A 55,770-nucleotide genomic window follows, 5' to 3' on the forward strand; every position below is an offset into this window, starting at 1 on the left:
GAAGAGCTGATTCGCACCGCCCTTGCGGATCGCGGCGGCGAACTCACGCGCCGGAAGCGCGATGTGCTTCGGCTTCTCGCCGTGGCCGTACAGCACGGCGGGCACCTTGCCGGCCCGGCGGGTACGACGGGCACCACCCTTGCCGAACTCGGTGCGGGGCTCGGCGCTGATCTTTACCTCGGACACGGGGAAACTCCTGATGCTTTTCGCTGCGGCGGCTTGTCGTCTTGCGGTGCTGGGGCGAGGGGCTCGCTGGGGCTCATGCGTCTAGTCGACTGCCCGGAGCACCGCGTCGATGACGGCGCCTCCGTGCGGTGCTTTTCAGCGGCCCGCCGGGCACCCTCGCCGTGGCAACCGCACCAGTCTACCCGAGCCGTTTCCCAGCAATCCGGCAGTCCCCATATCACCGTTCAAACGGGCCCGCAGGACAACCGGCACACCGCCGGCGACCGTCCGCGACGGCCGCCGGGCGGCGGCGGTGGGTCAGCTCAGGCCACCGAACAGGGTGGTCACCGACCCGTCGTCGAAGACCTCCCGGATCGCCCGGGCCAGCAGCGGCGCGATCGACAGTACGGTGATCTTGTCGAGCTGCTTCTCCGGCGGCAGCGGCAGCGTGTTGGTCACCACGACCTCGCTGATCGGGCTGTTCTTCAGCCGCTCCGTCGCCGGGTCCGACAGCAACGCGTGGGTCGAGGCGACCACGATCTCCGCCGCGCCGGACTCCTTCAGGATGTCGGCGGCCTTGGTGATCGTGCCACCCGTGTCGATCATGTCGTCGACGATCAGGCAGACCCGACCCTCGACCTCACCGACCACCCGGTTCGCCACGACCTGGTTCGGCTTCAGCGGATCCCGCGTCTTGTGGATGAACGCCAGCGGGCAGCCACCCAGCCGGTCCGTCCACCGCTCGGCCACCCGCACCCGGCCCGAGTCCGGCGCCACCACCGTCATCGGGCGGCCCGCGTACTTGTGCTCCACGTACTCGGCCAGCACGTCCATCGCGAACAGGTGGTCCACCGGACCGTCGAAGAAGCCCTGAATCTGCGCGGTGTGCAGGTCGACCGTCAGGATCCGGTTCGCACCCGCGGTCTTCAGCAGGTCGGCCACCAGCCGCGCCGAGATCGGCTCCCGGCCCCGGTGCTTCTTGTCCTGACGCGAGTACGGGTAGTACGGCAGCACCACCGTGATCCGCTTCGCCGAACCGCGCTTCAGCGCGTCCACCATGATCAGGGTCTCCATGACCCAGGTGTTGACCCCGTGCGTCACGGACTGCACCACGAAGGCGTCCGAACCACGCACCGAGTCCTTGTACCGTACGAAGAGCTCACCGTTGGCGAACTCGTACGAGTCGGTGGGCGTCGGCGCGACGCCGAGCACCTCACCGATCTCCTTGGCCAGCTCCGGAAAGCCACGTCCGGAGAAGAGCATCAGGCTCTTGCGGTTTTCGGCGACGATGCTGCCCATGGGCCCGTCTGCTCCCGTGTGTCGGTGGTTCCCGGCGGCGGTGGAGCCGGGGACTATTCGGTTGCAGTATCCCCCGCGTTAACCGGTCCTCCCACGGTCTCCGGCCCCTCGTGGATTGGCTCACCTTCCCTTGCGGGCGAGGCCGCACCCGACGCATGCTCACGGGCCCGCTGCGCCGCCTCCGCGGCCGCCGTACCAGCGCGCTTGCGCAGCACCCAGCCCTCCACGTTGCGCTGCTGGCCCCGGGCCACCGCCATCGCGCCCGGCGGCACGTCCGCAATGATCACCGAGCCCGCCGCCGTGTACGCACCGTCACCCACCCGTACCGGCGCGACGAACATGTTGTCCGCCCCGGTACGCGCGTGACTGCCGATCGTCGTGTGGTGCTTGCGTACCCCGTCGTAGTTCACGAAGACCGACGCCGCGCCGATGTTGCAGTGCTCGCCGATCGTCGCGTCCCCCACGTACGTCAGGTGCGGCACCTTGGAACCCTCGCCGATCGTGGCCTTCTTGGTCTCCACGAACGTGCCGACCTTCGCCTTGCGGGCCAGCCGCGACTGCGGCCGCAGGTACGCGTACGGCCCGACGCTGGCCTGCGGGCCGACCTCGGCACCCACCGCGTGGCTGCGCACCACGCTCGCGCCCGCGCCGACCGTGGTGTCGACCAGCGTCGTGTCCGGGCCGACCAGCGCACCCGTCCCGACCACCGTCGCACCCTGGAGCTGGGTGTTCTGGTCGATCACCGCGTCCCGCTCGACGGTCACCGTCACGTCGATCCAGGTGGTGTGCGGGTCGAGGATGCTCACCCCGGTGCGCATCCAGCCCTCGTTCACCCGGTCCCGCAGCAGCCGGCGCAGCCCGGCCAGCTCGACCCGGTCGTTGCAGCCCAGCGTCTCCACATGGTCGGGGGCGCAGTGCACCGCCACCGGCTCCCCGGCGTCGCGCAGCAGCCCGAAGACGTCGGTCAGGTACTCCTCGCCCTGGTCGTTGTCGGTGGAGAGCTTGCCCAGCGCCTCCCGCAGCCGCGCCACGTCGAACGCGTAGATGCCGGCGTTGATCTCCCGCAGCCCGCGCTGCTCCGCGGTGGCGTCACGCTCCTCGACGATCTGCTCCAGCCGCCCCTCGACGTCCCGCACGATCCGGCCCAGGCCGGTCGGGTCGGGCACCTCGGCGGCGAGCACGGTCGCCGCCGCGCCAGCGCTCTCGTGCGCCTCGACCAGGGCCGCCACGGTCTCCGGCCGCAGCAGCGGCACGTCGCCGTTGATGACCACGACCGTGCCGGTGGCCTCGGCGACGGCGTCCAGCGCGATGCGTACCGCGTGGCCGGTGCCGAGCTGCCGCTCCTGGAGCACCGGGGTGGTTTCCGGGGCGATCTCGGCCAGGTGCGCTCGGACCTGCTCGGCACCGTGCCCGACCACCACCACCGTGCGATCCGCGTGCAGCGGCTCGGCCGCCGCCAGCACGTGTCCGAGGAGGGTACGACCGAGCAGCGGGTGCAGCACCTTGGGCAGGGCCGACTTCATCCGCTTGCCCTCACCGGCGGCGAGCACGACAACGGTGCGGAGGCGGGGCTGGGACACGACGTGGCTCCCGTCGGGACGGCGACAGTCTCGCGGCCATGCTAACCAGACCGCGTCGGAGGCTGTCGAATACCCCGACAAGGGGCATCCGCACCAGAAACGGCTCGGCCGCCAGGGTTCGAACCTGAAACACGGGTACCAAAGACCCGGGTGTTGCCAATTACACCACGGCCGAAGGATCGTTCACAGCTTAGCGCCTGGTGTCCGGTCCCAGGTTGCCCACACCGGGCTGCGGACCGGCCACGAGGCCCTCCACCACGCCGGCGATCCAGAGATACAGCTCTCGGGACCTCGGCACACGCACCACCAGACAACCTCGGTAGTCCTCACCGACGTTGGTCCGCGACGTCGTAGGATTGTGCCGCTTCAACGTCGGACGCTGGATGTTTCCCGCAGGTCCGGCGCCCCGGCCCACTTGGCCGCCAGGCCGCGCGCTTCGCGTTCCGCGTCCTCGCGTCGCTCTCGCTGACCTGCACGGCTGAGCACTCGGCGCGCGTCAGCGGCCTGTTGCCGCTCGGCGGCAACCTCGGACGATGAGTCGAGCGGAAGATGTCTGACCCACTCGTAGGCGGTCGACTTGGCGACCGTCAGCCGCTCCGCGATCTCGTTGACCGTGTGGCCGTCGGCCCGCAGCCGCAGCGCCGTCGCATGTAGGTCGTCCTTGGCATTTCGACGTCGGAGAGATGCAGGTGGCGGAACATCCCGCAACATCGCTTGCACTCGGACCCGACCGAGGCCCAGACGTGAGCAGATCTGACGGATCGACAGCTGCTCCACGGCACGGAGACGACGGACCTCTGCGGCCAGGGAGTCAGTCATGTTCGGCAGGCTAGAACAGCCGTACGACGAAACTCGCACGTGGCAGAGGATCCTCAATCGCTCGTCGACTCGTTGCGCGTGGCGGCGAAGAGTTCGGCAACCAGTCCTTCGATCCGCCAGTACAGCTCGCGGCTGCCCGGCACATTGATCACCAGACAGCCGTGGTAGTCGTCACCCGTGTTCCACCGTAACGTGACGATCCGGTGCCGTTTGATGGTCGAACGCTTGATGCGGTCGGCGGGAAGCCCGAGTCTCTCCATCCACCATCGGACCGCCGCCGCAGCGTCGGCCGATTCATGGATGCTCACCCGGTAGGTCGGCACTCCCCGATCGATCCCGCACGCTGCCAAAAGACGCAGGAAGGGCGCGATGATGCCGGGATCGCTGTTGATGAACTGGAGGTGGTCGTCCCGCCGCCAAGGGCTTCGACTTGGTGTCCTCACACCAGTAGATCGCCGCCCCAAGGAGCAAAGGTCCCGTTCATCAAGTGTGCCGACCGCCGCCGCCCCGCGCGACTGCTCGGCCGCCTGCGCGGCGTCGCGCGCCTCGCGGTGCGCCGACCACCGGGCGTCGGTCATCAGCTTCGACCGGGCCCGCCGCCGCTGCGCCGCCGCGTCGTCCGGATCCAACGGCAGGTGCTTCACCCACTGGTACGCGGTCGATTTCGCCACGCCGAGCTGCTGCGCGATCTCGTTGACCGATCGCCCGCCGGCGCGCAGCCGAACCGCCTCGGCCCGCAGCGCGTCCTTGGCGTTCGGGCGCCGGGTCCACTCAGGCGGCGGAACGCCACGCAGCAACGCGGACGCCCGGTCGCGGCCGATACCCAGGCGGGCGCATATCGCACGGACGGAGAGCTGCTCCTCGACGCGCAGGCGGCGCGCCTCGTCGGCGAGCGGATCGGTCACGGTCGCAGGCTAGAACGCGCGTACGACAAGGAAGTCCATTCACAGACGGAACTGTCCACTGCGATCTAGGCCGCCGCTGGTTACGGTGACGTAGGCGTAGCCCGTTCCGCTGGGAGGTGCCATGTCGACCGCCCTGACCGGCCCGGAGACCGGGCCCAAGCCGCTGACCCAGGGCCACCAGTCCCGGGGCATCCTGATCGCCCTCTGGGCCTTCGTGGTCATACCGTTCCTCGCTCTGCTCGCCGCCGTGCCGATGGCCTGGGGCGGCTGGCTGGGCTGGAGCGACGTGCTCGTGGCCGGCTTCTGGTACATGCTGTCCGGACTCGGCGTCACCGTCGGCTACCACCGCTACTTCACCCACGGCTCGTTCAAGGCGAAGCCGTGGGTGCGGACGGCACTCGCGGTGGCGGGTTCGTTCGCCGTGCAGGGCGAGGTCATCCAGTGGGTGGCCGACCACCGCCGGCACCACGCCTTCTCGGATCTGGAGGGCGATCCGCACTCGCCGTGGCGGTTCGGGGAGAGCGTCGGAGGGCTGGCCCGGGGGCTGTTCCACGCGCACGTGGGCTGGCTGTTCAACCGGGAGTTGTCCAACCGAGAGCGGTTCGCCCCGGACCTGCTCGCCGATCCGGCCACCCGCCGCGTCGACCGGCTGTTCCCGGTGCTGGTGGCGGTCTCGCTGCTCGGGCCGGCGGCGATGGGCGGGCTGCTCACCTGGTCGTGGCAGGGCGCGTTGACCGCGCTCTTCTGGGGCGGGCTGGTCCGGATCGCGCTGCTGCATCACGTCACCTGGGCGATCAACTCGGTCTGCCACGTCTACGGGGAGCGCCCGTTCGCGATGCGGCAGGGTGACCGGGCGGCGAACTTCTGGCCGCTGGCGCTGCTGTCGTTCGGGGAGAGCTGGCACAACCTGCACCACGCCGATCCGACCAGCGCGCGGCACGGGGTGCTGCGGGGTCAACTCGACCCGTCGGCGCGGGCGATCTGGCTGCTGGAGAAGGCCGGGGTCGTCTGGGCGGTGCGGTGGCCGAAGCCGGAGCGGATCACGGCGAAGCTGGTGGAGCCGGAGCGGATCCGGGCCCGGTCGGCGGGGCGCGAACGATAACCGGTCGGTCGGGCGCGTGGCGGCCTGGCAGGATGGCCGGATGACCGACCTTCAGCGCCGCCGACCGGCTGGCCGGATCCGCAGCGGCCGCGACGCCGGGCCGCGGGTCCGCGGGGGGACGACATGAGCGCGCAACTTCCCCGCCAGGGCGGCACCGAGCGCCGGCGAGGTGACGAGATGACCGAGGTTCCCGGCAAGGACGCCGGCGCCGCCCGGCGGCGGGCGGTGCCGGCGGCGAAGTCGTCGTCCCGGGTACGGATGTCCGCGACGCAGCGCCGCGAGCAGTTGATCTCGATCGCGCGGCAGATTTTCGCGGAGCGCGGTTTCGACGCCACCTCGATCGAGGAGGTGGCCGCCCGGGCCAAGGTCTCCAAGCCGGTGGTCTACGAGCATTTCGGCGGCAAGGAGGGGCTGTACGCGGTGGTGGTGGACCGGGAGGTCCGCTCGCTGCTGGACCGGATCACCACGGCGTTGACCGCGGGGCATCCGCGGGAGTTGCTGGAGCAGGCGGCGTTGACGCTGCTGACGTACATCGAGGAGGAGACCAGCGGCTTCCGGGTGCTGGTCCGGGAGTCGCCGCTGATGTCGGCGACGGGCAACTTCAGCAGCGTGATGAACGACGTCGCGCATCAGGTGGAGCACATCCTGGGGGCGGAGTTCTCCAGCCGGGGGTACGACCCGAAGCTGGCCGAGTTGTACTCGCAGGCGCTGGTGGGGATGGTGGCGTTGACCGGCCGCTGGTGGTTGGAGGTGCGCAAGCCGCGCAAGGAGACGGTGGCGGCGCATCTGGTGAACCTGGCCTGGAACGGCCTGTCGCATCTGGAGGCGAAGCCCGGTCTGATCACGTCCCGCAAGCCGGGTTGAGCCGGCTGCGGGTCAGTGGTTGCCCTCTGCGACCGCGTGGCGGCGGCGGCGCATCTCCGCCTCGGCGTGCTCCGGCGGGCCGATCTTGTCGTAGAGGCCGGTGGCGAGCAGGATCAGCCCGAACAGCATCGACACGACGACGGTCGACATCGAGAAGTTGAGGATGTTCGCCGTGGTCTGCAGCACGGACATCATCGCGATGCTGGTGACCAGGAAGACCACCCCGGCGGTCAGATTCATGTAGTGGCCAAGGTTGGTGCGGCGGGACGCTCCGATCAGGAGGAAGGCGCCGAACAGCACCGACACGATCGAGAACGCGAGGTTGGTCCGGAGTCCGAGCGCCCAGTGGCTGCCGCGGGCGAAGAGCGACTCACCCGCGGTCAGGAAGACGCCGTACACGCCGAAGACCAGGATGTACAGCCCGATGATCCCGGAGAGGACCCGGTAGAGCGGCCGGGCGGGATGGTTCACCGGTAGGTGCGGCATGGGGATCCTCCAGCCAAGGTGACCGATTTCCGGCAATTGTCACCCGCACCGTTCGACCCCGTCCCCGGAAACGCAAAAGGCCCGGCCGAGGCCGGGCCTTTCCACAGGTGGGCTCAGAGCACGAGCCGAGCCTTCTCGAAGGCCTCCCGCTCCTCGTCGGTGCCGACCTTGCCGTACATGCCGGCCATCAGCAGCACCAGGGCGAGGGCCAGCACCACGATGACCGTGGCGACGCTGAAGTTGAGGATGTTCGCGTCGGTGCGCAGGAACGCCAGTGCGGCCAGGCCGAGGGCCATCAGGGCGTACGACAGCCACTGGTTGATCACCACGTCAAGGTTCCGGCCGATCACGGTGCCGAGCAGGATCAGGGCGCCGACGATGATCGAAACGAGCGAGAAGCCGAGGTTGGTGCCCTGGCCGAGGACCGTGGTGTCGTCCTGGGCGAGGAAGTCGTTGCCGAGGCTGACGATGACGCCGAGCACGCCGAAGACGACGAAGTACAGACCAACGAGCCCGCCGATCGCCCGGTAGATCGGCCGCGCGGGGTGGTTGACGGGGGTGTGGGCCATCTCTGCGTCTCCAAGACCGTTCGGATGAGGGGTCGGGGTGATTGTCCCGCACGGCGAACTGTGACGCCGCACACCCCCCACCCGTGTCGAGGTCAGCCGGCCGGCAGTTCCTCGGCGAGGGTCAGCCAGGCCTCCTCGGTGCGTTCCCGCTCGGTCCGCAGCTCCTTCAGCTGGGCGTCCAGCTCGGCGACCCGGGCGTAGTCGGTGGCGTGCGCGGCGATCTGTTCGAGCAGGTCAGCCTCCTTCTGCTCCAGCTTGGCGATCTGCCGTTCCAGCTTGCCGAGTTCCTTCTTCGCGGCGCGCACCTCCGCGGCCGACATGCCCTCGCGGGCCGGGGCTGCCCCGGCCGGGGTGAGGTCGGCGGGGGCCGGGCCGTTGCCCGCGGCGGCCCGGGCCAGATACTCGTCGACCCCGCCGGGCAGGTGCACGAGCCGCCCGTCGCCGAACATCCCGTACGCGACGTCGGCGACCCGCTCGATCAGGTACCGGTCGTGGCTGGCCACCACGATCGTGCCGGGCCAGGAGTCGAGCAGGTCCTCCAGCGCGGCGAGGGTGTCGGTGTCCAGGTCGTTGGTGGGCTCGTCGAAGAGGAGCACGTTGGGTTCCCCGGCGAGCAGGCGGAGCATCTGCAGGCGGCGGCGCTCGCCGCCGGAGAGGTCGCTGACCGGGGTCCAGAGCCGGCGGTCGTCGAAGCCGAAGATCTCGGCGAGCTGGGCGGCGCTGATCTCCCGGTCGCCGAACTGGACGCGCCGGGCCACCTCCTCGACGGCCTCGAGGACGCGCAGGTGGCCGGGGAGTTCGGCGAGTTCCTGGGAGAGGAAGGCGGGCCGCACGGTCTGCCCGGTGGTGAGGCGCCCGCCGTCGGGCCGGGTGACGCCGGCCAGCATCCGCAGCAGGGTGGTCTTGCCGGCGCCGTTGCGGCCGAGGATGGCGATCCGGTCGCCGGGGCCGACCTGCCAGGTGACGTCGTGCAGGATCTCCTTCGGGCCGGCGTGCAGGGTGACCTGGTCCAGGTCGTACACCTGCTTGCCGAGCCGGGCGGTGGCGAGCCGTTGCAGCGACATGGTGTCGCGCGGCGGCGGGACGTCGGCGATGAGCGCGTTGGCCGCGTCGATCCGGAACTTCGGCTTCGAGGTCCGGGCGGGCGCGCCGCGGCGCAGCCAGGCGATCTCCTTGCGGAGCAGGTTCTGCCGGCGGGCCTCGGTGGCGGCGGCGACCCGCTGCCGCTCGGCCCGGGCGAGGATCCAGGCGGCGAAGCCACCCTCGTACGCCCGGACGGTCTGGTCGGCGACCTCCCAGGTGGTGGTGCAGACGGCGTCGAGGAACCACCGGTCGTGGGTGACCACGACGAGGGCGCCCTTGCGGGTGACCAGGTGCCGGGCCAGCCAGTCGACGCCGCCGACGTCGAGGTGGTTGGTGGGCTCGTCGAGGATGAGCAGATCGGCGTCGCGGACCAGCAGCGCGGCGAGCGCGACGCGGCGGCGCTCGCCGCCGGACATCGGGCCGACGGGCGCGTCGAGGCCGAGGTGTGGCATACCGAGGCCGTCGAGGATGGCCCGCACGCCGGCGTCGCCGGCCCACTCGTGCTCGGCGCCCATGCTCTCGCCGAGCCAGGCGGTGCCGAGCACGACGTCCCGGACGGTGGCCTCGGGGGCCAGGTTCAGGCTCTGCGGCAGCCAGGACACACGCAGATCGCGGCGGTGGGTGACCCGGCCGTCGTCGGGGTCCTCAGTGCGGGTGAGCAGCCGCAGCAGCGTGGACTTGCCGGCCCCGTTGAGGCCGACCACGCCGACCCGGTCGGCGTCGTCGAGACCGAGCGAGACGTCGGTGAGCAGCGGCCCGGCAGCGCCGTACCCTTTGGACACCCGGTCCAGGTTGACGATGTTGGCCACTTCCCCACCTTTCATGATCAAGGCGTCCCGGTGCGGGCGGGCACCTTGGGACGCCTGGCCCCTCAGGGTACGCGGGTCCGCCCGATGGACGTCAGGCCCCGACGCGGGTCAACGACCGCTGCCGCCCGGTTTGTTCCGGCCGCCGGTTGGTCCGCGCGCGAGGTCGCCGGCCCGGCGGCGTCCGGGCCGCCGGGACACCGCCACATCGGCGACGCCAAGCCGACTTGCCCGACCGAACGGGCCGGACCTGGCCAGGTCGGGTCGGGCCAGGTCGGGTCGGGCCAGGTCGGGTCAGAACGCCCGGCAGACTCAGACGATGCGGGCGCCGGCCACCGGGCCGTGGGCGACCCGGGCTTCCCGGCAGACCCCGGCGGCCGCCAGCTCGGCGGCGACCCGCCCGGCGTCGGTCTCGTTCGCGGTGAGGAAGACGCAGGTCGGCCCGGAGCCGGAGACGATTCCGGCGAGCGCGCCGGCCGCCTCGCCGGCCTTGAGGGTCTCGGCGAGCGTGGGGCGCATGGTGAGCGCGGCGGCCTGAAGGTCGTTGCCGAGCGCGGCGGCGAGCACCCGGGGGTCGCGCTGGCGCAGCGCGGCGAGCAGCGTGTCGGTGCTGCCCAGCGGCTCCCCGGCGCTGCCGGCGTCGCGCAGCCGGTCCAGTTCCCGGTAGGCGGCGGGGGTGGAGAGGCCGCCCTCGGCGATCGCCACCACCCAGTGCCACGAGGTGGGGCGGGCCAGCACCGGGCTGACCGCTTCGCCCCGGCCGGTGCCCAGCGCGGTGCCGCCGTGGATCAGGAACGGCACGTCCGAGCCGAGGTCGGCGGCGATGCCGGCCAGCTCGTCGCGGGACAGCCCGGTGCCCCAGAGCGCGTCGCAGGCGACCAGGGTGGCGGCCGCGTCGGCGCTGCCGCCGGCCAGCCCGCCGGCGAGCGGGATCTGTTTGCGCAGGTGCAGCCGGGCGTGCGGTGGGACGCCCGCGTACCCGGCGAGGGCGTGGGCGGCCCGGATCACCAGATTGGTGTCGTCCAGGGCCAGCTCGCCGGCGCCCTCGCCCTCCATGGTGAGGGTGAGTGTGTCGCCCCGGCGGGCGGTCAACTCGTCGTGGATCGAGATCGCGTGGTAGACGGTGTTCAGCTCGTGGAAGCCGTCCCGGCGCAGCGGGCCCACCCCGAGATGCAGGTTGATCTTGGCGGGCACCCGGACCTTCACCGGCCCGCTGGCCCCGCGCCGCTGCCCGTCCTCGTCGTCCGGTCGCCAGGCCTCGGTCACGGGGCGATGTCCCGTGGGCGCAGGCGGATGTCGAACGGCTTCTCCACGATCAACTCCTCGGCGGGGTCGGGCAACGGCGCCCAGCCTACTGGGCGACGGCGGGGACGGCCGGGGCCGACGCGGCGATGGCGGTGAACTGCTCCACGGTCAGCGACTCGCCACGGGCGCCTGGGTCGACGCCGGCGGCGGTGAGCACCGCGGCCGCCCGGTCGGCGCCGCCGGCCCAGCCGGCCAGGGCGGCGCGCAGGGTCTTGCGGCGCTGCGCGAACGCCGCGTCGACCACCGCGAAGACCGCCTCCCGGCGGACGTCGGCGCGGGGTGGCTCCCGGCGGGTGAAGGCGACCAGCCCCGAGTCGACGTTCGGCACCGGCCAGAACACGTTCGGCGGGACCTTGCCGGCGGCCCGGGCCCGGGCGTACCAGGCGAGCTTGACCGACGGGACGCCGTACACCTTGGAGCCGGGACCGGCGACGAGCCGGTCGGCGACCTCCTTCTGCACCATCACCAGGCCGTGCCGCAGGGTGGGCAGTTCGGCGAGCAGGTGCAGCACCACCGGCACGGCGACGTTGTACGGCAGGTTCGCCACCAGCGCGGTGGGGGCGGGTTCCGCCAGGTCGGCGGCGCTGACCCGGAGCGCGTCGGCGGGGTGGACGGTGAGCCGGGCGGCGTCCGGGCCGGCGAACCGGGCGGCGGTCTCCGGCAGCGCGGCGGCCAGCGCCGGGTCGATCTCCACGACGTGCACGTGCGCGGCGACCGGGAGCAGGGCGAGGGTGAGCGAGCCGAGCCCGGGGCCGACCTCCAGCGCCACGTCGTCCGGGGCGAGCCCGGCGGTGGTGACGATCCGGCGGACGGTGTTCGGGTCGTGCACGAAGTTCTGGCCGAGCTTCTTGGTCGGCGTCACGCCGAGGCGCGCGGCGAGCTCCCGGATCTCCGCCGGGCCGAGGAGGCCGGTCACGCCCCGTAGCGTATGCGGCCCGGCCGGGTGGCACGGAGGGGCCCCGGGCAAGAACGGGCCCCTCCGGTCACCACGGGCCGAAGACGCGGTCGCCGGTCGCGGAGATCGCGGCGCAGAGCTCGTCGAGGTCGGTCCCGGTGGTCGCGGCCAGGAACCGGACCGTCAGCGGGATCAGGTACGACGCGTTCGGCCGCCCCCGGTGCGGCATCGGGGTCAGGTACGGGGCGTCGGTCTCCACCAGCAGCTGGTCGACCGGGGTCACCGTGGCGGCCTCGCGCAGCGCCCCGGCACTGCCGAAGGTGACCGTGCCGGCGAAGCTGAGCAGGTAGCCCCGGCGGACACACTCGCGGGCGAAGTCGGCGTCACCGGAGAAGCAGTGCAGCACGACCGTGTCCGGGGCGCCCTCGTCGTCGAGGATGCGCAGCACGTCGGCGTGCGCGTCCCGGTCGTGGATGACGAGTGCCTTGCCGTACCGCTTGGCGATGGCGATGTGCGCGCGGAAGCTCTCCTCCTGGGTGGCCCGTCCCTCGTCCCCGGTACGGAAGAAGTCCATCCCGGTCTCGCCGACGCCGCGTACCCGGTCGCGGGCGGCCAGGGCCTCGATCTCGCGCAGCGCCTCGTCCAGGTCGGCCAGGCGGGGCGCCTCGTTCGGGTGCAGCGCGACGGTGGACAGTACGGCTGCGTAGCGCTCGGCGACGTCGGCGCCCCAGCGGGACGACTCGACGTCCACACCGACCTGGACCAGCCGGTCCACGCCGACGCCGGCGGCCACCGCGATGACCGCGCCGACCGGGTCGTCGGTGGGTCCACCCCCGGGTACGCCGGCCTCGCTGACGGTGATGTCGAGGTGGGTGTGGCTGTCCAGCACGGGACGGGGCAGCGCCTCGGGGGCGGGCGGGAACTCCCCGGCCCGGCGGGCGGCCCGTTGCTTGCGGGTCTCGGTCCGCTCGCTCATCTGTTCGGTTGGCTCGGTCATCAACCAAAGGATCACACACTGGCCGGGTCCACCCGGCCGCCACCTCGTGTTCATCTTCACTACCCAGCGCGAACCTACCGTCGCAGCGTGACTGAGCGGAGCGAGCGAACCATCGGGCACAGGAGCAAGCGGACGATCCGTGCAGCGATCGTGACGCCATGAGTGTGACCCCTCAGGCTGGCGGGGCCGCCTCCGAGCGGACCGGCCTGCACGTCACGTACGAGGGTCGGGTGCACCCGGCGGAGGAGATCGCGCGGGGCGCGGCGTACGAGCTGTTCAGCGCCGAGGAGGTGCCCGGCTTCGAGTGGGCGCCCCGGCCGGGTGTGGCGTACCCGTGGCGGAAGTTCGTGCACGTCAGCGAGGTGAGCGCGGTGCACGGGGCGGCCGAGCCGACCGAGGACGCGGACCCGCCGCTGCTGATGCCGGTGCACCGCACGCACGGCTGGGCCCACCTGCACCAGCTCAGCCAGCAGCCGGCCGCGGCCGGCGACCCGACGCTCGCCGCGGTACGCGCCTCGGCGGTGATCCGGCCGGGCACCCGGATGGTGAAGGTGCTCTCCGCCCGCCAGCTCGCCGGCTATGTGCGGGGCTGGCTGCCGCACGGCTTCTGCTACCGGGAGCACGACGTGGCGCACCTGCGCACGCCGGCCGGGATGGCGGTGCTGCGCGGCGACGGCGAGGGCGGTGACGTGGCCTACGCGCTGCGCTGGCGGGCCGCCGACCCGGCCGACTTCGACGTGCCGGTCGGCCCGGCGCACCAAGGCCTCACCGCGCTGCCGCCGCGGGACCGGCTGGGGCCGCCGGTGCTGGGTACCGGCTTCGTGCCGAGCAACGGCCAACTCGTCCCGGAGTTCGTCACCCGGGACTTCGCCGACCTGCCGATGCCGGCGAACGCCACGCTGCTCGCCTACCCGGCGGACGGGGTGGAGGTGGTGCTCTACACCTACCAGGCGGAGCAGCGGGGCTGGCTGCGCCTGGTCGGCCGGCAGTGGCGGCACCTGCTCGCGGCGGTGCCCGGGCTCTCCCCCGACCAGGAGTACGTGCCGACCGGTGACGCGCCGCGCTCCACCCGGCTCGTCGGCGCGTACGGCGGCAACGAGTACGAGGCGGTGGCCGACCAGCCGGGCGGCTTCCGCGTCCTGGCGATGACCCGGGCGGCCCGGTACCCGGTGGAGTCGGCGGCCCGGCGGCTGCGGTACGCCACCTGGCGCGGGGTGCCCTGCCTGGTGCTGCGCGAGGAGTCGGGCTGGCTGCGGCTGCGGCTGTGCCGGCCGGATCCGGACGCGGTGGTCACCACCGGGGCGCAGTGCCACGAGCGGGGCGTCTACGAGGCCTGGGCGCCGGGCACCGAGGTGACCGACGACCAGGTGCTCGACCTGCCGTACCGCGCGGCATAACCGCCGTCGGCGCGGGAATCCGCCGGGGTCCGATGCACCCCAGCTCAGGAGACCCGAGATGCCCTTCATCACCGTCGGCACGGAGAACTCCGCGCCCATCGACCTGTACTACGAGGACCACGGCTCCGGGCAGCCGGTCGTGCTCATCCACGGTTTCCCGTTCAACGGGGCGACCTGGGAGAAGGTGACCATCCCGCTGTTGAACGCCGGATACCGGACGATCACCTACGACCGGCGTGGTTTCGGCAGTTCCGCCCAGCCGGTCGCAGGGTACGACTACGACACCTTCGCGGCCGACCTGGACGTGCTGATGACGGAGCTCGACCTGCGCAACGCGATCCTGGTCGGACACTCGATGGGCACCGGCGAGGTGACCCGCTACCTGGGCACGTACGGGTCGAGCCGGGTGGACCGGGCGGTGCTGCTGGCCCCGCTGGCGCCGTTCCTGCTGAAGACGCCGGACAACCCGGAGGGTGTGGACAAGAGCCTCTTCGACGGTTTCCAGCAGGCCATCCTCAACGACCGCTTCGCCTTCCTGACCCAGTTCTGCAAGAACTTCTTCAACTACGACGAGAACAAGGGGAAGTCGGTCAGCGAGGAGGCGTTCCGGGCGCACTGGGAGATCGGCACCCGGGCGTCGGCGAAGGGCACCCACGACTGTGTCGACGCCTGGCTGACGGACTTCCGCGGCGACCTGGGCCGGATCGACGTGCCGGTGCTGATCGTGCAGGGCGACAAGGACGCGGTGCTGCCGTATCCGGTGACCGGGCAGCGGTTGCAGCCGATGCTGCCGGGCAGCCAGTTGATCACCCTGCGGGGCGCCCCGCACGGCACGCCGTGGACCAACGCCGCCGAGGTGAATAAGGCGATCATGGAGTTCATCGGCGCGCCGTCGATGGCGCGCGCCTGACCGCGCGGACGGCGCGGCCCCGGGGAGATGTCCCCGGGGCCGCGGTCGGCCGTCGGATCAGCCGGCGAGGCGGGCCAGCTCCTCGTCGACGATGGACGGGTCGAGCTTGCGGAACACCGGCTTCGGCGCCGCGAGCGGCCGACCCACCGCCAGGGGTACGGACTCCCAGCGCGCACCGACCGTGTAGTCGCCGGTCAGCACCGGGTACGCCGGCCCACCGTCGAGGTCCCGTACCTCCTCGATCACCGGCATCGGCGCGTGCACGCCGGTGCCGCCGAGCAGCTCGTGGATCTTCTGGGCGGCGTGCGGCAGGAACGGGGTGAGCAGCGTGTTGGCGTCGCTGACCACCTGGAGGGCGACGTGCAGGATGGTGCCCATCCGTGGCTTGTCGTCCTCGCCCTTGAGCTTCCACGGGGCCTGCTCGGAGAGGTACTTGTTGGCCTCGGCGACCACCTTCATCGCCTCGCCGATGGCCTGCTTCTGCCGGTGCTTGGCGATCAGGTCACCGACGACGGCGAAGCCGGCCTTGGCGGTGGCGAGCAGCGCCTCGTCGGCCTCGGTGAGGCCGGCCGGGTCGACCGGCGGGATCGCCCCGAAGTTCTTCGCCGCCATCGAGACGGACCGGTTGACCAGGTTGCCCCAGCCGGCGACCAGTTCGTCGTTGTTCCGGCGGAGGAACTCCGACCAGGTGAAGTCGGTGTCGTTGCTCTCCGGGCCGGCGACCGCGATGAAGTAGCGCAACGCGTCGGCGTCGTACCGCTCGAGGAAGTCCCGGACGTAGATGACCACCTTGCGGGAGGAGGAGAACTTCCGGCCCTCCATGGTCAGGTATTCGCTGGAGACCACCTCGGTGGGCAGGTTGAGCCGGCCCAGTTCGCCCGGCTCGCCGTCGCGCGATCCCTCGCCGGAGTAGCCGCCGAGCAGCGCCGGCCAGATCACCGAGTGGAAGACGATGTTGTCCTTGCCCATGAAGTAGTAGCCGCGGGCGTCCTTGCCCTCCGCGTCGGCGGACCACCACTTGCGCCAGGCCTCGGGGTCGCCGGTGCGGCGGGCCCACTCGATGGAGGCGGACAGGTAGCCGATGACCGCGTCGAACCAGACGTAGATCCGCTTGTCGGTCCGGTCGCGCCAGCCGTCGAGCGGGATCGGCACGCCCCACTCCAGGTCCCGGGTGATGGCCCGGGGCTGCAGGTCGTCGAGCAGGTTCCGGGAGAACCGGAGCACGTTGGGGCGCCAGCCCTCCCGGGTGTCCAGCCACTGGCGCAGCGCCTCGGCCAGGGCGGGCAGGTCCAGGAAGAAGTGCTCGGTCTCGACGAACTCTGGCGTCTCCCCGTTGATCTTCGAGCGGGGGTTGATCAGGTCGATCGGGTCGAGCTGGTTGCCGCAGTTGTCGCACTGGTCGCCGCGGGCGCTGTCGTACCCGCAGATCGGGCAGGTGCCCTCGATGTAGCGGTCGGGCAGGGTGCGGCCGGTGGACGGGGAAATCGCCCCGGTGGTGACCTTCGGGACGATGTAGCCGTTGCGGTGCAGCCCGAGGAACAGCTCCTGCACCACCGCGTAGTGGTTGCGGGTGGTGGTACGGGTGAACAGGTCGTACGACAGCCCCAGCGCCCGCAGGTCCTCGGCGATCACCCGGTTGTACCGGTCGGCCAGCTCGCGCGGGGTGACCCCCTCGGCGTCGGCCTGCACCTGGATCGGGGTGCCGTGCTCGTCGGTGCCGGAGACCATGAGCACGTCGTGACCGGCCATTCGCATGTACCGGGCGAAGACGTCGGAGGGAACGCCGAATCCGGATACGTGGCCGATGTGGCGCGGACCGTTGGCGTAGGGCCAGGCGACCGCGGCGAGAACGTGACTCATGAGCAGCAAGCCTAGTGAGTGCCCGGGGGCAGCCGCGAACCAATAGGACGCGTCCCACGCATAGACTCCGGCGGCTCGCCCGATTTGTCGCCGACATGCTGCCTGAGCTGCCCGTCCGGCCTCCCGTACCGCTGTGGAATGAACGGCGTGGCCAGCAGCGGAGGCGTTTCGGAGCAGGGCGGACCCGACCCGGTTCGAGGTCCCGCCGGAGCCGCCCGACCCACCGGGCTCCTTCAGCTGTGCACGACGGTGTAGACCTCGCGCCGGCGCAGCCCGTACTCGGCGGCCACCTCGGTGATGGCGTCCCGCCGGGACAGGCCGGCCGCCTCCCGCGCGGCCACCGCGGCGCGCAGCGTGTCGTCGTCGGGCCGGGCCGCTGCGGCTGGCGGCGCACCCGCCACGACCAGGGTGATCTCGCCGCGCGGCTCACCCGCCACGGCCCACTCGGCCAGCTCGCCCAGCGGCCGGCGGACCACCTCCTCGTAGGTCTTGGTCAGCTCGCGGCAGAGCGCGGCCGGCCGGTCCGGGCCGAACGCGGCGGCCAGGTCGGCCAGTGCGCCGGCGATCCGGTGCGGGGCCTCGAAGAGGACCAGGGTGCGCTCTTCGGCGGCGAGGGCCCGCAGCCGGGACCGGCGGGCGGCCGGCGTACGGGGCAGGAAGCCTTCGAAGCAGAACCGGTCGCAGGGCAGCCCGGAGAGCGCCAGGGCGGTGGTCACCGCGCTCGGGCCGGGGGCCGCGGTGACCGGGAAGCCGGCGTCGAGGGCGGCCCGGACCAGCCGGTAGCCGGGGTCGGAGACGCTGGGCATGCCGCCGTCGGTGACCAGCGCGACGGTGTAGCCGGCGGCGAGCACCTCGACCAGCTCCGGGGTCCGCCGCTCCTCGTTCCCCTCGAAGTAGGAGACGATCCGGCCGGCCACGGTGACGCCGAGGTCCCGGGCCAGCCGGGTGAGCCGCCGGGTGTCCTCGGCGGCGACCACGTCGGCGGTGGCGAGCACCTCGCGGAACCGGGCCGACGCGTCGGCCGGGTTGCCCAGCGGGGCGCCGAGCAGCACCACCCGTCCGACCTCGGACATTTCACCCACGGAGTGCGCTCCTTCATCGACAGCCGTACCAATCTCGGGGACGACGGGCGCCACCGGGCACCTTCGCAGCCTACGATCGCCGGGTGACGAGTGCCTCGACAGCACAGAGCGCGGACGCCGGCCGGGCCGGATCGGACCGGACGGCCGCCGGTCAGCCGATCACCGATCAGGCCGCCGAGGCCGCAACGACCGACCGCGGCGGGGTCCCGGCCGTCGTCCGGCGGCGGCTCGCCACCGTCGACGCCCGCCTCGACGGGCACGCCTGGCTGGCCACCGCCGTCGTGGTGGCGATCGCGGCAATCCTGCGCCTCGTCGGGCTGAGCGGTCCCAAGGGCAAGATCTTCGACGAGATCTACTACGCCCGGGACGCCTACGGGCTGATCGACAAGGGCGTCGAGTGGAACTACAAGGACAACGGCCCGTCGTACGTGGTGCACCCGCCGCTGGGCAAGTGGCTGATCGGGTTCGGTGAGTGGGCGTTCGGCTACCAGGACGCGGAGACAAAGATCTCCGTGCCGGGGCACCTGACCACCACCGCCCCCGAGTTCGGCTGGCGGATCGCGGCGGCCGTCGCCGGCACCCTGTCGGTGCTGCTGTTGGTCCGGATCGCCCGGCGGATGTTCCGCTCCACCGCGCTGGGCTGCGCGGCCGGCCTGCTGCTCGCCCTGGACGGCTTCCACCTGGTGCTCTCCCGCACCGCGCTGCTCGACATCTTCCTGCTGCTGTTCGTGCTGGCCGCGTTCGGCGCGCTGGTGCTGGATCGGGACGCCCGGCGCCGCCGCTGGGCCCGGGCGCTGGCGGCGGGGCTCGACCCGTCGACACCGGGGCGGGCCGGCCGGCCGCCGTCGGGCTGGCGGAACTGGCCGTGGTGGCGGCTGGCCGCCGGGGTGCTGCTCGGCTGCGCCTGCGCGGTCAAGTGGAGCGGCGTGTACTTCGTGCCGGCCTTCGCGCTGCTGGTGATCTTCTGGGAGGTCGGCGTCCGCCGCTCGGCGGGGGTACGCCACCCGTGGCGGGACGCCCTGCTGGACGAGCTGCCCTGGCTGCTGCTGGCCGGGGTGCTGATGGTGGCCACCTACGTCGCCACGTGGTCGGGCTGGCTGTTCACCGACGACGGCTACTACCGGCTCGCCAGCCGCTACCCGAACACGCCGGGGCTGAACGACACCCCGGTGATCGGGCCGCTGATCAACCTGTGGGAATACCACAAGGCCGCGTACGGCTTCCACACCCAGCTCGACGAGCCGCACAAGTACCAGTCCTGGCCGTGGCAGTGGCTGCTGCTGGGCCGGCCGGTGGCCTTCTACTGGTCCGGCGACGGCAGCTGCGGCGCGCCGCAGTGCGCGAGTGAGATCCTGCTGCTGGGCACCCCGCTGCTCTGGTGGTCGTTCCTGCCCGCGCTGGCGGCGCTGGCCTGGCTCGGGCTGGCCCGGCGGGACTGGCGGGCCGGGGCGATCCTGCTGAGCGTGGCCGCCGGCCTGCTGCCCTGGTTCTGGTTCGCGCTGGACGGCCGGACGATGTTCTCCTTCTACGCCGCGCCGGCGCTGCCGTTCCTGGTGCTGGCGGTGACCTACGTACTGGGCGCGATCGTCTCGCCGGCACCGGCCGCCGCCCCGGGCACGGGGGCGCCACCGGGCGGGCCGGACGTCGCCGACCGCCGGCTGGTGGGCGGGATCATCGCGGGCGCGTACGTGCTGCTGGTGGGCCTCTGCTTCGCCTACTTCTACCCGGTCTTCGTGGGCCGCCTGATCAGGTACGCGGACTGGTCGGCGCGGATGTGGCTGGACGGGCGCTGGATCTGACGCCCGGCGCTACCGGCGGTGGGCTGGACAACGCAAAGAAGCGCGCCCCGATCGCCTGCCACGGGGGAAGCGGGCGATTGGGGCGCGCAGAAGAAGCTTAACCACCCCGGATCAGCGGCACAACTGGTCGTCTCCGGTCAGATTCCCGACCGGCGAGCCCCCACGAGGATGATTCGCCCGCAGGTGGCGCCGGTGGTCACGGCGCGAAGACCTTACGGGAGCCTTACGGCTTCGTTCCGCCGCCGGCCGAGGGGCGCCCGCCCGGCCGAACCGCCAAGGGGAGCGCTTTCCGGACCGCGCGGGCCCGCAGCCGGTGTTGATCTCCGGAGCTTTCGTCATCGTTGATGACCTATAGGCTAGAACTACCTGTTTGTCTGCTAAGCCCGCTCTATGGTCTGCAATCCGGATATGCGAATGATGAAATATCCCTCGTCGGCCAGCCTCGCGGACTTGGACATACCTCGCTATTCGCCCTCATAGCCTCTCCCGGTGGCCGCTCACCTTCCGCTCGCGGAGCCGGGCGCCGCCAGCCCCTTCCACCGGCCACCGGCGCACCCGAGGCATGGTGCGCCGGCCGACCAGCCACGGGAGGGGGTGATGTCCCGACGATGACCGACAACCCATGACCAGCTGGATGATCACCCGGGTGTCACCACCCGGATGATCATCCGAAGTGGATCTCACTACACTTCGGCCGGTGATCAACAAGAGCAGATCGGCAGCGGTCCTCATTGGACTGCTGGCGACGACCGCGCTGATCGGTCCGGCGCCCGCCCGGGCCGGCGACGACACCCCCGAAACCCCCGCCGAGCCGCCCAAGGTCGAGCTGGTCCTCGACGTCAGCGGCTCGATGCGGGCCCGCGACATTGACGGGCGCAGCCGGATCTCCGTTGCCCAGCAGGCGTTCAACGAGGTCGTGGACGCGCTGCCGGACGAGACCCAGCTCGGCATCCGGGTGCTCGGGGCCACCTACCGGGGCAAGGACAAGAAGCAGGGCTGCCTGGACACCCAGCAGATCGTGCCGGTCGGCCCGGTGGACCGTACGCAGGCCAAGGCGGCCGTGGCCACCCTCCGGCCGACCGGCTTCACCCCGGTCGGGCTGGCGCTCCGCTCCGCCGCGCAGGACCTCGGCACCGGCAGCACCGCCCGCCGGATCGTGCTGATCACCGACGGCGAGGACACCTGCGCCCCGCCCGACCCCTGTGAGGTGGCCCGCGAGCTGGCCGCCCAGGGCACCAGGCTGGTCGTCGACACCCTCGGCCTGGCCCCCGACGAGAAGGTACGCCGGCAACTGCTCTGCATCGCCGGCGCGACCGGCGGCACCTACACGGCGGCACAGAGCGCGGACGAGCTGACCGGCCGGATCAAGCAGCTCGTGGACCGGGCCCGGGACACCTACACCGCCACCCCGACGGTGGTCGGCGGGGCGGCCGAGTGTGCCAACGCGCCGCTGCTCGGCCCCGGCGTCTACACCGACCGCGAGGCGTTCTCCGAGCACCGCTGGTACCGGGTGCCGGTGCGTCCCGGCCAGGAGCTGCGAGCCTCGGTCAGCGTCGCACTGGACCGGCCGGTCAACCCCGACTACGGCGTACTGCTGCGGGCCACCGCGACGGACGGGCGGGAACTCGTCCGGGGCGTGGACGCCGGCAGCGGACGTACCGATGTGATCTCCACCGGCCTGCGCTGGTCCGCGGCCGAGGACACCCCCACCCCGAGCCCCAGCGGTACGCAGACCGCCGAGACGGTGTGCCTGGTGGTCAGCAACTCCTTCGCCGCCCGCCCCGGCACCCAGGTCACCCCCGGCATGCCGGTGGAGCTGACCGTCGACGTGGTCGCCGCGTCCCCCGCCCCGGACGGGCCGGACCTCGGCCGCGGCTGGGCTCTGCTGCTCCTGCTCACCCTGGCCGGGCTGGTCACCGGGCTGGTCACCGGGCTGCTCACCCGCTGGTGGGTCGCCACCTGGAGGGAGAACTGAGGATGCGTACCCTGATCCGCTCCGCGGCGGCGCTGGCCGCCGTCGGGCTGACCCTCACCCCGGCCGCCGCCTCGGCCGAGCCCACCCCGTCGCCGGGCGCCGCCACGGTCACCAAGGCCGGCACCTCGTTCCTGACCGCCACCGCCATCGCCGCCGGCCAGCCGGTCCAGGTCGGCGCGTCGACCGGCGACCACCTCTACTGGTCGTTCCGCGCGGAGGCCGGGCAGACCCACGAGATCGGTGCCAACGTCGCCTTCCCGAAGGGCCGCACCGGCCCGTCCACCTGGACCGTCGAGGTCTTCGACGGGCTGCGCCGCCGGCAGGCCTGCACGGCCGGCGCGCAGACCCCGACCGCCGACGCGACCGCGACCGGCGTCACCCTCGGCTGCACGCTGCGCCGGGTCCGGCCCTGGGCCGAGCCGTGGTCCGGCGACCCGCTGCCGGGCACCTACTACGTCCGGCTCTCCGTGACCGAGCTGCCCGAGCCCGACCTGGGCCTGCCGATCGACGTGGACCTGCTGGTCAGCGTCGACGGCGATGGCGGCGCGTCCGGCGACGACGGGAAGCTGGCGGCACCGCTGGTGCCCAACACCCGGGCCGGGGCGCTGCTCACCGCCGAGCCGACACCCGAACCGGTCGCCGAGGAGGAGCTCAGCCTCACCGGCTGGCTCCCCGAGGCCGGCTCGCGCTGGGTCTGGACCACCGCCGGTGGCGTGCTCGCCGCCGTGGCGGGCGTGGTCGGCTTCGCGCTCACCCGGCGACCCCGCCGACCCTGACCCGCGCCCGGTGGCCGCCGCGGACCCGAACGCGGCGGCTACCGCAGGCGACGGTCAGGTGGTGCGCGGGCTCCGCGGCACCCAGCCGATGAACCGGTCCTGAAGCGACGACACCGGCACGGCCCGCAGGTCCCGCGTGGCGGCGGCCAGGCAGGAGCCGAGGTAGACGGTCAGCGAGGCGCGGTCCACCCGGTATTCGGCCAGCAGCCGGCTCCGCTTGGTGGTGCACGGCCACTCGTCGCCGCAGGAGTTACAGGTCCAGTCGGGGGTCACCGGCGTGTGCTCGTCCGGCTGTGGTCCCGACGCCTCCGCACCAGGCGTCATCGGCTGTTCCTTCCCATGTGGACGTATTTGCTCCTGGAGGTTCCCCGCCCCATTGACTCCCCTACAGCGCCCCGGGACGCTCCGGCGTTACATCGTTGCGGTACGTTCACCGTCGATGGCCGCCGTCAACTTCCCCGAGGGGGCAGAAGTTCCTCCCTACCTGTGCCAACGCGCATCGGGGGCGAACGATGCGTGACCTCCTGCCACCGGCGGTCGCGGTGGCCGTGGCCGGCCCCGGGGACTGGTCCGGCACCCTGCTCCCCGCCGAGTCGGCCTGCCTCAGCGACCACGCGGTGGAGAGCCGGCGCCGGGACTTCACCGCCGGCCGGATGTGCGCCCGCCGGGCCCTGGCCGGACTCGGGCTGCCGGCCGCCCCGGTCCCGTCGGCGCCCGACCGGTCCCCGGTGTGGCCGGCCGGGGTGGTCGGCACCATCACCCACACGCGGGGTTACTGCGCGGCGGCCGCCGCCCGGGCCACCGAGGTCCGCTCGGTGGGTATGGACGCCGAGCGCCACCGGGAGCTCAACCCGGGGGTACGCCGGGCGATCTGCCTACCCGAGGAGGAGGCGGACCTGGCCCGGCTGCCTGCCGGCGTCCCCTGGCCGACCGTGCTGTTCAGCATCAAGGAGACCGTCTACAAGGTCTGGCACCCGGTCGTCGGGACCTGGCTGGACTTCCACGACGCCCGGGTCACGGTCGACCCCGAGGCCAGGGCGTTCACCGCCCGGATCGCCCCGGCGCGGCTCGCCGCGGCCCCGGCCACCGATCCACCGGCATCGGTCACCGGCCGGTTCGCGGTGGACGCCGAACTGGTCCGCAGCGCCGCCGTCCTGGGACCCCGGTGACGTCCTGACGGACAACTTGGCGGCGGCTTGTACCGTCTTCCCGACTGAAGAGCTTCGAAGGCGCCAAGGAGACCGGTGAGCCACCCTCAGCCTCCGTTCGGGCCGCAGGACCCGAACCAGCAGCCCCCGGAACCGCCGACCCAGCCGTTCCCCACCGCGCCGATGCCGGCGGTGCCGGGCAGCCCGTACGCGCCGGACAGCCCGTGGGCACCGCAGCCGCCGGTCTCCGGGGCACCGCAGCCGCCGATGTCGGGGGCACCGTACCCGCCGCCGGCCGGCCCGCAGCCGCCGACCACGCCGTTCCCGCCGGTCGCGGGCACGCCGCAACCGCCGTACCCGCCGACCTCCGGGACGCCCTACCCGCCGCAGCCGCCGACCCCCGGGACGCCGTACCCGCCGGCCGGGGCGTACCCGCCGGGTGGGGCGTATTCGCCGGCGCCCGGCCAGCCGTTCGGCGCGCCGCCGGCCAAGAAGTCCAACAAGAACGTCTGGATCATCGTCGGCATCATCGCGGCGGTCCTGTTGCTGCTCTGCTGCGGCGGCGGCATCTTCGCGATCTACAGCGGTGCCAAGAAAGCCCAGGACGCGGTCGAGAGCCTGCCCACCCCGGCGGGGTCCTACGACGCGCCCACGCGTGGGTCGGAGCCGACGCCGGAGGCCGGGCAGACCGACGGCGAGACGTTCAACATGAAGCCGGGCGACACGCTAATCATCAACGACGACGATGGCACGGTCGAGATCACCGTCAGCAACTTCCGGACCAAGGACAAGGCCTGCCAGGCGTATATGCCCGGGCCGAAGAACGGCATGTACCTGATCGCCGACGTGACCGCCGAGGTCACCAAGGGCACCGGCTCGATCAATCCGTTCTACTTCAAGTGGATCGGCGCCGACGGCAGCGAGGCAAACGGTGTGGCCGGGGCGCTCTCCGGGTGCGGCAAGCTGCTCGGCTCGGGCAACGACCTGGCGAGCGGCAGCAAGCGCACCGGCCAGCTCGTCTTCGACGTCAAGGACAAGAACGGCACCCTGGAGTACGAGCACCGGCTGGAGACGGCCGGCTCCTGGAAGCCCTGAGCCGCGACGCCCCGCACGGGGGTCGGTCCCATCCTGGGACCGGCCCCTGTCGCATTTTCGGGGTCCGTCCGTCACGGTAGCTGGCGGACGACCAGTTCGAGCATGGTCTGCTCGGCTGGAAGCCGTCGTAGACCCGCTCGGCCTGCCGATCGTTCCTCCCGCTGCCCGACCGGCACTCCGACGGTCGGTCAGCTCATCCAGCAATCCGGACATCACCGGGCGTCGAAGCGTCGACACAGATGGTGGCCGATTAGCCTCTGTCAATTATTGAGGCCGCAAGCACACTGGGACGAGTGACCTACCAGCCTCCGCAGGACCCCTGGCACCCAGTGCCGCCTCCCCTGCCGCCGCCTCCCTCACCGTGGCAGCCGAACGCCCAGGTCGTACCGGTGCTGCCGTACCCGACGGCACAGACCCCGGCTGCCGGCCGGCACGAGGTGCACGGCTGGGCAACGGTTCCGGTTGGCGTCAACGGCGCTCCTGGCAAAGGCCCGAAGCGACGCGTCACTCGTGGGCAGAAGATTGCCGGGGGCATCCTGGGACTGTTCCTGCTGTGCTGCTGCGGCGGCGGCCTCGCCGCCATCGGCAGCTCCGGTGACGACAAGCCGGCCGCCAAGGAGTCGGCAGCAGCGGCGCGAGCGCTGGCCGAACCCGCCGTCTCCCAGCCAGAGAGCCCCATGCCGTCGATCGAGTCACCGAACGTGGCGCCCACCACAAGCCGGCCGAGCCCGGCGCCGAAGCCGACGCGGAACAGCCCCAAGCCGGCGCCGAAGCGCACCACCAGCGCCCCGCGCACCACCAAGCCGGCAACGACGCGCAAGTGCGACCCCAACTACAGCGGCTGCGTACCCATTGCCAGCGACGTGGACTGCGCCGGCGGCAGCGGCAACGGCCCGGCCTACGTTCAGGGCCCCGTGCGGGTCATCGCCACGGACATCTACCGCCTGGACGCGGACGGGGACGGGATCGCCTGCGACAAGTAACGGCAGACCAAGGCCAGCCACACATCCAAGCAGGACGGATGCAATGGACGAGATGTCACGGAGGCCGTTCCCGTTAGGGGACGGCCTCCGTCGTCATCCTGACCGGGTCAGCGATCGCCAGGCCGCGAACAGCCAGTCCGGATCGTCGCCCGCCACGTCGGTCAGCACCGTCTCCCGGCAGCCATGGGCATGCCGCTCCGGTTGGAGCGCGAACGCAGATGCTGTCCGATCGGCCGCTGGCGATTGGTTCGTCCGCCAGCACACTGGGTCGGTGACGCACCAGCCCCCGCAGGACCCCGGGTACCGGCAACTGCCGCCACCCCCGCCCTACCAGCCGCCAACCGCCCAGTTCGAGGCAGTCCCGCCTGATCCGACGGCGCAGGATCCGGCTGCTGCCGGGAACGAGCAGCAGGGCTGGCGAACGCCCTCGGGTCCGACCGAGGTTGTTCCTGACAACGGGCCGAAGCGACGCGTCACTTCCGGACAGAAGGTCGCCTTGGGCTTCCTCGGACTGGCCCTGCTGTGCTGCTGCGGTGGCGGCCTGGCCGCCATCGGCAGTCCCGACGACGACAAGCCAGCCGCGAAGCCGTCCGCTTCGGCGGAGCGGGCCATGGCTGACCCTGCTGTCTCCGACTCGCTGAGCCCCACGGCCACGACCGAGTCGCCGAGCCCGACGGCCACCACCAGGTCGCCGAGTCCCAGGGCGACGACCAGCAAGCCCAGCCCGACGCCGAAGCCGACGCGGAGCAGCCCCAAACCGGCGCCAACGCCGACCCCCAGCACGTCCCGCACGACCAAGCCGACGACGCCACCAATTCAAGTCGGCGTCCGTCCCGGCGCATTCTGCAGTCCGGAGGGCGCTTACGGGCTCACCGACAAGGGCAGGCTGATGCGGTGTCAGAGGTCGGCCAAGGACGGCCGGCTGCGCTGGACCGCCGCTTGAGCTCACAGCAGCTGGCCGCCAGCCGGACGGCAGCTCACCGGCCCCACCGGCGACCGTTACGCGTCCGCCCGGCATTCCCGCCAGTGATAGCGGCATCGGCGACCTGGACCGCGAAGAATGCCGGGCACCGGTAGCGTGCGCATCGTGCGCGAGGACACGGGCAGGCAGCAGGTGTCTGGGTCGGCCGGCCAGCCGTCCGGCACGGGCGAGGCACCCATGATCGACCTGGACGCGCCGTCCAGGCAGGCGCAGCCTCCGCTTTCCCACCAGGATCCGTTACGGCACCCCTGGCGCAGTTTCCGATCGGCGCGTGTCCCGCTGCCACTGGTCCTGGCGCTGCTTGTCGGCGCGGGAGCCGTGGCTGGCGTCGGCACCTACCAGTGGCAGGCGCGGCAACAGCGCCTGGCGGATGAGTCGGCTGCCGCAGTGCTGGTTCTCGGGAAGAACGAGGTGGCGGGCGGCGAGCGCGAGGGTTCACTGGTCCGGGCGGAATCATCGGTGATCGTGGTGAACCACGGCCCCTTGCCGGTGGAGGTCACCGACATTCGCGCGTCGAAGGGCGACCTCGGCCTCTCCTCGGTCAGATCCGATGTGGTGCGGCCAGGGGCACAATCCTTCAGCGTGCGGCTGACGCTCAATTGCACGGCCAGAGTGCCGAACGAACCGGTCCCGGTCGTGATATCGGTCCGCACGGAAGACGGAACGACCCGTCAGGTCACCTCCAGAATGGCAGCCACGCCCTGGCAGTTCGCATTCAATGGGATGTGCGAACAACTCCCGCGCTGAGTCGCTCCGCATGACGATTACCTGTTGAGGTCAGAGTTGCCGCCCGTGACGCACGAACAGCTGAAGGACCACTTCGCGAAGCAGGGCTACCGCCGGTTCGGCCTGCTCGGCGAGGGCATGGAAGGGGTCGTCTTCGCCCTCGGCGACGGGCACGTCGGCAAGCTCTGGTTCCGCCGGCAGCCGGCCGAGTTGCGGTTCATCACGGACTTCTACGAGCACCTCGGGTCACAGGGCCTTCCCTTCGCCGTACCCCGGATGGTCGACGTGGACGAGGTGCGCGGTCACGGGGTGACCATCGAGCGCGAGCTGCCCGGCCGCAACCTGAGGGAGGCCGTGGCGGCGGGTGCTGTCTCGGTCGACACGGCGGCCAGCTGCATGCTGACAGTGGTCACGGAGCTTGCGAAGACGACGGGCAGCGCGTCCACCCGCCGGCTGACCGTGCTCGACGAGCCCGCGCCGATGTGGCAGCCTGGGCCGGTGCGCTACGCGCCCTCGTGGACAGGCGGGTCGCCGGTTCCCACCCCTACCTGCGGGACGCCGTCGACCGGTTCGATGAGAAGATCGCTCGCGTCCACCACCTGGTCAACGGCCTCCGTCCGTCCCGCACCGTCACCATCCAGCGGCGATCTGGTACCGGCAAACGTGCTGGTCACGCCGGCCGGCGAGCCGGCGGCCCTGCTCGACTGGGGCTTCCTGTCCACCGAGGCGGATCCGGCCTTCGAGGCGAGCATCGCTGCAGGCGTTTTCGACATGTACGGGCCGGCCGCCCGCAGCCTGGACGACGAATGGGTCGAGACGCTGTGCCGGCTGTTCGGCCACACCCCGCACGAGTTGCTCTTCTATCGCGCGGTCTATGCGCTGCTGACCAGCAACTCCTACGACGCGGAGGGGAAGGACGGCCACTTCGCCTGGTGCGCGGCGGCACTCAACCGACCGGACATCACCGAGGCGCTGTGGTCCGACTGGGCGGCGTAGCACCACTACCGCGGCAGGTACTTGATGAAGCGAGCGGACCGGCCGCAAGCCCGCCCTAGCGGATCCGAGCGATTGCTGACACGCCGCTCGGCTCCGCCTGCGACAGCGCCCGGTGCCGGACGCTTGAACGGTGACAGGACCTGTTCGGGGATCGGGACGAGCAACACCTTTCGGCATGGAGCGCCATCCTTCGCGGGTCGTCGCGTTCAGCGATGCGGTCATCGCCATCGCCGTCACGCTGCTCGTCCTGGAGATCCGCCCGCCGCAGGACACCCGGCACCTGTTCCACAGTCTCGTCACGCTCTGGCCGTCCTACCTGGCCTACGGCGTCACGTTCATGTTGATCGGGCAGGCGTGGGCGAACCATCACGCCATGTTCGACCAGATCCGTAGCGTCGACCGGACGGTGTTGTTCTTGAACACCGTGCTGCTGATGGACATCGCGTTCCTGCCGTTCGCCGCCTCCGTGCTGGCCCATGCGCTCCGTGACGGAGAGGGTCAGCGCGTTGCCGTCGTCCTCCACGGCATCACGTTCGAACTGGCCGCCATTCTGTTCAACGCCGTCTGGGCGTACGCACGCCGCCACCCCCGACTGCTGGTGACCACCCTCGACTCCGCCGGCGCGAGAGCCATCGGCCGACGCTTCCGGATCGCCCTTACCTGGATCGCCACCGGAACCCTGTTGGGCGCCCTACTTCCTGCTCTTGGCGTGGCGGTGATCGCCGCCTTCATTCCCTTCTACTGGCTGCCGATCCGGGGCGAGACCGCTAGGGCGAGGCCCCGCCCCGGCGAGGATGGCGGTCCGGCGTGAACGCGGGAAGGTTCATGCCGGTCAGTCCCGTCAGTCATCCCTGATTCCTCGACGGCCGGGCACCCCACGGTCTCCGGCCGCCATTGGCGTAACCGGTCAGTGGGCGTGGTGGTAGTGGTGCACGACGGCGTGGCCCTTGCCCCGCGAGATCAACCACCGGTTGATCGGGGTGGTGAGCAGAAACGCGACCAGCAGTGACGCGGCCAGCGCGGCCCAGAACAGCAGGCTGGTCAGGCCGGCATCCATGGCGCCGGGCACGGCCACCATGAACGCGTTGTCCAGCAGCTCCATGACGGCGATGGAGATCGTGTCGGCGGCCAGGGCCACCTTCAGCGCGGTACGAACGCCGACCCCGGCACGCAGCACCCCGCGCATGGTCAGCCCGTAGCCGAACACGAAAGCCAACGCGATCGACAGCACCACGGTGGCGGCGTTGTGCAGGCCCAGGCTGGTGCCGATGACCATGCCGAGCACCTCACCGATCGCGCAGCCGGTGAGGCAGTGCAGCGTCGCCGCCGCGGCCATCGCCCACGTCGCAGTCGTCTTCTCGCGCTGGCCATGGTGAGCATGTGGGTGCCCCGCTGCCACCGCTGCGCTCACGCCCGCCGGATCGTGTTGCTGGTGATTGTGAAGATCCATGTCCGCACCTCCCTGAGTCGACCTCAACATACCCTTAGGGGGTACGGGCATCAAGGTGTGCGCCGCCACTCGGCCTGACTGCTGTCGTCAGACGAGGTGCCGCAGCCGCACCTTGGGCCGCTCGTTCCGCAGATGCTGATGCTTGTGCTGGCGTACCTGCTCGTCCCAGACCTCCTGGTCGCAGTCCGGGCCCGGCGGGATCCACCGGTGCGAGCCGTCGCTGTAGTGAAACCTCTCGTCACCGGCCCGCAGGATGCTCACCGCAGCCAACCGAGGAAACGGCGGTGCAGCGCGCCGGCGGCACCCAGTGCAGATCCGCGGAGGCGCGCACCAACTGCGCCCCCCAGATACAGCGCCAGTGACACCGCCGCCTCCGCGTACCCTGCCCGCAGCTCCCGCCACCGCGTCCCGCGCGGCCACGGCCCCGCCACAGGCCGCCGCACGTCCAGATCGGCAGCACCAGACCGCGTGTGGTCACCGCCCATCGCCCAGGAAGCACGCGGTCCGCGTCCGGGGCTTGCCGGCTGGTCGCCCACTCCACCTGCCAGCACGGGTACGGCAGCAGCAGCGCCCCCACCACACCCCGCACCCCTTGCACATCCCGTCCGGCCCACGCCGATGTACGCCTGCGCCGGGAGGCCCTGTGCCTGAAGCTGCCCACTCAGAGGCCGCCCGCGATATCCGCGAGCAGATCAACTCCGGCGAGTCGAAGGGCGACCCAACAGAGCCTCGACACAGCCACCAAACTCAACCAAAATACGTTGATGGGACGCCGGTCGTGGCACCTGTTGGCGATAATCGCGGCAATTGGAACCGTCTGCCTGGCGGCGGCTTCTCTCGTCTGGGGCGGCCGGGCCATCGAGTTCGCGAGCTGGATTGCCGGCATTGGCGGCCTGGCGCTGGCGGCTGCCGCATTGCTGGCCGGACGACCGATCGAAAGCGCCGCATCGCCAACCTTGATAGTGTCCGTCGCCGAGGATCAAACCACCGGCTTGGATGACGACGCCCGGAGCCTGCGCTACAAAGCTCGACACGACGGCGCAAAGCTGTTGATTGAGCCGCAGATTCCTATCTCAGCCGGGTACGTGACGGCAGCGAACTGACACCCCTGGACTATTGGCACAGCCCTTGGGAAGGGTCGTTCCACTGGCCGATTCTTGACGCCAAGATCGTCAACAACTCCAACAGGACAGTCCTGGGCCGCAGGAACCTGCCCGCCGCTTGCGAGGCGGGCAGGTTCATTGTGCGATGTTATTTCTTCGGGTTCTTCGGGCCGGGGCCAACAACTGAACAGCGATACACCTCGTCCGTCACGTTGAGAGTGATTAGCCCATCGCGCTGAGCTGCCAGGACCTCGTCGTCGGAATGGAACTGCTGAGGCGTGACCCCCGGGTTGAAAACGATGAGGACTTGGCGCCACAGGGGGTTGAACCCGTCACCCTGGATGGCATCGATCACAGGAATAAACTCCTGTTCCTCGTCCAGGTCGTTGGTTGCGAAGATCATGTTGATGCTCGGGTTATGCGCGATGAGTGCGGCCGAGGCACCGGTCGGCATCTCTTTCATGTTGACGGTGTGCATTACGTCATCGTAGAAAGCGGGCATCTGACCAGCCCTACCATTCATGCTTGCTGCGTGTGCCGCCCCTGCGCCCAAAATGACGGGCAGCAACGCAAGAGGGATGGAGATGAACGCACGAGCCGATTTCCTGCGGATGTTCATGTAGGCCTTCTTTGATCGCTGTGGTGGGAAAATGCAGATGGGATTCGTGGGGTTTATACGCGTACTCACGGACGATAGGCACTGCCGGTGGAGCGTGTCTCGGTCTTCGTGAAGTTGAGGTGGCCGTCCCCCACCTGGGTGAACCAGCGCGGGTTCCATGGAGACTCGATTGAGAGGATGAGTCATGTCACGGAAGTCCCATATCCTCCTGGGTCGCGGGATCGCGGTTCGGATGGTCGTCGGAGACGCCCACGGCCATTACGCTCGATCGCGCCGCGTCCCCGGGGTGCCCAGCCGGCGTCCGTGCCGCTTTATGCGGCGCACGGGCAGCCCGTTGACTGCCTCGGCGACACATCGTCCCTGCGTAAGCCCTCGCTCGATCGCCGGGCGGAAATGAATGCCGCCGTACAACCGGGATAACGCCGCCTCCTCAGCGGCCGCAGTGAACGAGTCGAAACGCCGCGGCGCGAGTCCCCGGTTGTCGTGCGTGTGATCGTCGAAGGAGTACGAGTCGCCGAACAGGTCCGCGAGCACGCCGAACGCGGCGGCGGACTGTACCGAGTGGCCCGACGTGTACTCCGGGAAGGGCGGCGTGTTCAGCAGCGGCAACCAGGCCGGGTCGATGAGCCGCTGGATGTACGTGACGGGGCGGAGCAGGTTGTAGATGTACTTCGTCTTCCAGCAGGCGATGAATGCGTCGCACACGGCCATGCCGACCTTGGCATAAGTTTCCGCGGCGAGCATCAGCGAGGCGTCCTCGATGCGCAGTACCTGCGTCGCTACCGAGATCGAGTGACCTGGGGGGCTGGCCGTCACACCGGGGTCGTCGGCCCAGAAGAGTGCGATCGCCTCCTGCTCAGGCGTGCGGTTGTTGACCGCGTCGTACACCTCCCGCGCTTCTCCGAAGAAGGCAGACTGCCGCTGCTCGGAGTAGCGGGTGGGATCGTCGGGTGCGCAACTGCGGCAGTCGAGCGGCACCAGCGGGCGGTTGTCGCCCCATCTCGGCTGCAGCGCGGGCTGGAACGCCGGTGGGGTGGGGACCCAAAGCCCAGGGCCGGAGGGCGGCACGTAGTCCGGCGGGAAGTTGCGCAGATAGCCCTCGTGGCCGCCGTCCCCGCGAGACCAGTCGAACACCGCGCGCGCCACCTGCGCACCGCGCCGCGCCGACGCGGCGACTTCCGAATGGGAGGAGCGGCCGCGCGCATGCTCGCTGAGCTTGGCCTCCAATGCGTCGACCGCGGCTAGGTTGGCCACACTCGTGTTGGCGTAAAGCGAGCGCAGAATGTCGGCGAGCGCGGCATTGGCTACGACCGGCCAGTTGCCGCCCCGCTCGTCACGAGGCAGCCCACGTAGACCCGGCCACTGCCAGGCGAGCGATCGGTACTGCCGGGATCCTGGAACGACGGCCTCGTACAGCGTCACACCGGCGTGGCCCAACGCGCGCGCCGCCACCGGCGGCGTGAAACCAGGCGTCGTCCGCGTCAGCGCCAGCGCAAGGTCGAACCAGGCGAGCGGAACGGACGCATCGAAGTCCTCAGGACGCCGATCGCCGGTCGCCCCTACGGCACGTGGAGCTCGTCCCGCGACGACCGCGGCTCCAATGCCCGCCAGGACAATGCGGCGGGAGATGAGCTTGGCAGACGGCGATTGGTGGCTCATGGCGTACACCTCTACCCCGTAGTTCGTGGCCATCGGCCGCTTTGATTGGGGTAGGCCAATGTGAATCGTCTCGGTCGTCAGGCCGCGCCGTGCTGGTGTCGGTGGGCATCAACACGCCTATCACCTGCGGCAACTGAACGAAGCCTAGCTAGAGTAGGGCGGCCCGAGCGGAAGAACAGAACTCCCAGTCCCATTTCGCCTGCGCCAGTTGCCCGGCCGCCAATTCGGCCTGACCCGACCAGCTACGAGTCGGCCGGGCGACGCTCCGGCAAGGGCCCACATCAGCAAGATCGGCTCGGTCGAGCTGCGCCAGGCGATCATCGCCCTGGACGTCAGGATCACCCTTCGCCACCCCGACTTCGCCGCCTCCATGCGCCGTCTCATCGGCGCCGGGTGAACAGTTCCGTTGAGCTGCTGGACTTCGCTGCTGTACAAGATCGAAAAAGGCCGTCTCCCACCACGGGAAACGGCCTTTGAGCTGGGGTGGAGCTGAGGGGATTTGAACCCCTTACACCCACCGTAGTGGGTGAACATCATCAACCGGACCGATCGGCGCTCCGACCAGGACGGAGCCTGCCGACCCTTGCCAACGCCTGTCACCGCTGGTCGCTCTCAGTTGTAGTGGATCTGTACCCGATGATCTTGCCTAGCCATCGTCCGTTGTTCACCTTCCGGTCCGCCTGACAGCCAGGGCCGACGGGCCGGTTGGGCACAGATCGGGCATGCCGATGCAGGAGGACCCCATGGCTGGTGCACGCGCAGTAGAGTCGGGGTGTGACCGAGCCCGCACCCTTCGTCGAGCTGCGCATGAAAGGACAGCGGTTCGATCACCCTGGCATGCCCGTGGAAGCCCTCTCGGAGCTTGTGGCATACAGAGAGCTTCTCGTCGAGGTGGCGAAGGCCTTGTTCCTCCGCAATCATCGCGGCAGGCAACGTGTCCCGAAGGGATTTGTTGAGCGACTGCGTCTGCGCTTGAGGCGGGTGGAGGAGGGCAGCTCAGTACCGGTACTCGAACGAATTGATACCGAGGCTGAGGGATTTTTCCCGAAGGAGGACGAGTTCGTAGTCGCCCGCCGTCTGATAGAGACGGCGATCTCATCCGTCGCAAGTGAGGACACCCTCCCGCCGGACTTTCCAGAGGATGTTGTCGGGTACTTCAACAGATTCGGACGAAGCCTGCTGCCTGGCGATTCCATCGAGCTGCGAGAGCCCGGACACGAGCGGGGTGCGGTCTACACCGCCAACGTTCGGCGCCGTCTGCTGTTGTCTCAGTCAAGCACTTATCGCGTCAATGCGACCCTCGCGGGTCGGATCGTTGAAATAGACGCCGAAGACTCAGCCTTCAACCTTCGCACGTTTACTAACAACGTGGTCCGGTGCCATTTCGAGTCCGAACTATTCCCGTTCATTCGTAACGCGCTGCTACCTGATGGGGCGGGGCCAGCAGTTAGAGTTAGCGGCGAAGCGGTCCTCGATAGGATCGATAAAGTCGTTCGAATGGAGGTCACGGAAGCAGGATACGCGGACGAGGCCGACGAAGCATCGGATACGTTCGGCCTCGAAGGCGAAGCGGAAGACGTACCGCTGCGGCGGATCCCGCGTCAAAGCGATCCCGCAGCTAAGGTAATGCGTCGGGTCGATGAGCTCGAATCGTTGGAGCCGGGATGGCTGGATGGTGAAGGAGAGCCCCCGGCACAAGAGGTGCTAGCCCGTCTCCGTCGGCTCGCCCTGGTGCTCGCTGCTCCAATCCACCCGCCGGTGCGCATCTATCCCACCCCGGAGGGCGGAGTGCAGCTGGAGTGGACGAGCGGAACACACGAGTACAGCATTGAAATCCACCCAGACCTGAGCGCATACGTCGTCCAAGTTGATACGTCGACGGACGACTTCCGCGAGCGGATGTACAAATCGCTAGACGAAGAATCCCTCACCAACATTCTCCTCGGCGGTGTGACCGTATGACTCAACCCGGCCCCTCAGTTCGGCTGGACGACGACGAACTTCTAGTGGAGGACGCTGCTGAGTTTGTTTGGAGACAGGTTCACCCGCAGTTCCTGTCGGACGGGCAGCCGTCGAGTCAAGCCTTCAAACCCACTCCTAAGGATGAGGGCAAGCTCTCGGTGAGTCGGCAGTCGGTAACCGCGGAGGAAGCCTTCGAGCAATACGAGCACTCTTCTGCTGGCACATGGGGCGTTCGTGTCGGCGAGGTCGTGCAGGCTGGTACCCGTGTAGTAGACGACTCCGCGAAGCCTGAAACACCGAAGGCTCATGCCTATATCGACTTTCGCGGCTTCACGAGGGGCCAGGTCGAACGGATCGCAAAGACTCTGAGGTCGGCTACCAACGCACACGGCTGCCGGTACTCACCGCCGACCAGGACCACTATTGACGGGTGAACACCCTCCCACCTGATCTGTGCGGGCGTAGCCCCGGAACTGGTTCACTCCCGACGGATCGACGGGCTGGCATGGTTGCTGTCTGAGTTCCTGCCCGCGCTCGTTGCCTTTCTCCTTGCTCGGCCTGCTAGCCATCCCGTCGGCCTTCGTCCGCACACCGTGGAGTGGGTAGGGCCTGCCCGGTCAAGGTGGAGCACCCAGCGGCTGAACGACCTTGACCGGGCAGGCCCTACCCACTCGGCTTCGCCCGGACGGAGGCTGTCGGGATGGCGCCAACCATCCCGGAGTGCCCGAGGACCCCGCCGGAGGCACTGCCCGTGTCTCGAAACAACGGAAGCCCCGGACCTGCCATCAACCATGGCGGCCCGGGGCTTCGTCGTATGTCGCGCCGCCGGCGGGCTGCAACCGCCGGGGTGCGCCCCGTGCGCTTGCGCTAAGGGGCGCGGGGTCCCCGAGCGGCGGCCCCGTTGGGGCCGGCCCAGGTTCGGCGGCGCGAGCGGCCGGCAGCGCCGGCCGCACTTGATCTCGTACAGAAAGTTCTCACACGAGCGAACAAACAGCAGCGAACAAACAGACTAAGGAACAGATGATGGCATTTACAGCATCAGCGCTGGTTCGAGCCCTCTTCGGCAGAGCGGATCGCATGAGCCGTCTGGGCAAGGACCACCTCTGCTTCGTCCAAGTTCTCGCGTGTCCTTTGTCGCAATGTGGTCATTCGGTTGAGGTTGGCACGCGCCCGCTCAATCTCACGCTCCATCGACTCCAGCTCATCGCCCGTCGGGAGGTTCTTGCCCTTCGCTCTGGCCGCAAATCGGGATTCCACCTCCGCTAAGCGCTGATACGCTCGCTGATAAAGATCCTCGGCCATATCCACCTGAATGAGCAACTCCCTCTTTCTCGCTTCCGCGTTATCTCGCATGTCCTGCAACAGCTTTTTGGGCACCGCATACTCCGGTTGTGCCGCCACCTTTGCGGCCTGTTGCAGCGTCTCGGCACTGACGTCCGCGTCTAGATGTTCGCGAGCGTACCGAAGAAAGGACTTGGTGGGCATCACAACGAGACGCGCCCCGCTCTTCTCGGAGCACTCATCGGCCAATTCCGGCCTGCCAATTATCGTTTTACCCTTAACTCTCAAGTACCAATCGTCTTTGGTGTCCGCTGTTACAAAAACGACGTACTTGGGTTGCTGCCGCGACACTTCGTCAAGCGTCTGAACCCACACGAGGTAGTCACCGCTGCCGTCAGCCTTGTTAGCGTCCTTGTATCCGGGCGGAATTCCTTCGGCTATTCGCCGTTGAGCTTCTTCCTTCGCCTTTGCGAGTTCTTCCTGGCCATAGGGTTCACCCACCCGCTCCTCAAAGATCAGTTCTAGGCGCTGCAAAACTAGGTCAATGCCTGCGGGCTCTACAAGGCCGTGTGATTTGTGCAGAGCTTCAACTGCCTTGTGTAGAGGATTTAACCCCTGCCGGGCCATGCTCAACAGCCGCTCTCGCTCCTTATCCGCTAGGGCAACTCTATTGGATAGCTCGCGAATCTTACTCTCCAACTCCGACTCGATTACCTTCCGGTGTTCTTGAAGAGTGTCAAGCAAAGACCTGTATGCCGCGTCATGCTCGGCGATGACATTGAACCGGTTTTTGTGGAACTCGTACGCCACCTGATGTGGAATCCAAAGCCTATCGCGCACTTGCTCCAATGCGGAGAGCAGTTCCTCGCGAGCCTTCGAGGCGAATCGGTAAGCACCTAACAACACGTTTGTGTCGAGCACGACAAGGCCCGTTTTCATGGCGTCCGCCACAGTAGCCTGATCGGGAACAAGGTGCCCCGTGAAGTTGGTGCTGAAGCTAGGCATTACGTTCCGCTCCCGAATCGTGATCCGGTGTGTGACTTAGGACAGTAGCAGCATGTTCGGACTCGTGGGGGCGTGGATTTACGAGGGCAAAAGAGGAAAAAGGCACGGGGGAAGTCGCGTACTTCGACGGGTAGCCACGAGGACATGACGTCCGTACGATGCAAGAGTGAGCGCCTTGGTCCAGCAAGCGGCGGCGACCGCCGAGGAGCACCTGCGCGAGGCACTGCCTCGGCGCTGGCGTCATGTAAGGGCGGTGGGGCTGAAGGCCCAGACCCTTGGAGTCTTACCAGACGTTGATGCGGACATTCTTGCTGCGTCGGCTTGGCTTCACGACATCGGATATTCTCCACGGATAGCTGACACAGGTTTCCACGCACTTGACGGTGCACGTTGGCTACTAAGAGAGGGTTTCAGTAGGCGCCTGGCCAGCTTGGTGGCTCACCATTCGTGCGCCTCCTATGAGGCCGACGAGCGAGGGCTCGGCGAGGTGCTTGCATTCGAATTCCCGCGCGAGGAATCAGCAACCTCAGACGCCCTTTGGTACGCGGATATGACGACGGGGCCCGACGGACAGGATCTCACTGTCGAGCAACGGCTCGCGGAGATCCGGGAACGCTACGGGCCGAACGACCTCGTGACGCGGTTTTGGGAGAAGGCAGAAGTGCCTCTTCTCGAAGCGATACAACGGACGGAGAGCCGCCTAACAGCTCAACCTATGTAGGGCGCATTTAGCTGCTCGAATCCGTGATCGATACGCAGCCGCATTGATGGATGGATCGAGAGGTCGTCGAGTTCGCCTCTGGCCACCCACTTCACCGCCGACGACTCATCGCTGGTCGTCGGTTGGCCGCCGATGTACCGGCCACGGAAGCAGATCGAGAACTGCTGCCGGACCTCGCCGTCGCTGTACTCCACGACGTGGTTCGGGTTGGTATAGATCCCGACGACGCCGGTCACCTCGACCTCGACCCCGCTCTCCTCACGCGTCTCCCGCACGGCCGTCTCGGCGATGTACTCGCCGAAGTCCTGGGCTCCGCCGGGAAGCGCCCAGAGGCCGTTGTCGGTCCGCTGGATGAGCAGTACCCGTCCCTGCTCGTCCTGGACGAACACGGTCACTGCTACGACGATGCTGTTCGGCTTCGGGGCATTCGGGTTGTTGAAGTGCTCGATCCGGGCCATGCCTCTAGCCTCTCACCGCCGGCGGCTCAGTGCTCAGGCCAGACGGCCCGCTTCTTCCCGAGCACCTGCTTGAAGCTTGCAACGTAGTTGTCGAACAACTCCCCGCCGCCGATGCGGCGTAGGTGCAGCACCGGGGCGTAGGCGGCCGGCGTGCCGTAGAGGTGGGTGTTGACCAGCATCTCGTCGTCAAAGCGGTAGATGGAGTTGTAGAGGATCGTGTCGTGGTAGTAGATCCCCACGTTATCCAGGTCCCGCAGGTCCTTGTAGAAGGCCAGCGCGTTCAGGATCTTGCTGGACATGGCCGGGCCGATGCCCTCGTCGTCCCCGCGCTCGGCGATGTGCTTGCCCTCAGGGTCGCCGAATAGCAGCTCGACCTGGGCCCCGGCCAGCGCCTTCTCGCGTAGCGTCGGCACCCATCGGTGGTTGAACTCAGGCAGGAACAACCCGCCGTAGACCAGGACGCCGACCTGTCGGGTGGCCTTCTCCAAGAGCTGCTGCCAGAGGTCGGTTGGCACGGCCCCGCGGCGCGGGTAGATGTGGACGACCTCGGACTGGCTGACCTGCACCGCTCGCTGCGTCGGCAGGGCGTCCGGCCAGAGGTACGACTCGCTCTCGCCCAGCAGCTCGGCGATGGAGTGGCGGTAACGCGGATACGGGTTCCGGCTCTGCGTGACCCACCGCTCCACGGTCTTCGGATCGACGCCCAGCTGGTCGGCGAGCGTTGCCGGCGTCAAGCCCTTCTTGAGCATCCCGCTGCGTAGGCGGTCGTTCGTCATCTCGACTCCTGCTCGTTGAACGATGGGGACGAATTGGAGGGACGACTAACTCTACCAAGGACGTCCCTAGTCGTCCATGTCTCGTGGTGAACTCGTCACTATCGATCGACGCATCCTGATTCCACACGAGCTGCCGTCCAGAGAGGACGCACTTGGCCCGCCGATACGGGCTCAGCTCACTAGTCGAAGGAGTCAGTCATGGGACGTCTGCTGCTGGACACCTCGCGGGTGTCGTACGAGGTGTCGGTGAACCCGGTGCCGAAGCTGGACCAGAACGGTCAGCAGAAGTTCGACCGGGAGACGAAGAACCCGATGTGGACGGTGCACCTCTACGCCCTCTCCGAGGGGAGCGCGGAGGTCATCAACGTGACGGTAGTCAACCCGGTGATGCCGCCGGTGACCGTCCGTCAGCCGGTCGTTCCGATGGACCTGGAGGCACTGCCCTGGGTCAACGACCGGGACGGCAAGGTCCGTTCGGGTGTGGCGTTCCGGGCCTCGGCCCTGAACCCGCTGGACACCGCCGCCTAGCGGCGGGCGTGTCGATCGGCTCCACAGAAGTCAAGTGGTGGACCCGGGGTCGCCGTTGATTGGCGTCGTCTGCGACCCCGCGTCCTGCCCCAACAACTCCGGTCCCTACCTAGGGAGGACTTGTCGTGTCCAAGTCTACGTCGCGGTCCCCGTTCGGCTGGTCGAACCGTGGGGGCAACGTCACTGTCATCGAAGCCCCGGTCGCCCGCTCCTACCGTCGTCGGGCCACCATCGCCTTCTGGGTCACCCTCGGCGTGGTCGGCCTCCTGGCCGCCACGGTGGCCTCGCACTACCTGCACCCCATCCTGGGCGCCCTTCTCGGCGGCGTCATCGGTGTCGCGGTCGGCGCGGTCGTGTTCGCGCTGATCGTGGCGTGGCCGGTCCTGCGCGTCTTCTGGCACTGGCTGACCGAGATCGTGCTCGGCCTGGTCGCCGTCTACGGCTGGAACGCGCTGATGCAGTCCACCCCGCTGTGGGGGTCGCTGCTCATCGTCGCCCTGGTCGTCGGCGTCCCCGCCGCGATCGGCCCGGTCCGGCGACGGATCGTCGCCTGGATCTGGTGTCTGGTCGTGCGGCATCGGCTGCGGATGTGCTTCGCGGCGTTCATCGCCACCAACCGCTCCGGTTCGCTGCCGCTGATCCTGCTCGCCCGGCCGACCCCGGCCGGCGAACGAGTCTGGGTGTGGCTGCGGCCTGGCCTGTCCCTGCGCGACCTGGAACAGGACGGCCAGGTGCAGAAGCTCGCCGTGGCGTGCTGGGCCAACGAGGTCCGCGTCATGCGCGCCTCCCGCAAGTACGCGGCGCTGATCCGCGTAGACATCACCCGCCGCGAACCACTGGCGGCCAAGGTTCTGTCTCCGCTGCCGGACTACGTCCCCACCGACGTGCCGGCCAACGCTCCCACCTCACCGGGCATGCCGCCTGTCGGCCTCGACCTGCCCGACGTGCCGGACGAGCCGGTCACCGCACCGACCGACACCCCCCGGCCGCGCAAACCGCGCAACCCCACCACCACCACGAGCCCGAGCGACGGGTTCGACCCCTCCGACTACGCCTAACCAACCACCGGGACGGCGCGGACCAAGCACCCCTCACGGGGCCAGGCGTCCGCGCCCTTCCCTCCCCCACCCGCCTTTGACACGTACGTGTCAACCGACCCCGGGAGCCCGCCATGGACCTCACCGACACCATCGAACTACCCACCACCTCGCCGGACACGGTGCCGGTCGGCGCTGGCCTGTCCATCTTCGACCCCGTCTTCCTCGGCATCGACGAGTTCGGCCAGCCGGTCTACCTGCCGATGATCTACCGAAACATCCTCATCGGCGGCGAGCCCGGCGCGGGCAAGTCCTCGCTGTTGAACACGATCGTCGGTCACGCCGCCCTGTGCCCGGACGTGCGGCTGTGCCTGCTGGATGGCAAGCAGGTCGAACTCGGGTTGTGGGAGGACGCCTGCGACGTGTTCGTCGGCCCAGACCTCAACCACGCCATCCGCACCCTGCGCCGTGCGCAGACGGTGATGGACAACCGCTACACGTTCCTCAAGGCTCGGCGTCGCCGGAAGATCGGCCCGAACGACCTGTTCGGTCAGATCCTCGTCGCCTGCGACGAGATCGCCTACTTCTCCGCCACCGCCGGGGACAAGAAGGACCAGGAACTGTTCGCCGCCCTGCTGCGCGACATCGTGGCCCGTGGCCGCGCCGTCGGCATCATCGTCGCCGCCGCCACGCAGCGACCATCCTCGGACATCATCCCGACCTCGCTGCGGGACATCTTCGCCTGGCGCTTCGCCGGCCGCTGCACCACCGACGTGTCGAGCGACATCGTGCTCGGGCACGGCTGGGCCGCCCGCGGCTTCTCCTCCAACACCATCGACCCCAACAACCAGGGCGCCGGCTACCTCATCTCCGAAGGCGGCATCCCGGCCCTGGTCAAGGCCGCCTACATGACCGACGCCGACATCATCCGCGTCGCCGACTACGCAGCCTGGACCCGCCGGCAAAGCGGCCTCACCACCACCGCCGAGCGGCACGCCACCACCGACATCAAGGCGGCGGCATGAACACCACGACCGCTGTGCCGACCCGGGTCCTAGACCTGGTGCTCGTCGGCACCGGCGAGGACATCGCCGCACTCACCACCATCGCCCACCACGCGGGCGCTCTCGTCTTCCGATCCGCACCCACCCGCGCCGACGACGGCCGGCAGCGGGTGTTCCTCCGGCTCCACCTGCACCACCGATAGAGGAACGGCCGACAGACCGGGACCAAAGCCCTAGGAAGCTCCCCGATCTGCCGGCCACCAACCAACGCCCACGAAAGGACGTGGCCGCCATGAACCCTACCCAAAAACAGCCCCACACTCCCGGCGCGCTGGCCGACCTGACCCCGGCCGACACCCTCCGCTGCGCCGCCCGCTACCTCGAACTGCACGGCTGGACGCGAGGCGTCTACTACCGCGTCACCCACGACACCCCCTTCCCGCCGGCCTGCGCTGCCGGCGCGATCGGTATGGCCGCTCACGGCCGCTGCATCTGGCTTCCGCACGACTACAAGGCCAAGCCCGGCGTCCGCGACTACACCCGCGCTCTCGACGCTCTGTCCGACTTCCTCGACGTCAACGGGGACACCGGCTACGACGACCCGTTGGACTGGAACGACGACCCTTGGCGCACCGCTGAGCAGGTCATCACCACCCTGCGCGCCGCCGCCGACGACTACGACCGCACCCACGGCGGTGCCCGATGACTCCCCGAACCCGCGCCCTGGTCACCGCGACGGCCATCAGCGCCGCCGCGACCGCCGGCTACCTCACCGCCCGCCACAGCCTGCGGGCTGAACTCGCCACCGTGCGGCACGCCGCCAGCCACGACCCGCTGACCGGCATCCACAACCGCGCCGGCCTCTCGGCCGCCGCCGACACCCTGATCACCACCGCCCACACGACCGGTCGCCCGGTCGCTGTCGTCCTGGTCGACCTCGTGGGCTTCAAGAAGGTCAACGACACCCACGGCCACGACGCCGGGGACCACATCCTCACCGTCGTCGCCAACCGGCTGACCGGCATCGCCGGCCCAGCCGGCCTCGCCGCCCGCCTCGGCGGTGACGAATTCGCTGTCATCACCACCGGCCCCGCCCGGCGTCACGACGACGCCACCACCTGGCTGGCCGACTGGCTCACCCACATCCACACCCGGCTGACCACTGCGGTCACCTACGACGGCCGACACCTGGCTGTCGGCGCGACCCTCGGCGCGGTCCCGGCCGACCCCGGCCACCCCGCCGCCGTGTGGCTGCACCGCGCTGACCTCGCCATGTACGCCGCCCGCGCGAACCGCCGGACGACCGCCGTCTTCACGGACACCACCGACACCCCCGCCGACCTGCGGGCGACCGACCGGCCCCGTGACCTGGCCCGTCCCACCAGTCCTCTCGCCGCCGCCCACACCGCCTGGAGGGCCGCATGACCACCGCCATCGACATCACCGACGTGACACGTACGTGTCAAAACGACATCTCCACCGCCGCGCTCATCAGCGTCCTCGAATCCGCCTGGGCCACCATCCGCGACCGGCACCCGGAAGTCCCGGCGGCGGTGATCGTCGTCGGCTCCGGCTCCCCCACCAAGCCCAACCAGGGCATGAAGTGGGGCCACTTCGCCGCGCTGCGCTGGCAGGCCGGGGACGCACAGGTCCCCGAAATCCTCATCTCCGGTGAGGGCCTGTCCCGCGAGCCCGAGGCCGTCTTCACCACGCTGCTGCACGAAGCAACTCACGCCCTGGCCGACGTGCGGGGCATCCAAGACACCTCGCGGCAGGGCCGCTGGCACAACAAGAAGTTCGCCACCCTGGCCGCCGAACTCGGCTTGTCCGCCACCAAGGACGACAAGCTCGGCTACTCGCCCTGCACCCTGACCGACCTCACCCGCGCCCGCTACCGGACGGTCATCGCTGACCTGTCCGAGGCGCTGCGCTTCTACCGCCACCCCGAACCGACCGGGGAAGGCAAGCAGCGCACGAACAACAACAACGGCGTCTCGTGCGAGTGCGAGTGCCCCCGCAAGCTGCGTATCTCCGCTACGGCCTTCGAGGAAGGCCCGATCGTCTGCGCCGTCTGCGGTGCCGCGTTCCTGCCCGAGGACATCGACCGCGACACCTACGAACACCCCACCTTCGCCACCGGCCCCGCCGGCAACGGCGACGGGGACCAGGCCGACGGCGACGACCCGGAGGACGACGACTCGATGGTCTTCTACGACCCCACCGGCGAGCGCTACGGCCTGCCGACCTATCCATTCAAGTTCGCCCCCGACGGGCTGCTGACCCGCCGTCAGCTCCGCGCCCGCGAGCTGCGTCCCGGCGGCCAGGACCCCGCCGCGCAGATCCTCTGGCGCCGCGGTAAGCGCGTCGCCTACCTCTTCCGACTCGACCTGGCGGTGCCCAAGCGGACCGCCACCCCGGCGCAACGCGCCGCCATCGACAAGGCGCTCACCGCCCGGCGTACCTGCCCCACCTGCGGCCAGGTCAAGCCCTACTACATCCCCCGCCGCACCGGCTCCTGCCTCGACTGCATCTCTGAGGTGACCCGATGACTGCACCCATGCCCAAGCTCTCGATCACCGCACGCCTCCAGGACGGCGTCCTGGTCCTCATCGTGCTGCTCGTCGGTGCTATGGCTGGCGCTGCCTCCTTCAACCACGTCCACGACTGGACCATCAGCAACAGCCCCGCCGACACCGCCGACTGGTTCGGCTGGGCCAACGCGGTCATCACCGAACTCATCCCGATCGCCGCAATGATCGTCATCATCCGCCGCCGCAAGACCGGCGGCCACATCGGCTACCCGATGTTCCTGCTCGTCGCCGCCGTCGGACTGTCGCTGACCGCACAGTTGGCCGTCGCCAAGCCGACCGTCTTCGGCTGGATGGTCTCCGCGCTGCCCGCGCTGGCCTTCTTCGCCCTGTCCAAGCTCGTCTTCACCGCGACCCGGCCCACCAACCCTGTCCCGGCACCCGCGCCGGCCACCACCGCCGAGGCCCCGTCATCCGACATTCCGGTCTCGCCGCTGGTCCGCCCGGCCGCCGCGACCCTCACGGCCACCGAACCCGCACCCACCAACGACGCACCCACCCTGGTTGAACCCACCCAGGCGAAGAAGACCACCCCCGCGATCGCAGCACCGAAAACCACCGCGACCGAGGACACCCCGGCCCCGGTGACACCGCCAGCCGTACCGGCGGTCACCCCGACCGTCACGACGCCGGCTGCGCCTGCTCCGGCGCTGCTGTCCAACGCCCGGATCGTCGCCACGGCCCACGAGAAGGCCCACGGTGAGCCCATCACCGCCGGCCAACTCGCCGTGCGGCTGCGCGTACCCACCAACACGGCCGCCGACATCCTGACGGCCCTGACCAACACCAACCCGACCATCAACAAGCACCAGCACAACGGCACCGCCGTCGGAGCCACCGCGTGACCTCCTCGACGCTGCCTCTCGCGCCCGAAACCACGACGGTTTCGGGCACGGGAGCCTACGCCGACGCAGACACCGGCTACTGGCCCTGGGCTGCCCCCACCACCGGACCCCGCGACCTAGCCGCCGACGGCTGGGTACGCGGCCACGACCCCCGCACCGTCGCCTCCGGCCGCGACCGTGCCCAGGACCCCGACTACCCGGAATGGCTCAGCCACGTCCGTGCCGCCTCCGCCTGCAAGCACCCCATCCGGCTGGCCGGGCAGATCCACGTCAACGACGCCGACGGCAACCGCATGGCCACCATCGACACCGAGGACATGCCCGACGGCGCGATCTACACCCCCTGCGGCAACCGCCGGGCGTCGGTCTGCCCGTCCTGCGCTGAGGTCTACCGCCGCGACACCTTCCACCTCATCAAGGCCGGACTACAAGGCGACCGCTGGGGACTTCCGCCACTGCACGAGCACCTGGCCATCTTCCTCACCGCCACCGCCCCCTCCTTCGGGCCGGTCCACCACCGGGTCGTGAAGGTCCACGCCGTGGACTGCCGCAAGAAGGACGGCTGCACCTGCCGGCCGTCGGTGTGCCACCCGTTCGGGCGGGCTTGCCCCCACGGCGTCGACATGCGCTGTGGGCAGCGGCACAAGGCCGGCGACGCGCACTTGGGACAGCCGTTGTGCCTGGACTGCTACGACCACGCCGGCCAGGTCGTGTGGAACCACGAAGCACCCGAACTGTGGCGCCGCACCATCCAACAGGTCGACCGGGAGCTACGCCGGCTCGGCCGCGCTCACGGTGTCGAGCTGCGCCGCCGCTACATCAAGGTCTACGAGTTCCAGGTACGTGGCGTCATCCACTACCACGCGCTGATCCGCCTCGATGGCCACAACCCCGATTGCCCCGGCGCGATCGTCCCACCCCCGTCCGTGATCAGCCGGCAGATGTTCGCCGACGCCGTGGAAGCCGCCTTCGTCAAGACGGCCTACACGTCGGCACCGCACCCGGCCAACGACGGGCATGGCTGGCACATCGCCTGGGGCGACAAGGGCCTGGACCTCAAGCACGTCAACGCCCCCGGCGGTGATGTCAACCCCGCCCAGATCACCGGCTACATCGCCAAGTACGTCACCAAGAGCACCGAAGTGACCGGGTTGAACCTGCGCCGCGTCGACGACCTCAGCGTGGAAGTCCACGGCGACCCGGGCACCCATCTCGGGCGGCTCATCCGAGCCTGCTGGGACCTCGGGGAACACCCCGACTACGCGCGGCTGCGGCGGTGGGCGCACCAGTTCGGCTACGGCGGCCACATCACCACCAAGAGCCGCGCCTTCTCCGCCACCCTCGGCTTCATCCGAATGCAGCGCACCATCTGGCGCCGCACCGAGGGCTACCCCCACACCTGGGACGACGAACAGACCGAGCGAGTCATCTACGAACTCGGCTACCAGGCCACCGGCTGGATCACCACCGGAGACGCCCTGCTCGCCAACACCGCCGCCGCCATGGCCCGCGCCCGACACCAAGCCGGCCTCGACGCCCTGGCCGACGAGCTGGCCACCCACCGCGCCACCACCGACCAGCCCGCCGCCGCTTGACACGTACGTGTCAACACCTGCAATCCCTGTTCTTTGACAACTCCATAGAGGACACGCGAACGCGCCGCCCCGGCCACCCACTACAGGAAGGAAAGACGATGGCCGACACCCGCCCCGTGCCACTTCTTCAGGTCCGGGTCATCGCCGACCCGGCTCACGCCCAGGTCCTCATCGCCGAAGTCGCCCAGCAAGCAAGGCAACTGCTCGGACCTGGCGTCGCGATCCGAACTCAGACCCGATCCGCACGCCGGACGGGACATGTCCGCCTCTACCTCACGGCCAGCGAAAGGAGAGCCGATGACGATAACCACCACTGAACCGCTCTGGACCATCGAGGAGGTATCAGCGTTCCTACGCATTCCGGTAGACACCCTCTACCAGTGGCGGTCCCGTCGCACCGGCCCTCGCGCCTTCAAGGTCGGCCGGCATCTCCGCTACGACCCGGCCGACGTCCGGTCCTGGCTGACCGAGCAAGGGGGCGACGATGGCCGTTGATGACCTGTGGTACCTCAGCAAGCGCGGCCCCGACGGAGAGCGGGTGAAGTCGAAGCGCCACGGCCGGGGGAAGCGCTGGCGCTGCCGCTACGAAGATGCCGGCGGGCGCACCCGAACCCGCTTCTTCGACCGCAAGGCCGATGCCGACGCATGGGACAAGAAGGCCAGCAGCGGCGCTGTCGAGGAAACTCAGGTGGACCAGGGCGAGCGGCGCACGACCTTCCACGATTACGCGGAACGATGGCGGCTGTCCCGCCAGATCGGACAGGCGCTCGACTACCAGCGCCATATCGAGTCCCGGCTACGCCACCACCACTACCCGCACTTCGGCCACCGGCCGATTCGGGCGATCAACGTCACGGACGTGCTGGAGTGGGTCGCCAAGCTGCTACAGAACAACGTCGCTCAATCGTCGGTCAAAACCTACTTCGACCTGCTCAACAACATCATGAACTCGGCCGTAGCCGACAAGGTGATTCCCGATAACCCGTGCAAGTCGATCCGACTTTTCGCGATCCTGCGGGGATTCTCCCGCGCGCCGAAGTGGGTACCGACCGATGACGACGTGCTCGCCCTGGTCGACGTGGTGCCGGACGAATATCAGGCAGCCATCTGGGCGGGCGCCGGCGAGGGAATGAGACTCGGCGAAGTCCTCGGCCTGGAGGACAGCACCCGGTGCGTCGACCCGGAACATCAGGAAGTCCACGTGGTTCAGCAACTGCGGTTTCACAAGGCCACATACGGCGGGTTCTACCTCGCCCCGCCGAAGGCCGGCTCAGTCGGTGACGTGGACCTGGACGATCACGTCGCGGCGGTCTTCGCCGAACACGTCCGCAAGTACCCGCCCGGCCTGGTCGACCTGCCCGACATCACCGCCGGCACGCCAGACCCCGGCAAGGAACCCAAGCGGCGCTTGGTGCCACTGCTGTTCACCGACGACCAGGGCCGACCGATCCACGACCAACGGTGGTCCGATCTGTGGCAGATCTGGCGCAAGGCGGCCGGCTGGCCCGACGAAGGCACCTTCCACTCCCTGCGGCACTACTTCGCCACTCGCCTGATCACCTCGGGTGCCGACCCGACCGATGTGCAGAACGCGCTACGTCACTCCAGCCTGCGGATCACCCTGGAGACCTACGTCCACTGGTGGCCGAAGAAAGACCGCCGCCGCAACATCATCAGCAGCGCGCTTCGCGACGCGAGCGCCAAGCGGCAGCGCTCCCGGGAAAACCAAGATCCGCGCTGATTTGTACCGGATATGTACCCGCTGATCTTGCTGGCAGCGTTTCCGCTGCTCAACGGTGTTACTGGTGGAGCTGAGGGGATTTGAACCCCTGACCCCCTCGATGCGAACGAGGTGCGCTACCGGTCTGCGCCACAGCCCCTCCGCTGGCGTACCAGCGTCGGTCCCACCCGGCTTGCACCGGGCGGGCCGGCGACAAGGCTAACAGGTCACCGACCTCCGGTGCGAATCGCCCCACCGGAGGAGGAGATCTTGGCAGGAAAAGGCCCCCAGAGGGCCGAAACCTACCAAGATCTCCAAGCCACCGGGCCGCGAGGGGCGAGCTAGGCCGGGGCGTACGACAGGTTCAGCACTCCGCTCTTGAACGTCTCCTGGCTCACCAGCCGCAGCGGGTACGTCGGCGTCTCCTCGAACAGCCGCTGCCCGCGCCCCACGGCGATCGGGTGGACCAGCAGTCGCAGCTCGTCCAGCAGTCCGTTGGCCAGCAGCCATCGGACGGTGGTGGGGCTGCCCGACATGGCGATCTCCCCGTCGGTCTGCTGCTTGATCTCCCGCAGCCGGGCGGCGACCTGCGACGAGTCCCCCGACAGCAGGGTCGAGTTCTGCCAGGTCGCCTCGGTGAGCGTGTTGGACAGCACGTACTTCGGCACCGAGTTGATGAAGTTCGCGAAGTCGGCGTCGAAGCCGTCGCCGGTGTGGTTCGGCCAGTATTCCGCCCACTCCTGGTACTGCCGGCGCCCCATCAGGAACGCCCTCGCCTGATCCACTCCACGGCTGACGGCGGCACCCATGTCGTCGTCGAAGTAGGGGAAGTGCCACTGGTCGGGCCGCTCCACGACGCCGTCCAGCGAGATGAAGAAGTTCGACACGATCTTGGCCATGATGTGCGCTCCTGTGCGTCGGTGGCGGCCGGCCCTGCGCCGGCCTTCACCATCCCGTCGGACGACCCCCGCCGGATTCGACAACCCGGTCCAAGATTTTCCGCTCCAGCTCGGGGAAGTTGCGGCGTCCCGGTCACCCGGATACCGCAACGCCCCCGAAGTGGGACCAACCATCGCCCCGAAGTGGGGCCGAGCAGCGTCGCCGAAGTGGCGTCAAGAGGGATCAGGCGCTGTGGGAGCCGCGGCCGGCCTCGTAGGCGCGGCCGCGGAGGCCGCCCGCCCGCCGGTAGGAGACCGAGCCGCCGCTGGCCGCCGGCGGCAGGTCCGCCGGTCGGTCCAGCCCCATCGCCGTACGCCGGACCGCCTCGCGCTGGGCGGCCAGGCGCCGCTGCGCCTCCCTGCGGGCCGCGGCGCGCCTCGCCTGCTCGCGGCGTACCTCGGCCTGGCGGGCGGCCAGCCAGGCTGCCTCCCGGGCCTCCCGGCGCCGCCGTCGCTGGTCGGCCAGGGCGAGCTTCCGCAGGTGTACGACGTACGTCACGAGCAGGGTGCCGGTCACCGCGAAGCTGATCCAGAACCCGGGGCCGACCGCCACCACGCCGATCAGCTCGACGAAGTTGAGCAGCAGCAGCGCGGCCAGCACCCGGCGCCGGCGGTAGATCGCCGGGGTGTGCCGGCGGCGCTTCGGGGGGTGCCGCCGGCGGGACTTGGCCGGGGCGGGCGGCACCGACCGGAGCCGGCTCGACCGGCGCGGAGCGGGCGGCGCGGAGACCGGCTTGGTCAGACTCCCCGTGTCGACGTTCTCGCTGAGGGTGACGATGAGGTGTCGGGGCGGGTGGATGGGCCGCCGCCCGGGCACGGTGCGCTGCCGCCGGCGGCGCTGGAGCACCCGCGCCGTCGACTGCGCCCGCTCCGCCACCAACCGCTCGGTGGCGTCGTACCGACGGACCAGCGCCGGCGCGAGGGCGAGCAGGCCGGCGGCGGCGAGGACGGCGAGGAGCACCGAGGTCGGCACCCTCACCCCTCCCGTCACCAGATTCGAGGCGAGCGCCACTCGACCGCACCTTGTTCCGCCGTACGTCGTTCACGACGCAGATCGTGCGAGGCCCGCCGCGCTTGCCCACAGCTTGCAGTTACTTGAGGTTACGGGCCGCCGACCGAGTTGACCGTGCGCCGCGCCGGGCGCGCCGGGTGGGACGCTTCACCCGCGGCTGTCACGTACGCGGTGCCAGCGGACCAGCAGCCCGCCCTCGGCCGCCACTTCCTCGCTGGTCATCGCGTATCCGATGTGGTCCCGCCAGGCGCCGTCGATGTGCATGTAGCGGACGTGGTACGCCTCCTCGCGGAAGCCCAGCTTCTCCACCACCCGCCGGGACGGCCGGTTCTCCGGCCGGATGTTCACCTCGATCCGGTGCAGCCCGCCGGGCCCGAACGCGTGGTCCACGGCCAGCGCCACCGCCGTGGGGATCACGCCGCGACCGGCCACCCGGGAGTCCACCCAGTAGCCGACGTAGCCGGAGCAGAACGCGCGGCGCACGATGCTGCCCACGTTGAGGTGGCCGACCAGCCGCTCCTGCCCGTCCTCGCGCAGGCAGACCGCGAACGGCATGCCCTCGCCGATCCGCGCCGAACGGCGCTGGTCGGTATGGACCAGGCGGAACGCGGCCGGCGAGTTCATCTCGTCCCAGCTTCCCGGCAGGTGGGACTCCCAAGGGGACAGCCAGGCCCGATTGGCGCGCCGGATCTCCGACCAGGCGGCCGCGTCGGAACGCCGGTAGGGCCGCAGCACCACCGGACCGTCCACCAGCACCGCCGGCCATCCGGGTGCCCGCCGAAACAGGCTCACCGGGCTAGCCCTGCGCTCGCGACCGCGGGGCTCGCAAGCTCACTCCTCGCGCTCACCTACGGCGATCCAGCAGGAGGACGTCCACCGTGGAGCCCGCGGCGGCGGTGGTGACCCGCTCGCCGAGGACCAGCAGGCCGTTCGCCTCGGCCAGGCCGGAGAGGGTGAACGGCCCGCCGGCCAGCGGCTGGACCGTGTAGCCGCCGCCGCGCCGCTCGGCCACGTGCGCGGGGCGGAACTCGCGCAGTCCAGCCGGGGACGAGACCGTCTCCAGCAGGTGGGCCCGGACGCTCGGCCGGAACACCGGCTCGGCGCCGGCGAGCAGCTGGATGGCCGGGCGGGCCAGCACCTCGAATCCGATCAGCGCCGCGCCGGGCTCACCGGGAAGACAGACCACCGGCACCTCCTCGGCGCCGACCGTACCGAATCCGAGGGCCGTTCCGGGATAGAGGGCCACCTCTGTGAAGGTCACCGGTCCGGCGCGGCCGCCCTCGCGACGGGACAGGATCCGGCGGACCATGTCGCCGGGGCCGGTGCCGGTGCCGCCGGTGGTGATGATCAGGTCGGCCCGCAGGGTCTGGTCCTCCAGCAGGCCGCGCAGCCCTTCCGGGTCGTCGTCGCAGATCCCCACCCGGTACGCGAGCGCGCCCGCCTCGGCCGCGGCGGCGGTCAGCGCGTGCGAGTTGGTGTCCACCACCTGGCCGGGCTGGCTGCCCCGGCCGACGTCGACCAGTTCGTCGCCGGTGGCCACGATGACCACCCGCGGGCTGGGCCGGACCACCACGTGCCCGATGCCGGTGGCGGCGAAGACGGCGACCAGGGCCGGCGAGACGTACGTGCCGGCGCGGGCGAGCAGGGTGCCGGCGGGCAGTTCTTCACCGGCGCGGCGGACGCCGTACCCGCGCTTGGGGGCGCGGAAGATCTCCACGGCGGCCATGCCCTGGTCGGTCCACTCCACCGGGACCACCACGTCGGCGCCGATGGGCAGCGGCGCACCGGCCGCCACCGAGAAACACGAGCCGGGGGTCAGCCGGACCGGCCGCCAGCTCGCCGCGCCCAGGTCGCCGACCACGTTCAGCCGGATGCTGCGCCCACCACGCGTACCGGAGGGGGCCGGGACGTAGCCGGGCCCCCGGCTTCCTCCGGAGATGTCCTCCCAGCGCGCGGCGTACCCGTCCACCGCCGCCTGGTCGAAGGCGGGGAACGAGTGCGGCGCGACAACATCCTCGGCGAGGACGTTGCCGTACGCCTGGGTGAGGTCGAGGTCGAGCGGAGGCAGCGCGCGTAACCTGCGCAGCACGCTGCCCAGGTAGTCGGCGAGCGGCGTCAGCTCGTTCGCGGCCGCCTCGGCGTCGGCCGTCGCGGTCATGTATTGGGACCGCCCGACGCGTCGCGCACCCGGTCCAGGATCGCCGAGGTGACTGTCTCGTCGCCCTGGTTGACGAACTCGGCCAGCCACTTGCGGAACTCGGCGCCCAGGTCCTCCCGCTCGGCGGCGATCTGGACGACGGTCTGGAGATAGCCGAGCGGCATGCCGGTGTCGTAGCGGGTGCCCCGGTAGACGATGGCGTGCACCGGCACCCCCTCGGTGCGCAGGATCTCCATCGCGTCGGTCAGCTGGATCTCCCCGCCGCTGCCCGGCTCGGTACGCCGGATCGCGTCGAAGATCCGCCCCGGGAGCACGTACCGGCCGAGGACGGCGAGGTTGCTCGGGGCGTCCTCTGGCTTGGGCTTCTCCACCATGCCGGTGACCTTGACGATGTCGGCGATGTCGTTGTACTCCGGCTCGGCCGGCTCGACCGAGGCGATGCCGTACCGCTTGGTCTCGGCCGGGTCGACCTCGAAGAACGCCAGCACGATGCCGCCGGTGCGGGCCTGAAGCTCCAGCATGGCCGGCAGCAGCGGCTCGTCCATCTTGACGAACTCGTCGCCGAGCAGCACCGCGAAGGGCTGGTCGCCGACGTGGGACTCGGCGTACCCGACGGCGTGGCCGAGGCCGAGCTGCTCGGGCTGCCGGCAGGTGTAGATCTCGGCCAGGTCCTCGGTGCGCTTGACGGCGGCCAGCAGTTCGGGCTTGTTCGCCAGCCGCTCCTCCAGGTCGGGCCGGCGGTCGAAGTGGTCCACCATGGCGGTCTTGCCGCGCCCGGTGATCAGTAGCACGTCGTTGAGCCCGGCCTGGGTGGCCTCCTCGACGATGTACTGCAACACCGGCCGGTCCACGACCGGCAGCAGCTCCTTCGGGACCGCCTTGGTGGCCGGCAGGAACCGGGTGGCCAGGCCGGCCGCCGGGATCACGGCCTTGACCGCACGGGGGCGACCGGTCGCGGCGGCCGCTGAGGGGTTCGCTGAGTGCTCCGACATGTCGCGAGACTATCGGCCACGGCTCTGCCGCGGCGGGTGAGGACCGGAAGACGCGCCGCCCTGCCCTCCGCCCGAGGTGTCCGGGGTGCCGGCCCGGGGCAGTCCGTCGGGCGGGCTGACCGCGGCGACCACCACGGGGATCTCCCGGGTGGATGGCGGGTCGGACGGCTGGGCCAGCCGGTAGCCGTCCCGGCCTGCCGCCTTGGCCGCGTAGAGGGCATCGTCGGCGGCGTCGAGCACCTGCTGCCCGCCGGCGGCGTGGTCGGGGTAGACGGCGATGCCGATGGAGACGGTCACCGCCACCCGGACCGGCTCGCCGCCGTGCCCGTCCACCGGCACCGGCTGGTCCCGGACCACCGCGCCGAGCCGCTCGGCGACGATGGTCGCGCCCCGGGCGTCCGTCTCCGGCAGCAGCACCACGAACTCCTCGCCGCCCTGCCGAAACGCCAGGTCCACCTCGCGGATCTCGCCGCGTACCCGGCGGGCGAACTCCACCAGGACGGCGTCCCCGGCGGCGTGCCCCCAGGTGTCGTTGACGTCCTTGAACCGGTCCAGGTCGAGCGCGAGGACGCTGAGCATCCGGCCGAACCGGTTGGCCCGTTCCACCTCCCGCCGGATCGACTCGCGCAGGTAGCGGTAGTTCCACAACCCGGTGAGCGGGTCGGTCAGGGAGAGCCGCTGGGTCTCCTCGTGCACCCGGACGTTCTCCACCGCCACCGCCGCGTGGGCCGCAAAGGTCCGCAGGGTGACCAGATCGTCCTCGGCGAACTCCTCGGCCCCCAGCCGGTCGTACAGGGCCAGCACGCCGAGCGCGGCGGAACCCGCCGGAGCCGCGTCGTCGTCGGCCGGCGGGTGCCCGGGCCGGTCCGGGTCGCCGCGCCCGGCCAGCTCCGCCGCCCCGGGCGCGGCGAAGGGCACCGCGATGTACGTCTCGCAGGTCGGTTCCCCGGTCGGCGGGTCCGCCGGCTCCCACCGGCCACACAGCGGCTCCCCGGTCGCGGCCACCGTGCCGACCACCCCCGTGCCGGCCGGCACCCGCAGCGTCGCCGGGTCGGACCCGTCGTCGCCGGGCCGGCGCCCGTCCAGCCCCTCGACGCACTGGCCGACGAGCACGCCGTCGCCGTCGAGCAGCAGCACCGCACCGGCCCGGGCGCCGGTCGCGGCGATCGCGCTGTGCAGGATCACCCGCAGGATGCGTTGCAGGTCGTGGGTGCTGGCCAGGGTGTCGCCGAGCACCGCCAGGTGCCCGCGCAACTGGTCCCGGCTGCTGGTCAGGGCAGCCACATAGCTGCCGGTCTCCCGGGTCATCCGGTTGAACACGCCGGCCAGCCGCCCGATCTCGTCCCGGCTGCGTACCGGCACCCGGGCGGTCAGGTCGCCGTGCGCGACCCGGTCCACCGCGCCGGCCAGCTCCATCAGGGGCCGCGTGGTCACCCGGGCCAGCCGCCAGGCGGCCAGCACGGCCAGCAGGGCGGCCAGCACCACCGCGCCGACCAGGGCGACGTGCAGGCCCGGCGGGCGCTCCCCGGGCACCGAGAGCACCAGCGGCAGCGGCTGCCCCGGGGACGGGCCGACCCGGCGCACGTACCGCCCGTCGACGGTCTCCGTGACCCGGTCCCCGTCGACCGTGCGGGCGGCGGCGAGCACCGCGGCGCGTACCTCCCGGGTCTCGGTGGTGAGGGTGACCGGGTCGGTGCCGGCGGGATCGTCGAGGA

General features: G+C 70.1%; 56 protein-coding genes, 2 tRNA genes and 1 pseudogene (1 of these 59 running past the window's edge). 28 read left to right on the plus strand and 31 right to left on the minus strand.

Annotation, left to right across the window (positions count from 1 at the left end; translation table 11 throughout):
- From A6A27_RS46695 to A6A27_RS40580, 6 genes and pseudogenes are all read right to left on the minus strand, one after another.
- A pseudogene (locus A6A27_RS46695) lies at nt 1-186 on the minus strand (50S ribosomal protein L25/general stress protein Ctc); the annotation flags it as partial.
- 297 nt (nt 187-483) lie between these two features.
- Entirely contained in the window at nt 484-1,464 is a 981-nt protein-coding gene (locus A6A27_RS40560; protein ID WP_073839959.1) for a ribose-phosphate diphosphokinase, read from the minus strand.
- Between the two features lie 53 nt (nt 1,465-1,517).
- Nucleotides 1,518-3,044: a bifunctional UDP-N-acetylglucosamine diphosphorylase/glucosamine-1-phosphate N-acetyltransferase GlmU gene (glmU, locus tag A6A27_RS40565; RefSeq protein ID WP_073839960.1), complete on the minus strand. Its 1,527-nt coding sequence runs from the start codon at nt 3,042-3,044 to the stop codon at nt 1,518-1,520.
- Between the two features lie 103 nt (nt 3,045-3,147).
- Nucleotides 3,148-3,219, minus strand: a tRNA-Gln gene (locus tag A6A27_RS40570).
- A 191-nt stretch (nt 3,220-3,410) separates the two neighbouring features.
- Entirely contained in the window at nt 3,411-3,863 is a 453-nt protein-coding gene (locus A6A27_RS40575; RefSeq protein ID WP_241825700.1) for a helix-turn-helix domain-containing protein, read from the minus strand.
- A 53-nt stretch (nt 3,864-3,916) separates the two neighbouring features.
- Nucleotides 3,917-4,768, minus strand: a complete 852-nt coding sequence (locus A6A27_RS40580; protein ID WP_241825701.1) for a helix-turn-helix domain-containing protein — start codon at nt 4,766-4,768, stop codon at nt 3,917-3,919.
- Between the two features lie 121 nt (nt 4,769-4,889).
- Here A6A27_RS40580 and A6A27_RS40585 point away from each other — a divergent pair, with 121 nt between their 5' ends.
- Both A6A27_RS40585 and A6A27_RS40590 read left to right on the plus strand, forming a co-directional pair.
- Nucleotides 4,890-5,870: an acyl-CoA desaturase gene (locus A6A27_RS40585; protein ID WP_073839962.1), complete on the plus strand. Its 981-nt coding sequence runs from the start codon at nt 4,890-4,892 to the stop codon at nt 5,868-5,870.
- 177 nt (nt 5,871-6,047) lie between these two features.
- The gene (locus tag A6A27_RS40590) at nt 6,048-6,734 is read left to right on the plus strand and encodes a TetR/AcrR family transcriptional regulator (RefSeq protein WP_073839963.1); all 687 of its coding nucleotides are present in this window, start codon (nt 6,048-6,050) and stop codon (nt 6,732-6,734) included.
- A gap of 12 nt (nt 6,735-6,746) precedes the next feature.
- On the opposite strand, the gene A6A27_RS40595 is transcribed toward A6A27_RS40590, so the two are convergent.
- The 6 genes from A6A27_RS40595 to A6A27_RS40620 form a co-directional block, all read right to left on the minus strand.
- Nucleotides 6,747-7,220, minus strand: a complete 474-nt coding sequence (locus A6A27_RS40595) for a DUF4383 domain-containing protein (protein ID WP_073839964.1) — start codon at nt 7,218-7,220, stop codon at nt 6,747-6,749.
- 113 nt (nt 7,221-7,333) lie between these two features.
- Nucleotides 7,334-7,789 (minus strand): DUF4383 domain-containing protein, encoded by a 456-nt coding sequence (locus tag A6A27_RS40600; protein ID WP_073839965.1) that lies wholly within the window; start codon nt 7,787-7,789, stop codon nt 7,334-7,336.
- A gap of 92 nt (nt 7,790-7,881) precedes the next feature.
- Entirely contained in the window at nt 7,882-9,681 is a 1,800-nt protein-coding gene (locus A6A27_RS40605; RefSeq protein ID WP_073839966.1) for an ABC-F family ATP-binding cassette domain-containing protein, read from the minus strand.
- Nucleotides 9,682-9,990: 309 nt separating this feature from the next.
- Complete coding sequence (locus tag A6A27_RS40610; RefSeq protein WP_073839967.1) at nt 9,991-10,944, minus strand: 4-(cytidine 5'-diphospho)-2-C-methyl-D-erythritol kinase; 954 nt, start codon at nt 10,942-10,944, stop codon at nt 9,991-9,993.
- A gap of 85 nt (nt 10,945-11,029) precedes the next feature.
- Nucleotides 11,030-11,899, minus strand: coding sequence for a 16S rRNA (adenine(1518)-N(6)/adenine(1519)-N(6))-dimethyltransferase RsmA (gene rsmA / locus A6A27_RS40615; protein ID WP_073839968.1), 870 nt, complete (start codon nt 11,897-11,899; stop codon nt 11,030-11,032).
- A gap of 67 nt (nt 11,900-11,966) precedes the next feature.
- Nucleotides 11,967-12,854 (minus strand): TatD family hydrolase, encoded by an 888-nt coding sequence (locus A6A27_RS40620; RefSeq protein WP_073840086.1) that lies wholly within the window; start codon nt 12,852-12,854, stop codon nt 11,967-11,969.
- Between the two features lie 179 nt (nt 12,855-13,033).
- On the opposite strand from A6A27_RS40620, the gene A6A27_RS40625 reads away from it, so the two are divergent.
- Nucleotides 13,034-14,272, plus strand: a complete 1,239-nt coding sequence (locus A6A27_RS40625) for a hypothetical protein (protein WP_073839969.1) — start codon at nt 13,034-13,036, stop codon at nt 14,270-14,272.
- A gap of 58 nt (nt 14,273-14,330) precedes the next feature.
- Nucleotides 14,331-15,182 (plus strand): alpha/beta fold hydrolase, encoded by an 852-nt coding sequence (locus A6A27_RS40630; RefSeq protein WP_073839970.1) that lies wholly within the window; start codon nt 14,331-14,333, stop codon nt 15,180-15,182.
- A gap of 57 nt (nt 15,183-15,239) precedes the next feature.
- On the opposite strand, the gene metG is transcribed toward A6A27_RS40630, so the two are convergent.
- Both metG and rsmI read right to left on the minus strand, forming a co-directional pair.
- Complete coding sequence (metG, locus tag A6A27_RS40635) at nt 15,240-17,042, minus strand: methionine--tRNA ligase (protein ID WP_073840087.1); 1,803 nt, start codon at nt 17,040-17,042, stop codon at nt 15,240-15,242.
- A 233-nt stretch (nt 17,043-17,275) separates the two neighbouring features.
- Entirely contained in the window at nt 17,276-18,115 is an 840-nt protein-coding gene (rsmI, locus tag A6A27_RS40640; RefSeq protein ID WP_073839971.1) for a 16S rRNA (cytidine(1402)-2'-O)-methyltransferase, read from the minus strand.
- A 92-nt stretch (nt 18,116-18,207) separates the two neighbouring features.
- On the opposite strand from rsmI, the gene A6A27_RS40645 reads away from it, so the two are divergent.
- The 3 genes from A6A27_RS40645 to A6A27_RS40655 all read left to right on the plus strand — a co-directional run bounded on the left by A6A27_RS40645 (nt 18,208) and on the right by A6A27_RS40655 (nt 22,674).
- The gene (locus tag A6A27_RS40645; protein WP_073839972.1) at nt 18,208-19,923 is read left to right on the plus strand and encodes a dolichyl-phosphate-mannose--protein mannosyltransferase; all 1,716 of its coding nucleotides are present in this window, start codon (nt 18,208-18,210) and stop codon (nt 19,921-19,923) included.
- Between the two features lie 697 nt (nt 19,924-20,620).
- Nucleotides 20,621-21,898, plus strand: coding sequence for a VWA domain-containing protein (locus A6A27_RS40650; RefSeq protein ID WP_073839973.1), 1,278 nt, complete (start codon nt 20,621-20,623; stop codon nt 21,896-21,898).
- 2 nt (nt 21,899-21,900) lie between these two features.
- A complete protein-coding gene (locus A6A27_RS40655) occupies nt 21,901-22,674 on the plus strand; it encodes a peptidase (protein WP_073839974.1) in 774 nt (257 codons plus the stop codon).
- A 54-nt stretch (nt 22,675-22,728) separates the two neighbouring features.
- Here the strand turns inward: A6A27_RS40655 and A6A27_RS40660 are convergent, their stop codons facing one another.
- Nucleotides 22,729-22,998: a hypothetical protein gene (locus A6A27_RS40660; RefSeq protein ID WP_073839975.1), complete on the minus strand. Its 270-nt coding sequence runs from the start codon at nt 22,996-22,998 to the stop codon at nt 22,729-22,731.
- Between the two features lie 188 nt (nt 22,999-23,186).
- Between A6A27_RS40660 and A6A27_RS40665 the strand changes: the two genes are divergently transcribed.
- The 3 genes from A6A27_RS40665 to A6A27_RS45475 all read left to right on the plus strand — a co-directional run bounded on the left by A6A27_RS40665 (nt 23,187) and on the right by A6A27_RS45475 (nt 25,900).
- Nucleotides 23,187-23,843: a 4'-phosphopantetheinyl transferase family protein gene (locus A6A27_RS40665; RefSeq protein ID WP_073839976.1), complete on the plus strand. Its 657-nt coding sequence runs from the start codon at nt 23,187-23,189 to the stop codon at nt 23,841-23,843.
- A gap of 75 nt (nt 23,844-23,918) precedes the next feature.
- Nucleotides 23,919-24,917 (plus strand): DUF4352 domain-containing protein, encoded by a 999-nt coding sequence (locus tag A6A27_RS40670; protein ID WP_073839977.1) that lies wholly within the window; start codon nt 23,919-23,921, stop codon nt 24,915-24,917.
- A gap of 293 nt (nt 24,918-25,210) precedes the next feature.
- A complete protein-coding gene (locus A6A27_RS45475; protein ID WP_198940676.1) occupies nt 25,211-25,900 on the plus strand; it encodes a hypothetical protein in 690 nt (229 codons plus the stop codon).
- 327 nt (nt 25,901-26,227) lie between these two features.
- On the opposite strand, the gene A6A27_RS40680 is transcribed toward A6A27_RS45475, so the two are convergent.
- Nucleotides 26,228-26,698, minus strand: a complete 471-nt coding sequence (locus tag A6A27_RS40680; RefSeq protein WP_143194435.1) for a hypothetical protein — start codon at nt 26,696-26,698, stop codon at nt 26,228-26,230.
- A gap of 289 nt (nt 26,699-26,987) precedes the next feature.
- Here A6A27_RS40680 and A6A27_RS40685 point away from each other — a divergent pair, with 289 nt between their 5' ends.
- The 3 genes from A6A27_RS40685 (at nt 26,988) to A6A27_RS40695 (ending at nt 29,415) form a co-directional block, all read left to right on the plus strand.
- Nucleotides 26,988-27,629 (plus strand): hypothetical protein, encoded by a 642-nt coding sequence (locus A6A27_RS40685; protein ID WP_143194436.1) that lies wholly within the window; start codon nt 26,988-26,990, stop codon nt 27,627-27,629.
- Between the two features lie 45 nt (nt 27,630-27,674).
- A complete protein-coding gene (locus A6A27_RS40690) occupies nt 27,675-28,604 on the plus strand; it encodes a phosphotransferase (protein ID WP_073839980.1) in 930 nt (309 codons plus the stop codon).
- Between the two features lie 175 nt (nt 28,605-28,779).
- Nucleotides 28,780-29,415, plus strand: coding sequence for a TMEM175 family protein (locus A6A27_RS40695; protein WP_073839981.1), 636 nt, complete (start codon nt 28,780-28,782; stop codon nt 29,413-29,415).
- 96 nt (nt 29,416-29,511) lie between these two features.
- Here A6A27_RS40695 and A6A27_RS40700 read toward each other — a convergent pair whose 3' ends face one another.
- Nucleotides 29,512-30,054, minus strand: coding sequence for a DUF4396 domain-containing protein (locus A6A27_RS40700; RefSeq protein ID WP_083673256.1), 543 nt, complete (start codon nt 30,052-30,054; stop codon nt 29,512-29,514).
- A gap of 87 nt (nt 30,055-30,141) precedes the next feature.
- Entirely contained in the window at nt 30,142-30,315 is a 174-nt protein-coding gene (locus tag A6A27_RS45480) for a hypothetical protein (RefSeq protein ID WP_198940669.1), read from the minus strand.
- Between the two features lie 503 nt (nt 30,316-30,818).
- On the opposite strand from A6A27_RS45480, the gene A6A27_RS40710 reads away from it, so the two are divergent.
- Nucleotides 30,819-31,157 carry a hypothetical protein gene (locus tag A6A27_RS40710; RefSeq protein WP_073839982.1) on the plus strand — a complete coding sequence of 113 codons (339 nt, stop codon included), beginning with the start codon at nt 30,819-30,821 and terminating at the stop codon, nt 31,155-31,157.
- A 148-nt stretch (nt 31,158-31,305) separates the two neighbouring features.
- Here A6A27_RS40710 and A6A27_RS40715 read toward each other — a convergent pair whose 3' ends face one another.
- Together A6A27_RS40715 and A6A27_RS40720 are read right to left on the minus strand one after the other, a co-directional pair.
- The gene (locus A6A27_RS40715) at nt 31,306-31,776 is read right to left on the minus strand and encodes a hypothetical protein (protein ID WP_143194437.1); all 471 of its coding nucleotides are present in this window, start codon (nt 31,774-31,776) and stop codon (nt 31,306-31,308) included.
- Between the two features lie 258 nt (nt 31,777-32,034).
- The gene (locus A6A27_RS40720; protein ID WP_083673257.1) at nt 32,035-33,468 is read right to left on the minus strand and encodes a vanadium-dependent haloperoxidase; all 1,434 of its coding nucleotides are present in this window, start codon (nt 33,466-33,468) and stop codon (nt 32,035-32,037) included.
- Nucleotides 33,469-33,643: 175 nt separating this feature from the next.
- Here A6A27_RS40720 and A6A27_RS40725 point away from each other — a divergent pair, with 175 nt between their 5' ends.
- Together A6A27_RS40725 and A6A27_RS44005 are read left to right on the plus strand one after the other, a co-directional pair.
- Nucleotides 33,644-33,832 carry a hypothetical protein gene (locus A6A27_RS40725; protein ID WP_073839984.1) on the plus strand — a complete coding sequence of 63 codons (189 nt, stop codon included), beginning with the start codon at nt 33,644-33,646 and terminating at the stop codon, nt 33,830-33,832.
- Nucleotides 33,833-34,209: 377 nt separating this feature from the next.
- Complete coding sequence (locus tag A6A27_RS44005; RefSeq protein WP_143194438.1) at nt 34,210-35,397, plus strand: hypothetical protein; 1,188 nt, start codon at nt 34,210-34,212, stop codon at nt 35,395-35,397.
- Nucleotides 35,398-36,435: 1,038 nt separating this feature from the next.
- On the opposite strand, the gene A6A27_RS44015 is transcribed toward A6A27_RS44005, so the two are convergent.
- On the minus strand, nt 36,436-37,683 hold the full coding sequence (locus A6A27_RS44015; RefSeq protein ID WP_143194439.1) for a PIN domain-containing protein: 1,248 nt from the start codon (nt 37,681-37,683) through the stop codon (nt 36,436-36,438).
- A 166-nt stretch (nt 37,684-37,849) separates the two neighbouring features.
- On the opposite strand from A6A27_RS44015, the gene A6A27_RS40745 reads away from it, so the two are divergent.
- On the plus strand, nt 37,850-38,404 hold the full coding sequence (locus tag A6A27_RS40745; RefSeq protein WP_073839988.1) for an HD domain-containing protein: 555 nt from the start codon (nt 37,850-37,852) through the stop codon (nt 38,402-38,404).
- On the opposite strand, the gene A6A27_RS40750 is transcribed toward A6A27_RS40745, so the two are convergent.
- The gene (locus tag A6A27_RS40750) at nt 38,392-38,862 is read right to left on the minus strand and encodes an NUDIX hydrolase (RefSeq protein WP_073839989.1); all 471 of its coding nucleotides are present in this window, start codon (nt 38,860-38,862) and stop codon (nt 38,392-38,394) included. The genes A6A27_RS40745 and A6A27_RS40750 overlap by 13 nt on opposite strands.
- A gap of 26 nt (nt 38,863-38,888) precedes the next feature.
- Nucleotides 38,889-39,638 (minus strand): helix-turn-helix domain-containing protein, encoded by a 750-nt coding sequence (locus A6A27_RS40755; RefSeq protein WP_073839990.1) that lies wholly within the window; start codon nt 39,636-39,638, stop codon nt 38,889-38,891.
- Between the two features lie 198 nt (nt 39,639-39,836).
- Here A6A27_RS40755 and A6A27_RS40760 point away from each other — a divergent pair, with 198 nt between their 5' ends.
- The 9 genes from A6A27_RS40760 (at nt 39,837) to A6A27_RS40800 (ending at nt 47,235) form a co-directional block, all read left to right on the plus strand.
- Nucleotides 39,837-40,166: a hypothetical protein gene (locus A6A27_RS40760; RefSeq protein ID WP_073839991.1), complete on the plus strand. Its 330-nt coding sequence runs from the start codon at nt 39,837-39,839 to the stop codon at nt 40,164-40,166.
- A gap of 125 nt (nt 40,167-40,291) precedes the next feature.
- On the plus strand, nt 40,292-41,224 hold the full coding sequence (locus A6A27_RS40765) for a hypothetical protein (protein ID WP_073839992.1): 933 nt from the start codon (nt 40,292-40,294) through the stop codon (nt 41,222-41,224).
- 113 nt (nt 41,225-41,337) lie between these two features.
- Nucleotides 41,338-42,228, plus strand: coding sequence for an FtsK/SpoIIIE domain-containing protein (locus A6A27_RS40770; RefSeq protein WP_073839993.1), 891 nt, complete (start codon nt 41,338-41,340; stop codon nt 42,226-42,228).
- Nucleotides 42,225-42,410, plus strand: a complete 186-nt coding sequence (locus A6A27_RS40775; RefSeq protein ID WP_073839994.1) for a hypothetical protein — start codon at nt 42,225-42,227, stop codon at nt 42,408-42,410. The genes A6A27_RS40770 and A6A27_RS40775 overlap by 4 nt, the downstream gene beginning before the upstream one ends.
- 89 nt (nt 42,411-42,499) lie before the next feature.
- A complete protein-coding gene (locus A6A27_RS40780) occupies nt 42,500-42,913 on the plus strand; it encodes a DUF6197 family protein (RefSeq protein ID WP_073839995.1) in 414 nt (137 codons plus the stop codon).
- Nucleotides 42,910-43,632: a GGDEF domain-containing protein gene (locus A6A27_RS40785; RefSeq protein WP_073839996.1), complete on the plus strand. Its 723-nt coding sequence runs from the start codon at nt 42,910-42,912 to the stop codon at nt 43,630-43,632. The genes A6A27_RS40780 and A6A27_RS40785 overlap by 4 nt, the downstream gene beginning before the upstream one ends.
- A 776-nt stretch (nt 43,633-44,408) precedes the next feature.
- Nucleotides 44,409-44,756: an RRQRL motif-containing zinc-binding protein gene (locus A6A27_RS40790; RefSeq protein ID WP_073840090.1), complete on the plus strand. Its 348-nt coding sequence runs from the start codon at nt 44,409-44,411 to the stop codon at nt 44,754-44,756.
- Nucleotides 44,753-45,640: a hypothetical protein gene (locus A6A27_RS46705; RefSeq protein ID WP_241825702.1), complete on the plus strand. Its 888-nt coding sequence runs from the start codon at nt 44,753-44,755 to the stop codon at nt 45,638-45,640. Before A6A27_RS40790 ends, A6A27_RS46705 begins: the two co-directional genes overlap by 4 nt.
- Entirely contained in the window at nt 45,637-47,235 is a 1,599-nt protein-coding gene (locus A6A27_RS40800) for a replication initiator (RefSeq protein ID WP_073839998.1), read from the plus strand. Before A6A27_RS46705 ends, A6A27_RS40800 begins: the two co-directional genes overlap by 4 nt.
- An 80-nt stretch (nt 47,236-47,315) precedes the next feature.
- Here the strand turns inward: A6A27_RS40800 and A6A27_RS40805 are convergent, their stop codons facing one another.
- Nucleotides 47,316-47,546: a hypothetical protein gene (locus A6A27_RS40805; RefSeq protein ID WP_143194440.1), complete on the minus strand. Its 231-nt coding sequence runs from the start codon at nt 47,544-47,546 to the stop codon at nt 47,316-47,318.
- Between A6A27_RS40805 and A6A27_RS40810 the strand changes: the two genes are divergently transcribed.
- Both A6A27_RS40810 and A6A27_RS40815 read left to right on the plus strand, forming a co-directional pair.
- Nucleotides 47,533-47,730, plus strand: a complete 198-nt coding sequence (locus A6A27_RS40810) for a helix-turn-helix transcriptional regulator (protein WP_073840000.1) — start codon at nt 47,533-47,535, stop codon at nt 47,728-47,730. The two genes, A6A27_RS40805 and A6A27_RS40810, sit on opposite strands and share 14 nt — an antisense overlap.
- On the plus strand, nt 47,720-48,976 hold the full coding sequence (locus tag A6A27_RS40815; RefSeq protein WP_083673258.1) for a tyrosine-type recombinase/integrase: 1,257 nt from the start codon (nt 47,720-47,722) through the stop codon (nt 48,974-48,976). Before A6A27_RS40810 ends, A6A27_RS40815 begins: the two co-directional genes overlap by 11 nt.
- A 62-nt stretch (nt 48,977-49,038) precedes the next feature.
- On the opposite strand, the gene A6A27_RS40820 is transcribed toward A6A27_RS40815, so the two are convergent.
- The 7 genes from A6A27_RS40820 to A6A27_RS40850 all read right to left on the minus strand — a co-directional run.
- A tRNA-Ala gene (locus A6A27_RS40820) sits at nt 49,039-49,115 on the minus strand.
- Between the two features lie 181 nt (nt 49,116-49,296).
- Nucleotides 49,297-49,854, minus strand: coding sequence for a dihydrofolate reductase family protein (locus A6A27_RS40825; RefSeq protein WP_073840001.1), 558 nt, complete (start codon nt 49,852-49,854; stop codon nt 49,297-49,299).
- A 223-nt stretch (nt 49,855-50,077) separates the two neighbouring features.
- Nucleotides 50,078-50,872, minus strand: coding sequence for a divisome protein SepX/GlpR (gene sepX / locus A6A27_RS40830; protein WP_198940674.1), 795 nt, complete (start codon nt 50,870-50,872; stop codon nt 50,078-50,080).
- A gap of 180 nt (nt 50,873-51,052) precedes the next feature.
- The gene (locus A6A27_RS40835; protein ID WP_443190044.1) at nt 51,053-51,661 is read right to left on the minus strand and encodes a GNAT family N-acetyltransferase; all 609 of its coding nucleotides are present in this window, start codon (nt 51,659-51,661) and stop codon (nt 51,053-51,055) included.
- A gap of 88 nt (nt 51,662-51,749) precedes the next feature.
- Nucleotides 51,750-53,063, minus strand: a complete 1,314-nt coding sequence (locus tag A6A27_RS40840; RefSeq protein WP_073840003.1) for a molybdopterin molybdotransferase MoeA — start codon at nt 53,061-53,063, stop codon at nt 51,750-51,752.
- On the minus strand, nt 53,060-54,055 hold the full coding sequence (locus A6A27_RS40845; RefSeq protein WP_073840004.1) for a UTP--glucose-1-phosphate uridylyltransferase: 996 nt from the start codon (nt 54,053-54,055) through the stop codon (nt 53,060-53,062). Before A6A27_RS40845 ends, A6A27_RS40840 begins: the two co-directional genes overlap by 4 nt.
- Nucleotides 54,056-54,064: 9 nt before the next feature.
- Nucleotides 54,065-55,770, minus strand: partial view of a GGDEF domain-containing protein gene (locus tag A6A27_RS40850; protein WP_198940670.1) — the 3' portion only. The gene runs 508 nt beyond the window's last position; 1,706 of the gene's 2,214 nt are visible here — the last part of the coding sequence; its start codon lies beyond the right edge, outside the window — the gene reads right to left on this strand; it ends in the stop codon at nt 54,065-54,067.

The organism is Micromonospora sp. CB01531, from assembly GCF_001905095.1.
In the GTDB taxonomy this organism is placed as follows: domain Bacteria; phylum Actinomycetota; class Actinomycetes; order Mycobacteriales; family Micromonosporaceae; genus Micromonospora.

Bases quoted from the DNA above. Each gene is read 5' to 3' on its own strand.
- A6A27_RS40780 (WP_073839995.1), top strand. From the start codon at position 42,500: ATGAACCCTACCCAAAAACAGCCCCACACTCCCGGCGCGCTGGCCGAC.
- A6A27_RS40655 (WP_073839974.1), top strand. From the start codon at position 21,901: ATGCGTACCCTGATCCGCTCCGCGGCGGCGCTGGCCGCCGTCGGGCTG.
- A6A27_RS40825 (WP_073840001.1), bottom strand. From the start codon at position 49,854: ATGGCCAAGATCGTGTCGAACTTCTTCATCTCGCTGGACGGCGTCGTG.
- A6A27_RS40840 (WP_073840003.1), bottom strand. From the start codon at position 53,063: ATGACCGCGACGGCCGACGCCGAGGCGGCCGCGAACGAGCTGACGCCG.
- A6A27_RS40815 (WP_083673258.1), top strand. From the start codon at position 47,720: ATGGCCGTTGATGACCTGTGGTACCTCAGCAAGCGCGGCCCCGACGGA.
- A6A27_RS46705 (WP_241825702.1), top strand. From the start codon at position 44,753: ATGACTGCACCCATGCCCAAGCTCTCGATCACCGCACGCCTCCAGGAC.
- A6A27_RS44015 (WP_143194439.1), bottom strand. From the start codon at position 37,683: ATGCCTAGCTTCAGCACCAACTTCACGGGGCACCTTGTTCCCGATCAG.
- A6A27_RS40700 (WP_083673256.1), bottom strand. From the start codon at position 30,054: ATGGATCTTCACAATCACCAGCAACACGATCCGGCGGGCGTGAGCGCA.
- A6A27_RS40560 (WP_073839959.1), bottom strand. From the start codon at position 1,464: ATGGGCAGCATCGTCGCCGAAAACCGCAAGAGCCTGATGCTCTTCTCC.
- A6A27_RS40720 (WP_083673257.1), bottom strand. From the start codon at position 33,468: ATGGCCACGAACTACGGGGTAGAGGTGTACGCCATGAGCCACCAATCG.
- A6A27_RS40785 (WP_073839996.1), top strand. From the start codon at position 42,910: ATGACTCCCCGAACCCGCGCCCTGGTCACCGCGACGGCCATCAGCGCC.
- A6A27_RS40750 (WP_073839989.1), bottom strand. From the start codon at position 38,862: ATGGCCCGGATCGAGCACTTCAACAACCCGAATGCCCCGAAGCCGAAC.
- A6A27_RS40715 (WP_143194437.1), bottom strand. From the start codon at position 31,776: ATGAACATCCGCAGGAAATCGGCTCGTGCGTTCATCTCCATCCCTCTT.
- A6A27_RS40590 (WP_073839963.1), top strand. From the start codon at position 6,048: ATGACCGAGGTTCCCGGCAAGGACGCCGGCGCCGCCCGGCGGCGGGCG.
- A6A27_RS40845 (WP_073840004.1), bottom strand. From the start codon at position 54,055: ATGTCGGAGCACTCAGCGAACCCCTCAGCGGCCGCCGCGACCGGTCGC.
- A6A27_RS40660 (WP_073839975.1), bottom strand. From the start codon at position 22,998: ATGACGCCTGGTGCGGAGGCGTCGGGACCACAGCCGGACGAGCACACG.
- A6A27_RS40775 (WP_073839994.1), top strand. From the start codon at position 42,225: ATGAACACCACGACCGCTGTGCCGACCCGGGTCCTAGACCTGGTGCTC.
- A6A27_RS40575 (WP_241825700.1), bottom strand. From the start codon at position 3,863: ATGACTGACTCCCTGGCCGCAGAGGTCCGTCGTCTCCGTGCCGTGGAG.
- A6A27_RS40790 (WP_073840090.1), top strand. From the start codon at position 44,409: ATGGTCTTCTACGACCCCACCGGCGAGCGCTACGGCCTGCCGACCTAT.
- A6A27_RS40665 (WP_073839976.1), top strand. From the start codon at position 23,187: ATGCGTGACCTCCTGCCACCGGCGGTCGCGGTGGCCGTGGCCGGCCCC.
- A6A27_RS40620 (WP_073840086.1), bottom strand. From the start codon at position 12,854: ATGAGCGAGCGGACCGAGACCCGCAAGCAACGGGCCGCCCGCCGGGCC.
- A6A27_RS40600 (WP_073839965.1), bottom strand. From the start codon at position 7,789: ATGGCCCACACCCCCGTCAACCACCCCGCGCGGCCGATCTACCGGGCG.
- metG (WP_073840087.1), bottom strand. From the start codon at position 17,042: ATGAGTCACGTTCTCGCCGCGGTCGCCTGGCCCTACGCCAACGGTCCG.
- A6A27_RS40585 (WP_073839962.1), top strand. From the start codon at position 4,890: ATGTCGACCGCCCTGACCGGCCCGGAGACCGGGCCCAAGCCGCTGACC.
- A6A27_RS40695 (WP_073839981.1), top strand. From the start codon at position 28,780: ATGGAGCGCCATCCTTCGCGGGTCGTCGCGTTCAGCGATGCGGTCATC.
- A6A27_RS40810 (WP_073840000.1), top strand. From the start codon at position 47,533: ATGACGATAACCACCACTGAACCGCTCTGGACCATCGAGGAGGTATCA.
- A6A27_RS40630 (WP_073839970.1), top strand. From the start codon at position 14,331: ATGCCCTTCATCACCGTCGGCACGGAGAACTCCGCGCCCATCGACCTG.
- A6A27_RS40770 (WP_073839993.1), top strand. From the start codon at position 41,338: ATGGACCTCACCGACACCATCGAACTACCCACCACCTCGCCGGACACG.
- A6A27_RS40760 (WP_073839991.1), top strand. From the start codon at position 39,837: ATGGGACGTCTGCTGCTGGACACCTCGCGGGTGTCGTACGAGGTGTCG.
- A6A27_RS40595 (WP_073839964.1), bottom strand. From the start codon at position 7,220: ATGCCGCACCTACCGGTGAACCATCCCGCCCGGCCGCTCTACCGGGTC.
- A6A27_RS40755 (WP_073839990.1), bottom strand. From the start codon at position 39,638: ATGACGAACGACCGCCTACGCAGCGGGATGCTCAAGAAGGGCTTGACG.
- rsmI (WP_073839971.1), bottom strand. From the start codon at position 18,115: ATGTCCGAGGTCGGACGGGTGGTGCTGCTCGGCGCCCCGCTGGGCAAC.
- A6A27_RS40625 (WP_073839969.1), top strand. From the start codon at position 13,034: ATGAGTGTGACCCCTCAGGCTGGCGGGGCCGCCTCCGAGCGGACCGGC.
- A6A27_RS40710 (WP_073839982.1), top strand. From the start codon at position 30,819: ATGGGACGCCGGTCGTGGCACCTGTTGGCGATAATCGCGGCAATTGGA.